This window comes from Cellulosimicrobium sp. NPDC057127 (genome assembly GCF_042670945.1).
In the GTDB taxonomy this organism is placed as follows: Bacteria; Actinomycetota; Actinomycetes; order Actinomycetales; family Cellulomonadaceae; genus Cellulosimicrobium.
On the sequence record NZ_JBHUUP010000002.1, the window covers coordinates 1 to 56,346 of the forward strand.

The following is a 56,346-nucleotide window of genomic DNA, read 5'->3' on the forward strand; positions in this document are numbered from 1 at the left end:
CCGCTGGTGGGGGCCGCCACCCACCGCGCCTGCCGCTCGAGAACCCCCACCCCCCCGGCCGCGGCGCCCGGGCCCGCCCCGCCCCGCGCCGACGGTGGCCCGGGCGTTCGCCGCCCGGGCCACCGGTCTGACCGCGGGACGCCGTGAGGGCGGCCCGACGGTGGACCGCAGCGGCGACGGCACGACGTGACGTGCGCGCCGGGGTGCGGTTCGATGGAGTACGCGGACGAACAGGAGAGGCCGGCCGGTGAAGCTGGAGCTGCGCGGGATCACGAAGGTCTTCGGGTCCCTGGTCGCCAACGACCACATCGACCTGGTCATCGAGCCGGGCGAGATCCACGCCCTGCTCGGGGAGAACGGTGCCGGCAAGAGCACCCTCATGAACGTGCTCTACGGGCTCTACGACCCCGACGACGGCGAGATCCTCGTCGACGACCGTCCCGTGCAGTTCGCCGGCCCGGGCGACGCGATGGCGGCCGGCATCGGCATGGTGCACCAGCACTTCATGCTCGTCCCGGTCTTCACCGTGGCCGAGAACGTCGCGCTCGGGCACGAGCCCGTCCGCGGCGGCGGTCTCATCGACGCCCGACGGGCACGCGGCCTCGTGCAGGAGATCTCCGACCGCTTCGGGTTCGAGGTCGACCCCGACGCGATGGTCGAGGACATCCCCGTCGGCGTCCAGCAGCGCGTCGAGATCATCAAGGCGCTCTCGCGCGACGCGCGGGTCCTCATCCTCGACGAGCCGACCGCGGTCCTCACCCCGCAGGAGACCGACGAGCTGATCGCCATCATGCGCCAGCTCAAGGAGGCGGGGACGTCGATCGTCTTCATCACCCACAAGCTGCGGGAGGTCCGCGCGATCGCCGACCGCATCACGGTGATCCGCCGCGGCAAGGTCGTCGGCACGGCCGAGCCCACCGCGAGCGAGACCGAGCTCGCGTCGCTCATGGTCGGGCGCTCCGTCGAGCTCGGGGTCGCGAAGGAGCCCGCCCGCGCCGGCGACGCGACGTTCCAGGTGCGCGAGCTGTCCGTGCTCGACGACGTGGGCACCGCGGTCGTGGACGACGTGGACCTCGACGTCGCGCGCGGGGAGATCCTCGTCGTCGCGGGCGTGCAGGGCAACGGGCAGACCGAGCTCACCGAGACGATCGTGGGGCTGCGCCGTCCTGCGGCGGGATCCGTCCGGCTCGACGGCAAGGAGCTCGTCGGCCGCGGCGTCTCCGACGTGCTGGGCGCCGGGGTCGGCTACGTCCCCGAGGACCGCAGCACCGACGGCATCATCGGCACGTTCTCCGTCGAGGAGAACCTCGTGCTGGACCTCGTGTCCTCGTCGCCGTACTCGCGCGCCGGAGCGCTCAGCAAGGGCTCCATCCGCAGCAACGCCGAGCAGCGCGTCGTCGAGTTCGACGTGCGCACCCAGTCGGTGGAGACGCCGGCGGGCACCCTGTCGGGCGGCAACCAGCAGAAGGTCGTGCTGGCCCGGGAGATGTCGCGGCCGCTCCGCCTGCTCATCGCCTCCCAGCCGACGCGCGGCCTCGACGTCGGCTCGATCGAGTTCGTCCACCAGCGCATCGTCGCCGAGCGCGACCGCGGTACCCCGGTGATCATCGTCTCGACCGAGCTCGACGAGGTCGTCGCCCTCGCGGACCGGATCGCGGTGATGTACCGCGGCCGCGTCGTCGGCGTGGTCCCGGGGGACACGGACCGGGACGTCCTCGGCCTCATGATGGCCGGGGTGCCGCTCGACGAGGCGGTCGCCCAGGCCGCCCAGCACCACACGACCCTCGGCGAGGCGGCGCACGCGGCGCCGTCGGGCGACGCGCCGTCCGGCGCGGACGCCCACGGCGCGACCGCCGTCACGTCCCGTGAGGAGGACACGCAGTGAGCCAGCAGCCCATGGCGGACGACGAGGGGACGCCCACCGTCCCGCCGAGGCCGGCACCACCGAGCGACGTCCAGGAGCCCGAGCGTCCGACGGGGGCCGGCGTGCTGCGGGAGATGCTCGAGAGCAGCTGGCTCGTCTCCCTGCTCGCGATCGTGGCCGCCCTCGTGCTCGGGGGCGTCCTCATCGCCGCCGCCGACCCGGAGGTGCAGGAGGCCGCCACCTACTTCTTCGCGCGGCCCACCGACATGCTCGAGGCGATCTGGGACGCCGTGTTCGGCGCGTACAGCGCGCTGTTCCAGGGCTCCGTGATCAACTTCGGGGCGACGGACCTGGAGCGGGCGCTCCGACCGCTCACGGAGACCATGACGGTGTCCGTGCCGCTGATCCTGGCCGGCCTCGGCCTGGGCATCGGCTTCCGGGCGGGCCTGTTCAACATCGGTGCCCAGGGGCAGATCATCCTCGGCGGCATCTTCGCCGGGTTCATCGGCTTCACGTTCAGCCTTCCCCCGGGCCTGCACCTGCTGCTCGCCGTCCTCGGCGCGGCGCTCGGCGGCGCGCTCTGGGCCAGCATCGCCGGCGTCCTCAAGGCGCGCACGGGCGCGCACGAGGTGATCGTCACGATCATGCTCAACAACATCGCGGTGTACCTCGTGGCGTACCTGCTCACGACGACGCCGTTCCAGCGGGAGGGCAGCTCGAACCCCATCAGCCCGCCCGTCCCGAGCACCGCGACGTTCCCCCTCCTGCTCGGCGAGGGCTTCCGGCTCCACCTCGGGTTCGTCCTCGCCCTGCTCGCCGCCGCCGGCGTGTGGTGGCTCATGGAGCGCTCGACGCTCGGGTTCCGCTTCCGGGCCGTCGGCGAGAACCCGCACGCGGCGCGCACCGCCGGCATGTCGGTGCCGTGGGTGACGGTGTGGGTCATGGCGATCGCCGGTGCGCTCGCCGGCCTCGCGGGCTCGGCCCAGGTGCTCGGCACGGAGCAGGTCCTCACCGCGGGGGTCGCGGCGAGCTTCGGCTTCGACGCGATCACCGTCGCGCTGCTGGGGCGTTCGCGCCCGCTCGGCACGGTCCTCGCCGGCCTGCTCTTCGGCGCCCTGCGCGCCGGCGGGTTCGCGATGCAGGCGCGCACGGGCACCCCGATCGACATCGTGCTCGTCGTGCAGTCGCTCATCGTGCTGTTCATCGCGGCCCCGCCGCTCGTGCGGTCGATCTTCCGGCTGCCGACGCCCGGCGGCCCGACGCGCGCCGAGCGCCACGCGGCACGTCGCCGCGCACGCGGCACCACCACCCCGACGACCCAGGAGGCCGGCGCATGACCACCGCGACGACGACCCCGGCCCCCGCGTCCTCCGCGGCGGCCGCGCGCAGGCCCCTGGCGCGCATCAGCTGGCGCGCGCCCGTCGCGTACGCGGTGATCGGCCTCCTGTCGTTCCTGTTCTTCGTCCTCCTGCCCGAGGGCGGGACCACGACGACCTTCCGGCTCTCGTCCTCGGGGGACTTCTTCCAGATCCAGCCGGTCACGGTGAGCTCGACCGGCGCCGCGCTGTTCCTCACGATCCTCGCGCTCCTGCTCGCGGGCCTGTCGTTCTGGGCGGCGGTCGAGCGGCGCAAGGTCGGGGCCTGGCTCCCCGTCGTGTTCGGCGTCCTCGTGGTCGTGGCGTTCCTGTGCTGGGCCGGTGCCGGGAAGTCGGCGATCCCGGTGACGGGTCTCCTGCAGGGCTCGCTGTTCCTCGCGGTGCCGCTCGTCTTCGGAGCGCTGTCCGGCGTGCTGTGCGAGCGCGTCGGCATCATCAACATCGCGATCGAGGGCCAGCTGCTCGCCGGGGCGTTCCTCGCGGCGGTCGTCGCGTCCGTCACCTCGAGCGCGTACGCGGGCCTGATCGCCGCGCCCGTGGCGGGGGCGCTCGTGGGCCTTCTGCTCGTGATCTTCTCGGTGCGCTACTGGGTGAACCAGATCATCGTCGGCGTCGTGCTGAACGTCCTCGTGGTGGGCGTCACGAGCTACCTGTACTCCACGGTGCTCACCGAGGACTCCGCGACCTGGAACGCGCGGACGCCGCTGCCGGTGATCGACATCCCGGTGCTGTCCCAGATCCCCGTCCTGGGGCCGGTGCTGTTCCGCCAGACGCTGCTCGTGTACCTGATGTACGCGGCCGTCGTCGTGCTGCAGGTGTTCCTGTTCCGCAGCCGCTGGGGCCTGCGGCTGCGGGCCGTGGGCGAGCACCCGAAGGCCGCCGACACGGTGGGCATCAAGGTCAACGCGACGCGCGTCAAGAACACCCTCCTCGGCGGGGCCGTGGCCGGCCTCGGCGGAGCGTTCTTCACGGTCGCGGCCGGCCTGGCGTTCGGCAAGGAGATGACCGGGGGCAAGGGTTTCATCGCGCTGGCCGCGATGATCCTCGGGCGCTGGAACCCCGTCGGCGCGCTGGCGGCGGCGCTGCTGTTCGGGTTCGCCGACAACCTCCAGACGGTCCTCGGGATCGTCGGCACGCCCATCCCCAGCCAGATCATGCTCATGACGCCGTACGTCGTGACGATCTTCGCCGTCGCCGGTCTGGTGGGGCGCGTGCGTGCCCCCGCCTCCTCGGGCGTCCCGTACATCAAGTGAGGTGGGCATGACGACCGGGACCGAGGGGCAGGCGCAGGCCGGCGACGCGCACGGGACGTCCGTCGTCGACTGGGACGCGCTGCGCACCGCGGCGCGCGACGTCATGGCGCGTGCGTACGCCCCGTACTCGGGGTTCCCGGTGGGCGCGGCGGCGCTCGTCGACGACGGCCGTGTCGTCGTCGGGTGCAACGTCGAGAACGCGGCGTACGGCGTCACGCTGTGCGCGGAGTGCTCGCTCGTGAGCGCGCTCGTGGGCTCCGGCGGCGGGCGGCTCGTGGCGTTCGCGTGCGTCGACAAGCACGGCGCGACGCTCATGCCGTGCGGGCGGTGCCGCCAGCTGCTGTGGGAGCACGGCGGGCCCGACCTGCTCGTCGACTCCATCCGTGGTATCACGACGATGAGGGACGTGCTGCCCGACGCCTTCGGGCCTGACGATCTGGAGGAGCGTTCGTGACGAGCGAGGCGAGCGAGGGCGTGGCGGCGGAGCCGTTCGACGCCGTCGACGTGATCCGGACCAAGCGCGACGGAGGTCTGCTCGACGGAGCGCAGATCGACTGGGTCGTGGACGCGTACACGCGCGGCGTGGTCGCCGAGGAGCAGATGGCCGCCCTCGCGATGGCGATCTTCCTCAACGGCATGGACCGCACGGAGATCGGCCGGTGGACGCAGGCGATGATCGCGTCCGGAGAGCGCCTCGACTTCACGGGGCTGTCACGGCCCACCGTGGACAAGCACTCCACCGGCGGCGTCGGCGACAAGATCACCCTCCCGCTCGCGCCGCTCGTCGCGTCGTTCGGGGTGGCGGTGCCGCAGCTGTCCGGCCGGGGTCTCGGCCACACCGGTGGCACGCTCGACAAGCTCGAGTCGATCCCCGGCTGGCGCGCCGCGCTGACCAACGCGCAGATGATGGCGGCGCTCGAGCACGTCGGGGCGGTCGTCTGCCAGGCCGGGTCCGGTCTCGCGCCCGCCGACCGGCTGCTGTACGCGCTGCGCGACGTCACGGGCACCGTCGAGTCCGTCCCGCTCATCGCGTCGTCGATCATGAGCAAGAAGATCGCGGAGGGCACGGGGGCGCTCGTGCTCGACGTCAAGGTCGGCTCCGGCGCCTTCATGAAGGAGCTCGGCGCCGCACGCGAGCTGGCTCGCACGATGGTCGACCTCGGGACGGACGCCGGCGTGCGCACGGTCGCGCTGCTCACCGACATGTCGACCCCGCTCGGCCTCACCGCGGGCAACGCCCTCGAGGTGCGCGAGTCGGTCGAGGTCATGCACGGCGAGGGCCCGCAGGACGTCGTCGACCTGACGGTCGCGCTCGCGGTCGAGATGCTCGCCGCGGCCGGCCGCCCGCACGACCCCGAGGAGGTCCACCACGCCCTCGTGGGAGGGCGTGCCCTCGACAAGTGGCGCGAGATGATCGCCGAGCAGGGTGGCGACGCACGCGCGCCCCTGCCCGTCGCACGGGAGAAGGAGCACGTCGTGGCCGACCACGACGGGGTCCTCGAGCGCCTGGACGCGTACGCGGTGGGCGTCGCGGCCTGGCGCCTCGGCGCGGGTCGCGCCCGCAAGGAGGACGCGGTCCAGGCGGGCGCCGGGGTCGAGATGTTCGCCAAGCCGGGCGACACGGTCCGCAAGGGCCAGCACCTCATGACCCTGCACACGGACACCCCGGAGCGCTTCGGGCGCGCGGTCGAGGCGCTGGAGGGGGCGTGGGGGATCGCGCCGCCGGGGACGAGGGTGGACCGCACCCCGGTCGTGCTCGACCGCGTCGGCTGACGTGGCCGACGAGCGCGCGGAGCCGGACGACCACCGCCGGCCCCGGTCGGTGTACGGCGTCGGGACGGAGCCGGACGCACGGTTCAGCCTCGCCAACGAGCGCACGGCGCTCGCGTGGGTGCGCACCGGCGTGGGCCTCGTCGCCGGCGGCGTCGCGCTGACGTCGTTCGCCACGTTCGCGGACCTGCCCGGGCTCGTCGACGTCGTGGCGGCCGTCGCGTGCCTGGTGGGCGCGAGCTGTGCCGTCTACGCGCTCGTGGCGTGGCGCCGCAACGAGCGGGCGCTGCGCCGGCGGGAGCCGCTGCCCGCGCCGGGCGGTCTGCCGGTGCTCGTCGTCGGCGTCGTCCTGCTCGCGGTGCTCATCGCGGCCTATGCGGCGGCCGCGGGGCTGGGCGAGGCGGCGTCCCTGCCGTGACGGCTCCGCAGCGCGACGAGGGCCTGCAACCGGAGCGGACGGCGCTCGCGTGGCAGCGCACCGTCCTCGGTGTGGTCGTCGGTGCCCTGCTGCTCGGGGCGTCGGGGTTGCGGTCCGGGCACACGCTCGTCGTGTGGGCCGCCGCCACCGTGGCCGTGCTGTCCCTCGTCCCGGCGGTCCTGCGCCCGCCCGACGGGCGGCTGCCGTCGCACGGACGGCTGTACGCGTGGTCGTTCCTCGTGCGCGTCGTCGGCCTCGTGGTCGCCCTCGCGGGGGTGGGCGCGGTGTGGGCGCTGTCGCGAGCGCTGGGCGTCGTGTGACCACGGCACGGGGGTGGTCGGGGCTGCGGCTGACGTCCGTGGTCGCGCCCGTCGTACGTGCCGTCGTGCCGTCGCTGCCCGGCCCCGTGGCCGTGCCGCCCGTGTCCGCCACGGACCGTGCCCGCGCCGCCGGCCACGCCGAGCCGGTCGTCGCGGCGCTCGCGCGGAGCCTGGAGACCCTCGGGGAGGCGGAGCGGCGCGCGGTGCTCGACCCGCTGGACCGGCTGCCCGAGCGCGCCCGGACCGACGGAGCGCCGGTGCGTCCGCTCACCGTCGGGGGAGTCCCGGCGCGCCAGGTGGACGGCACGACGTGCGGGTCCGCGGTGCTCGCCCTCCTCGCCGCGGCCGGCGACCCCGTCCTCGCGCTGTGGCTCGGGACCGGCACGACCGCCGGTGCCACGGACCCGCCCGCCGCCCGCGCCGGTGACGACGGCCCTGCGGCGGCCGCCGCGCGGTGGGAACGGCTCCAGCGGCTGGTCAAGCGGCGCACCGCACGGCGGTCGCTCGGCCCGTTCCCGTGGCCCGCCGGCCTCGGCACGCCGCCGTGGGGTGCTGCGCGCACCGCCCGGTACGCCGACGTGCGCTACACGCACCGGGTCGTGGGAGGGGCCCACGGCTGGGTCCTCCTCGACGCGGCGGTGCGCGCGGCCGCCCGCGGGATCCCCGTGCCGCTGTTCACCGGCGGCGACCTCTCGGGCGGTCTCGCCGCCGCGGTGCCGCGCCACGTCGTGCTCCTCACCGCGGTCGACGCGCACGGCCGGTGCCGTGTCTACGAGCCCTCGTCCGGCACGGTGCACCGCCTCGACGCGGGGCGCATCGGCGCGGGGGCGACGGACCCGGCGGTGCGGCGCGCGCTCGGTGGATGGCCGCACGTCGTCTGGACGCTCCTGCCGGCCCGGCCTGCGGCTGGGCCCGACGACCGGCCCGACGACCGGCCCGACGACCGGCCCGACGACCGGGCCGGCGGCGGACTGGCGACGGGGAGGCTGCGGCGTGAGGATGGGGACGCATCCCGCCCCCGTCGAGAGGAGTCGCCATGAGCACGGTCCCCGGTGACGACGCCCAGCGTGACGCCGGCCTGGTCGAGCCGGACGAGGAGGTCGTGAACCTCGTCGAGGAGGTGGAGAGCGGCGACCCGCCCGTCGACCACCCGGAGCACGCCCCGGACGAGTACCGACCCGCCTCCGCACGCCCCGACCTCGCCGGGGAGGCGAGCGAGGCGGACGTCGTCGAGCAGGCCTCGGCCGTGCCGGGCGAGGAGGACGACTACGCGTGAGCGGTCGCCGCCGCTGCCGGTAGCGTGGGCGCATGACCACCGACACCCGTCCGCTGACCGCGGACGTCATCCGGTCCCTGCCGAAGGTCGTGCTCCACGACCACCTCGACGGCGGCCTGCGGCCCGGGACGATCCTCGAGCTGGCCGCCGAGGTCGGCCACGACCTGCCCGCCGCCGACGGCCCGTCGCTCGCGACCTGGTTCGCGGAGTCGGCCGACTCCGGCTCCCTCGTGCGCTACCTCGAGACGTTCGACCACACGATCGCCGTCATGCAGACGCCCGACGCGCTCGCGCGCGTGGCGCGCGAGGCCGTGCTCGACCTCGCGGCGGACGGCGTGGTGTACGCCGAGCAGCGCTGGGCCCCGGAGCAGCACCTGCAGCGGGGGATGACGCTGCAGGAGACGGTCGACGCCGTCCAGGCGGGCATCGAGCAGGGCGTCGCGGAGGTCGCGGGGTCCGGGCGCACGATCCGCGTCGGCCAGCTCGTCACCGCGATGCGGCACGCCGACCGCTGGCAGGAGATCGCCGAGCTCGCGGTCGCCAACCGGGCGAACGGCGTCGTCGGGTTCGACATCGCGGGCGCGGAGGACGGCTTCCCGCCGTCGCGCCACGCCGGGATCTGGCGGTACCTCGCCGAGCAGAACTTCCCGGTGACCATCCATGCCGGGGAGGCCGCCGGCGTCGAGTCGGTCGCGGAGGCCGTGCACCTCGGCCAGGCGAGCCGCATCGGTCACGGCGTGCGCATCGTCGAGGACGTCGCACGGGACGAGCGCAGCGGCACCGCGGCGCTCGGGCGCCTCGCGCACTGGGTGCGCGACCACCAGGTCCCGCTCGAGCTGTGCCCGTCGTCGAACGTGCAGACGGGCGCCGCGACGTCGATCGCGGACCACCCCGTCACCTTCCTCAAGGAGCTCGACTTCGCGGTCACGCTCAACACCGACAACCGGCTCATGTCGCGCACGTCGATGACGCAGGAGATGACGCTGCTCGTCGAGCAGGCCGGCTGGACACTCGACGACCTCGCCGACGTCACGCTCACCGCGGCGTGGAGCGCGTTCGTCCACCACGACGAGCGCCGCGCGCTCGTCGACGACGTGATCCTGCCCGGGTACCAGCTCGTCGAGGGGGCGCAGCGATGAGCGCGGCACCTCTCGACGCGGCCGCGCTCGCCCGGTTCGTCGACCACACGCTGCTCAAGCCCGAGGCGACGCCCGCCGACGTCGCGGCCCTCGTCGACGAGGGGGTGCGCCTCGGTGTCTACTCCGTGTGCGTGTCCCCGTCGATGCTGCCGCTCGACCCGGCGACCACGCGCGAGCGCGGGCTCCTCGTCGCGACCGTGTGCGGGTTCCCGTCGGGCAAGCACCACAGCGACGTCAAGGCGTTCGAGGCGGCCCGCTCGGTGCGCGACGGCGCGGACGAGGTCGACATGGTCATCGACGTCGGCGCGGCGAAGGCCGGTGCGTGGGACGCCGTGCGCGAGGACGTCGCCGCCGTGCGCGCCGCCGTACCGGAGGACCGCGTCCTCAAGGTCATCATCGAGTCCGCCGCGCTGAGCGACCACGAGATCGTGGAGGCGTGCCGGGCGTCCGAGACCGCGGGCGCCGACTTCGTCAAGACCTCCACGGGGTTCCACCCCACGGGCGGTGCGACGACGCGCGCGGTGTCGATCATGGCGGAGACCGTGGGCGGTCGCCTCGGCGTCAAGGCGTCCGGCGGGGTCCGCACCCTCGCCGACGCCCTCGCGATGATCGAGCACGGCGCGACGCGCCTCGGCCTGTCCGGCACCGCCGCCGTCCTCGCGGGCTTCGAGGGCGGTGCACCGAGCGCCGACGCGGGTTCCGGCTACTGACCGCGGCGAGCGGCCGCTGACGGCAGCGGCCGACGCACGACGGCCCCGGCGTGCACTGCGCCGGGGCCGTCGGTGCGTCCGCAGGCGGCTCAGAGGCCGAGCGCGCGGCGCATGTCGGTCGTGACCCGGTCGAGCCTTTCGCGCGCGAACGCGCGCGCGGCGGTGAGGTCGTCGTGCGACGCGTCGGTCGCGACCGGCACGACGACCTCGAGGTAGCACTTGACCTTCGGCTCGGTGCCGCTCGGGCGCACGATCACCCGAGTGCCGTCCGCGGTGAGGATCCGCACGCCGTCGGTGGGCGGCAGGCCGTCGAGGCCCGCGGACAGGTCGACGACGTCGGTCACGCCCGCGCCGGCGAGCGTGCGCGGCGGGGCGTTGCGCAGGTGCGCCATCGTCGCGCCGATGCGGTCGAGGTCCTCGAACCGGGCGGAGAGCTGGTCGGTCACGTGCAGGCCGTGCGCCCGCGCGAGGTCGTCGAGGGCGTCGACGAGGGTGCGCCCCTGGGCCTTGAGCCGGTTCGCGAGCTGCGCGACGAGCAGGGCCGCGCTGATGCCGTCCTTGTCGCGCACGTGCTCGGGGTCGACGCAGTAGCCCAGCGCCTCTTCGTAGCCGAACGCGAGGCCGTCGACCCGGCTGATCCACTTGAACCCGGTGAGCGTCGTGGCGAAGCCCAGGCCGTGCGCGGCGGCGATGCGGCCCAGGAGGCGCGAGGACACGATCGAGCACGCGAGTACGCCGCCGGGTGCACCGGATGCGGCGCCGCGGACGGCGACGTCGTTGCCGAGCAGCGCGCCGACCTCGTCGCCGTGCAGCATCCGCCACCCGTTGGAGCGCGCCGTCTCCGCGCCCTGGTAGGTGCCGACGCGCGGGTCGTAGACCGCGACGGCGCAGCGGTCCGCGTCCGGGTCGTTGGCGAGCACGACGTCCGCCCCGGCGTCCTGCGCGTAGGCGAGCGCGAGGTCCATCGCGCCCGGCTCCTCCGGGTTGGGGAACGCGACGGACGGGAACTCGGGGTCCGGGTCGAGCTGCTCCTCGACGGGCACGACGTCGGTGAACCCGGCCTCGCGCAGCACCCGCGCCACGACGGCGCCGCCCACGCCGTGCAGCGCCGTGGTGACGACGCGCAGGCGCCGGGGTGCGCCGTCGGACAGGGCGACGACGGCGCCCACGTAGGCGTCGAGGACGTCCCGTCCGAGCACGGTCCAGCCGGTCTCCGCGCGCGGGACCTCACGTGCCGGGCCGACGGCGTCGATCGCGGCGGCGATCCGCGCGTCGTAGGGCGCGACGATCTGGACGCCCTGGCCGGAGCCGGTGGCGACGCGGCCGCCCAGGTACACCTTGTACCCGTTGTCGGCCGGCGGGTTGTGGCTCGCCGTGACCATGACGCCGGCGTCCGCGCCGAGGTGCCGCACGGCGAACGCGAGCACGGGCGTGGGGAGCGCCGACGGCAGCACCGACACGTCGACCCCCGCCGCCGTGAGGACGGCCGCGGTGTCGACCGCGAAGGCGCGCGAGCGGTGCCGCGCGTCGAAGCCGACGACCACGCGGGGCCGCTCGCCGCTGCCGAGCGTCTCGCGCAGGAACGCGCCCAGCCCTGCCGCGGCGCGGACGACGACCGCACGGTTCATCCGGTGCGGCCCCGCGCCCATGCGGCCCCGCAGCCCGGCGGTGCCGAACGCGAGCGGGCCCGAGAACCGGTCGCGCAGGTCGGCCAGCGCCGCCACGCGCACGTCGTGCTTGCGCGGGTCGGGGGAGTCGGCGAGGTCGAGCAGACGGCGCAGCTCGGCCTGGTCCTGCGCGTCGACGTCGTCGTCCACCCAGGTGGCGACGCGCTGGAGGAAGGGACCGTGGTCCGCGCCCGGGTCGAAGCCCGGGTCGTCCACGGCCTCGGCGGGGACGCCGGGTCGGGTCGGGGCCGTCCGGCGGCGGGACGCGGCGCGCTCGGTCATGTCACACCTGCTTCGCGATGTCGGCGAGGAGGGAGCTGATGCGGGGGCCTGCCGCCTGGCCGGCCTCGATGACCTCCGCGTGGGACAGCGGCGTCGGGCTGATGCCGGCGGCGAGGTTCGTCACGAGCGAGACCCCGAGCACCTCGAGCCCGCAGTGGCGCGCGGCGATCGCCTCGATCGTCGTGGACATGCCGACGAGGTCCGCGCCTGCCGTGCGTGCCATCCGCACCTCGGCCGGCGTCTCGTAGTGCGGTCCGGGGAACTGCGCGTACACGCCCTCGGTGAGGGTGGGGTCGACGCCGCGGGCGAGCTCGCGCAGCCGCGGGGAGTAGACGTCCGTGAGGTCCACGAACGTCGGACCCTCGAGCGGGCTCCGGCCCGTGAGGTTGAGGTGGTCGGCGATGAGCACCGGCGTGCCGGCCGACCACTCGGTGCGCAGCCCGCCCGCACCGTTGGTCAGGACCACGGTCTCCGCGCCGGTCGCCGCGGCGGTGCGCACCCCGTGGACGACGGCGCGCACGCCCTTCCCCTCGTACAGGTGCGTGCGCGAGCCCAGCACCAGCGCGTGGCGCACCGAGCCGTCGTGGCGCTCGACGCGGATCGAGCGCGTCACGCTCAGGTGCCCCGCGACCGCCGTCGCCGAGAAGCCCGGGATCTCGTGCGTCGGGATCTCGGCCACGACCTCGCCGAGCAGCTCGGCCGCGCCGCCCCACCCGGAACCGAGGACGAGCGCCATGTCGTGCCCGTCGACGCCGGTCGCCTCGGCGATGTGGTCCGCGGCCGCCCTCGCCACGAGGAACGGGTCGGTGGTCGGGTCGTCGAGCGAGGGTGTGCTCGCAGGCGTCGTCGTCATGGTCGCAAGGCTAGTCCTCCCACGGGTCGCCGACCTGGGAAGGCACCCTGGCGCGGGGCGGCCGTCCCGCCACGCGCGCCCCGCGCGGTGCCTCACGCCGGTGCCGGCGCCTGACACAATGGCCCACGTGACGCACGAGACGCTCGACCGCCAGGCCCCCCGGATCGTCGTCGTGGGAGGTGGCCCCGGCGGGTACGAGGCCGCTCTCGTCGCACGCCGCCTCGGCGCGGACGTCACGGTCGTGGAGAAGAACGGCATGGGCGGCGCCGCCGTCCTCACCGACGTCGTCCCCTCGAAGACCCTCATCGCCACCGCGGACTGGATGACCATCGCGGACCGGGCCGCCGACCTCGGCATCCGGCTCCCCGCCGAGACGGCGACGACGCAGGACCCCGCGGCCCGGCGCCACATCGTCGACCTCGAAGCCGTGAACGCCCGCGTCCTGGCGCTCGCGGCCGCGCAGTCGGCCGACATCCGGGCGCGCCTCGAGCGCGAGGGCGTCCGCGTGGTCATCGGGACGGGACGTCTCGACGGGCCGGAGCGGGTGGTCGTCGCGGGCGCGGGGAGCGAGGGCGGCGGGTCCGACGTGACGCTCCCCGCCGACGCGGTCCTGCTCGCGCTGGGCTCGACGCCGCGCGTGCTGCCCACCGCGCAGCCCGACGGCGAGCGCATCCTCACGTGGACGCAGCTGTACGCGCTCAAGGAGCTGCCGGAGCGCCTGATCGTCGTCGGCTCCGGTGTCACGGGTGCCGAGTTCGCGGGTGCGTACAACGCGCTCGGCTCCGACGTGGTGCTCGTCTCGAGCCGCGACCGTGTGCTGCCGGGGGAGGACGCCGACGCCGCCGAGCTGCTCGAGGGCGTGTTCCGCTCGCGCGGCATGACGGTGATGTCGCGCTCGCGCGCCGAGTCCGCGGTGCGGACCGAGCACGGCGTGCGCGTCACGCTCGCCGACGGGCGCGTGGTCGACGGGTCGCACGTGCTCCTCGCGGTCGGCTCGATCCCGTCCACGCAGGGCATCGGCCTCGAGGAGGCCGGCGTGCGGCTCACGCCGAGCGGCCACGTCGAGGTCGACAAGGTCTCGCGCACGACGGCGCGCGGCGTCTACGCGGCGGGGGACTGCACGGGCGTGCTGCCGCTCGCGTCCGTCGCGGCGATGCAGGGACGCGTCGCGATGTCGCACGCGCTCGGCGACTCCGTCGCGCCCATCAAGCTCCGGACCGTCGCGGCGAACATCTTCACCGCGCCCGAGATCGCGACCGTGGGCTACAGCGAGGAGCAGCTCAAGGCCCAGAACAGCAAGTACGTCACGACGACGCTCCCGCTCGCGCGCAACCCGCGCGCGAAGATGCTGGGCATGCGCGACGGCTTCGTCAAGCTCTTCGCGCACCCCGAGGCGAGCGTCGTCCTCGGCGGCGTGGTCGTCGCCCCGCGCGCGAGCGAGCTGGTCTTCCCCATCACGCTCGCGGTGTCGCACCGCCTCACGGTCGACGACGTCGCCTCCGCCTTCACGGTGTACCCGTCGCTCACGGGGTCGATCGCGGAGGTCGCACGGATGCTGCACCACCACGAGTCCTGAGCGTCGTCAGAGCTCGGCCTCCGCGTGCACCGTCCCCTCCGTGTACGCGACGTCGGTGAGCCGGACGGCGGGCAGGCGGTCGCCGGCCGCCGCCTCGGCGAGTGCCTGGACGTCGACCGCGACCCGGGCGTCGGGGAGCACGTGCAGCGCGTCCGGCGGCAGGCCACGGGAACGCAGGGCGGCCTGCAGCGGGCCCTGGGCGACACCGAGGAGCTTGTGCGCAGGCAGGCCCGCGGCGTTCGCCTCGACCGCGACGACCGCCGTGCCCGCGACGAACGACTCCAGGCGCAGCGTCGCGCGCACGACCGGGACGAGGCGCGCCGCGACCCGCAGGGCCGACGGCGCGTCGGGCACGCGGCGCAGGTCGAGCGTGACGTGCACGCCGTCGTCCTCGCCCGTCACGGTGCGCACGAACGGCGGGAGCCCGCCGGCGGCTCGCGCCAGCTCGACGGCCTCGGTCACGGTCAGCTCGATGCGCACCTGCCGACGATAGCCCGCCGCGGGCGACCCGGCGCCTGGGAGGACTGGGAGGACCGGGAGGACCGGGAGGACCGGGAGGGCTGGGAGGCAGGGAGGGCCGAGAGGGGCGGGCGGTCACGCCTCGCGGTCGAGGGCGGCCCGCAGCGCCGGCCACGCGTCCGCGAACGCGGGCAGCAGCGGCAGCGCGGGCACGTCGTCCACGGCGACCCACCGCACCTCGACGCTCTCCGGGTCGGTGGCGCGCGGCTCGAGCCCTGCCCCGTCGGCGAGCTCGGCCACGACGGTCGTGTAGCGCCACGGCCCGTGGTCGAGCACGCGCTCGTCCAGCACCCGCACCGTCGCCGGGTCGATGCCGGCCTCCTCCTGCGCCTCGCGCAGCGCCCCCTGGACGGGGGTCTCGTCCGGCCCGACGGCGCCGCCCGGCACACCCCACGTCCCGCCCTGGTCGCTCCACGGGGCACGGTGCTGGAGCACCACGTCGCGTGCGGCACCGCGCGTGTCCCGGCGCGCCAGCAGCAGCCCGGCCGCGCCGTGCAGCCCCCAGTGCCGACGTCCGCACGCGCACTCCACCCAGCCGTCGCCGGGCTGCAGGTGCCGGGCGGGGCGCGGCGAGGGCTCGCCCGGGTCCCGGGGCGTCGTGGGGATCGTCACGGGAGCCATGCTGCCAGGTGCGGCACGGTGGTGCGGGGCGGCACGGGGGCGCTGCTGGCGCGTCGTGCCGCAGGAGGCGCGGGCGACGGCCACCGAGACGTAGGCTCTGGCTCTCGTGAGCGAGGAGCGGGCATGAGCGGGATCGTCGAGGCGGTCGTCCCGCGACGGATGGGCACGAGCTTCCGGTGGCTCGTCACGTCGTCCTGGACGAGCAACGTCGGCGACGGCATCGCGCTCGCCGCGGGGCCGCTGCTCGTGCAGTCCCAGACGGACTCCGCGTTCCTCGTCGCGCTCGCGGCGCTCGTGCAGCGCGTCCCCTGGCTGCTGCTCGGCCTGTGGGCCGGGGCGATCGCGGACCGGGTCGACCGGCGCCGCCTCGTCGTCGTCGCGAACCTGCTGCGCGCCGGCGTCGTCGCCGCCCTGTGCGCGTTCCTCGTCACCGACCGGGTGAGCATCACCGTCGTGCTCGTCGCCCTGTTCTGCCTCGGCGTCGCGGAGGTGTTCGCCGACACGACGACGAGCACGCTGCTGCCGATGCTCGTCGACCGGCGCGACCTCGGGACCGGCAACGCCCGGCTCCAGGCCGGGTTCCTCGTGGGCAACCAGCTCGTCGGACCGCCGGTCGGGGCGTTCCTCTTCGCCGCCGGCACGGTGTGGCCGTTCGTCGCGCAGGCCATCAGCATCCTGCTGGCCGTGCTCCTCGTCGCGCGCATCGCGACGACGCCCGTCCCGGCCCGTGACGAGCGCAGCCACGTGCGCCGCGACATCGCCCAGGGCGTGCGCTGGATCCTCGCCGACCCGCCGGTGCGCACCCTCGCGCTCGTCATCCTCGCGTTCAACATCACGTGGGCCGCGCCCTGGGCCGTCCTCGTCACGTACGCGCTCGACCACCTGCACATGGGAGAGGTGGGGTTCGGCCTGCTCACGACCGCGTCGGCCGTCGGCGGGATCCTCGCCATCGGGCTCTACGGACGCCTCGAGCGTCGCGTGCGTCTCGCGACGCTCATGCGCGTGTGCCTCAGCCTCGAGGTGCTCATGCACCTCGCGCTCGCCCTCACGACGACCGGCTGGGTCGCGATCGTCGTCATGGGGGTGTTCGGCCTGTACTCCTTCGTGTGGGGCACCGTCTCCAGCACCGTGCGCCAGCGCGCCGTGCCGACCGGCCTCCAGGGTCGCGTGTCCGCGGCGTACATGGTGTGCGTCTACGGCGGGATCGCCGTCGGTCAGCTCCTCGGCGGCGTCCTCGCCCAGGCCTGGGGCCTGACGGCGCCGTTCTGGTTCGCGTTCGCCGGGGCGGGGATCACGCTCGCGCTCGTGTGGCGCCAGCTCTCGCACGTCGCCCACGCCGGGGCCGTCGAGACCCGCGCCGAGCCCGCGCTCGACTGATCCGTCCGAGGGCGGTCGCGCCCCGCGTCAGTCCACGATCTCGCAGATCGCCGTCCCGGCGCTCACGCTCGCACCGGCGTTCGCGGCGAGCGCGCGCACGGTCCCCGCCCGGTGGGCGAGCAGCGGCTGCTCCATCTTCATGGCCTCGAGCACCACGACGAGGTCGCCCTCGGCGACCTGGGCGCCGTCCTCGACCGCGACCTTGACGATCGTGCCCTGCATGGGGGAGGCGAGGGTCGTGCCGGAGCCCCCGTTGGCGCGCGCCGCGGCGCGCCGCGCGGGGCGGCGGGCGTTCGCGCTGCGGGCGCGACCGGCGGCCATCCCGAGCCCGGCGGGCAGCACGACCTCGAGCCGCTTGCCCCCGACCTCGACGACCACGCGCTCCGTCGCGAGCTCCTCGGCGTCCTCGTCCGCCGCCGGGGCGGGCGTGGGGGCCGGGGCCAGCTCGGCGAGCCGGTCGGCGAACTCGGTCTCGATCCAGCGCGTGTGGACGCGGAACGGCTCGTCGCCCGCGGGGACGAACGCGTCGGCGTCGAGCACCGCGCGGTGGAACGGCACGACCGTGGGGATGCCCTCGATCTCGAGCTCGCGCAGGGCACGGCGCGAGCGCTCGACGGCCTGCCGGCGGGTCGCGCCGGTGACGATCACCTTCGCGATCATCGAGTCGAACGCGCCGGAGATGGTGTCGCCCTCGACGACGCCCGAGTCGACGCGCACGCCGGGGCCGGACGGGAACCGCAGCGTCGAGATGCGGCCCGGGGCGGGCAGGAAGTTCGCCGCCGGGTCCTCGCCGTTGATGCGGAACTCGATCGAGTGGCCGCGCACGGTCGTGCGCTCGTACCCGAGCGGCTCGCCCGCGGCGATGCGCAGCTGCTCACGCACGAGGTCGATACCCGTGACCTCCTCGGAGACCGGGTGCTCGACCTGGAGCCGCGTGTTCACCTCGAGGAACGAGATGGTCCCGTCGGCGCCGACGAGGAACTCGCACGTGCCCGCCCCGACGTAGCCCGCCTCGCGCAGGATCGCCTTCGACGCCGCGTCGAGCTGCGCCTCCTGCTCGGGCGTGAGGAACGGCGCGGGCGCCTCCTCGACGAGCTTCTGGTGGCGGCGCTGGAGCGAGCAGTCGCGCGTCGAGACGACGACGACCGTGCCGTGCGCGTCGGCGAGGCACTGGGTCTCGACGTGGCGCGGCGTGTCGAGGTAGCGCTCGACGAAGCACTCTCCGCGGCCGAACGCCGCGGTGGCCTCGCGGACGGCGGACTCGTAGAGCTCGTCGATCTCGTCCGCCGCGCGGGCGACCTTGAGGCCGCGGCCGCCGCCGCCGAACGCCGCCTTGATCGCGATCGGGAGGCCGTGCTCGGCGGCGAACGTGTGCACCTCGCTCGCGTCGGCGACCGGGTCGGGCGTGCCGGGCACGAGCGGGGCCCCGGCGCGCTGGGCGATGTGGCGCGCGCTCACCTTGTCGCCCAGCGCCTCGATGGCGGCGGGCGGCGGGCCGATCCACACGAGACCGGCGTCGACGACGGCCTGCGCGAACTCCGCGTTCTCCGCGAGGAAGCCGTAGCCCGGGTGCACCGAGTCCGCCCCGGAGCGGCGCGCGACGTCGAGCAGCTTCGCGATGTCGAGGTACGTCTCCGCGGCCCGCGCGCCGCCGAGCGCGAACGCCTCGTCGGCGAGGCGCACGTGCGGCGCCTGGCGGTCCGGGTCCGCGTAGACCGCGACGGACGCGATGCCGGCGTCGGCGCACGCGCGGGCGATGCGGACGGCGATCTCGCCACGGTTGGCGATGAGGACCTTGCGCAGGGAGGGGTTCGCGGGCACGGCTCACCGTAACGCGTGCCCGGACCGCCGATCACGCTCGGGCGGTGGTCCCGGGCAAGATTGGAGAAGCGGCCAACGACGGCCGAGGCGGGTTGGAGGAAACCTCCATGGCACGCGGCCTCCGCATGGCCCGGGGGCCGCTCCGTTGTCCGGCGTCCACAACCCCCGGGTGTCAGTCCCGCAGCTCGTGCCAGCCGACGCCGACCTCGCCGAGCAGCTCGCGCACGAGCGGCAGGCTGATGCCGACGACGTTGTGGTGGTCGCCCTCGACACGTTCCACGTACGGCCCGCCGAGCCCGTCCACGGTGAACGCCCCGGCGACGTGCAGCGGCTCTCCCGTGGCCACGTACGCGTCCACCTCGGCGTCGGAGAGGTCGGCGAAGTGCACGGTCGTCGACGCCGTCGCGCCGAACGTCGCGCCCGTGCCGCCGTCCTGCGTGTCACGCAGGTCGATCAGCCAGTGGCCGGTGTGCAGCACGCCCACCCGGCCGCGCATCGCGCGCCAGCGGGCGCGCGCCTCGTCGGCGTCGGCCGGCTTGCCGAGGACCTCGCCGTCGAGCTCGAGCATCGAGTCGCACCCGACGAGCAGGTCGGGCTCGGGCGCCGCGGAGGCCTCGTCGTCCGAGACGGTCGTGTCGTCCGCGGTGCCGTCCGGAATGCCGTCGGCCTCCACCGCGCGCGCGACCTCCTCCGCCTTGGCGCGCGCGAGCACCAGGACGGCGTCGACCGGCTCCAGGTCGCCGTAGCGCTCGCGGGCGTCGCGCAGCACGGCGTCCTCGTCGACGTCCGACACGCGCACGAGCGGGGTCACGCCGGCGGAGCGCAGCGTGGCGAGGCGGGCGGGGGAGCGGGAGGCGAGGAGGAGGCGCAGCACCCCCGCAGACTACTGGCCGCCCGGCCGTCGTCCCTCACGCGAGCAGCAGCGCGACGACGAGCAGCGCGACGGGCGACCCGGCCGTCGTGACGAGGATCGTGTCGCGGGCCAGGATCTCCCCGCGGCCGAAGCGCGCCGCGTAGTTGTAGACGTTCTGCGCCGTCGGCAGCGCGGCGAGCGTGACCGCGGAGGCGACGGCCGCGTCGTCGAGCCCGAACGCGAACCGGGCGACGACGAGCACCACGAGCGGCATGACGACCAGCTTGACCGCGCTCGCGACCCAGACCGCCGCGCGCGCCTCGCCCCGCCGCAGCGGCCGCGACCCGTGCAGCGACATGCCGAACGCGAGCAGGATCACCGGCACGGCGGCACCGCCGAGGATCTCGAGCGGGGCCATGACCGCCGTGGGCGGCGTCCACCCGGCGACAGAGACGACCGCGCCGGCGGCCGACCCCAGGATGATCGGGTTGCGCACCGGCTGGGCGATCACGAGTCGCCAGGAGACGCGGCCGCTCGTCGTTGCGTCGAGGACCAGCAGGGTCAGCGGCGCGAGCACGAGCAGCTGCAGCAGGATCACCGGCACGACGGCCGTCGCGTCGCCGAGCACGTACACGGCCACGGGCAGGCCGATGTTGTTCGCGTTGACGTACCCGGAGGCGACGGCGCCGACCGTCGCCTCCGGGGCGGGCAGCCGCAGCCAGAGCCGGTCGACCGCGACGAGGACCGCGCCCGACACGAGCGCGCCGACCGCCGCGACCGCGAGCGGTGCCTGGACGAGGTGCGCGACGTCGGCCCGCGCGAGGACGGTGAACAGCAGCGCCGGGCTCGCGACGAAGAACCCGACCTGGTTGAGCGCCGTCCTCGCCCCCGGGCCCCCGACGCCGAGCCGGGCGCTGACGTACCCGGCTGCGACGACGACCCCGATGATCGCGAAGCCGACGAGGACGGCGCCCACGCGGACGCGTCAGGCGAGCGCGTCGCGCAGCACGTCCAGGCCGACCGACCCGAGGTTCAGCGCGCGCTCGTGGAACGCCGCGACGTCGAACGTCTCGCCGCGCGCCTCCGCGTTCGCACGCGCTGCGTCCCGCGTCTGCTCCCACAGCCGCTGGCCGACCTTGTACGACGGCGCCTGCCCGGGCCAGCCGAGGTAGCGGTCGAGCTCGAAGCGCACGAACGACTCGGGCATGTTGACGTTGGCCGACAGGAACGTCCACGCCTTGTCGGCGTCCCAGGTCCCGCCACCCCACTGCTCGGGGCACTCGAGGCCGAGGTGGACGCCGATGTCGAGCACGACGCGCGCGGCGCGCATGCGCTGCGCGTCGAGCATGCCGAGCCGGTCGCCGTCGTCCTCCATGAAGCCGAGGTCGGCCATGAGGCGCTCCGCGTACAGGGCCCAGCCCTCGCCGTGGCCCGACACCCAGCACGCGAGGCGGCGCCACGTGTTGAGCGTGTCGCGCGCGAACACGGCCTGGCCGCACTGCAGGTGGTGGCCCGGGACGCCCTCGTGGTAGACGGTCGTCTTCTCGCGCCACGTGTTGAACTCGGTGACGTCGGCCGGGACCGACCACCACATGCGCCCCGGACGCGAGAAGTCGTCGCTCGGCGGCGTGTAGTAGATCCCGCCGGTCTGCGTCGGCGCGATCATGCACTCGAGGTCGAGCACGGGCGCCGGGATGTCGAAGTGGGCGCCGTTCAGGGCCGTGATCGCCGCGTCGGACGTCTCCTGCATCCAGCTGCGCAGCGCGTCGGTGCCGAGGAGCTTGCGGGACGGGTCGGCGTCGAGCGCGGCCGCGGCGTCCTCGACGCCCGCGCCGGGCCCGGCGATGCGCTGCGCGATCTCCTCCTGCTCGGCGACGACGCGCGCGAGCTCCTCCAGACCCCACGCGTACGTCTCGTCGAGGTCGACCTCGGCGCCGAGGAACGTGCGCGAGAACAGCGCGTAGCGCTCGCGCCCCACGGCGTCGCGCTCCGGGGCCTGCGGCGCGAGCGTCGTCGTGAGGAAGTCGGCGAGACGCCCGTACGCCTCGCGCGCGGCCGTGGCGCCGCGCTCGAGCTCGGCGCGCACGAGCGAGCACGCGGAGGAGTCGTCGAGGACGGCGGCGGCCGCCTCGCCCCGGACGAACGTGGTGAAGAAGGACGACTGCGGGTCGGCGAGCTCGCGCGCCTGCTCGGCGGCGACGCGCACCTGGCGGATCGCGGCGACGTTGCCGCGCGACGCCGCCTCGGCCAGGGACGCGGTGTAGCCCTCGAGCGCACCCGGGAGGCCGTTGAGCCGGGCCGCGACGTTCTCCCACGCCTCGACGGTCCCCGTCGGCATGATGTCGAACACGTCCCGCAGCTCCTGCACCGGGGAGGCGATGTTGTTCAGGCTCGCGAGCGGCTCGCCCGCCTCGTGCAGCTCGAGCTGGAGGCCGACGCGCTCGCGCATCGCCGCGAGCGTCACGCGGTCGACGTCGTCGACCGGCTCCAGGCCGGCGAGCTCGCGCAGCACCGCGCGGTCGGCCTCGGCGCGGGCCTCGTGGCCCGCGGGGGACAGGTCGGTCACCAGGTGGTCGTAGCCGGGCAGGCCCATCGCCGTCGCGGCGATCGGGTCGAGCTCGGCGAGACGGGTCGTGTAGGCCTCGGCGACCGCGTCGACGGCCGTGGGGGTGCGGGAGGTGCCGGCGTCGGGGGCGGCGGGTGCGGGTGTGCTCACGGGCACGAGGGTAGCCTCGGCGTGCGCGGTGCACCGGTCGGCTACGCGTCGGCGTCGTCCGCCGGGTGCAGCGCCGCGAGGACGTCGTCCGCCCACGTGCGGTGGTACCGCACGAGGAGCACACCGGTGGCCTCGGGGTCGTCGGCGGCGTGCCAGACGGCGAACGGGTCGCCCGGGCGCGGCCCCTGCGTGCCTGCCGGCACGACCACGCGCACCGGTCGGGCGAGAGGCGCTCCCGACGCGGGGACCACGGTGAGCGTGCCGTCCTCCGTCGTCGCGGCGGGCCCCGCACCCGAGGGGTCGCCGGGCTCCGGAGCTCGCCGCGCCCGGGCGGTCTCGCGCGCCGGTCCCGGCGTGAACGTCCCCGTGGCCGGCACCGGTGCGTCGAGCAGCGCCCGGCGACCGCGTGCCGCCGCCGCGGCACCGCGGTCGTCGAGGTACCGCACGAGCGCGAGCAGGGCGGTCACGAGCAGGCCGAGGGTCGCGGCGAGGACGACGACCTCCGGGACGGGCCAGCCACGGCCGGACGCGACCCGCTGGTAGACCACGAGCGCGACCGTCGGCACGAACGCGACCGCCCACGACCAGCGTCGCCAGAAGGGCACCGGGGCGGCGTCCGGAAGATCGACGGGCGGCGTCTCGAGCGCCTCGGGCGACGCGGGCAGCTCGACGAGGACGGACCGCACGGGCAGGCGCGAGACGCGCGGGGCGGCGGAGTGCGGCGTGGTGGTCACGATCGCAGGCTCCAGCGCCACGCGTCCGCGTTGTGGCGCCCGGCGCGCCCGCCGAACGACTTCGCGGTCGCGCCTCCGCCCGTCCCGCGCAGGCCGCGGACGCGGTTCGTCCACTCCTCGACGGGGGCCTCGTCGTCGGGCACCGCGGACGCCGCGCCGGCCGCCGCGAGCCCCGCCACGAGCGCCGCGACCTCGATCTCGTCGGGCGTGCCGCGCACCACGCGCACGCTCGGCCGGTGCTCCGGGCTCATCGCTCGTCCTCCGTCCCGTCGTCGTCGAGGTCGTCGTACGCGTCGCCGCGCGAGGCCGTCCACTCGACCACGTCGAACCCGGAGTCGACGAGCCGCTGCACCACCGCGGACCCGGCGTCGTCGAGCAGACCGACCACGTCGTCCATGCCGACGTCGGCCGTCCCGGCGGGCGGCGCGACGACGAAGCCGAGGTAGAACTCCTCGGCGACCGTGTCGCGCGGCACGGTGTCCGCGTCGTCGGCCACCTCCTCGCCGGGGTCGGGCTCCCACACCGACGAGGTGAGGTCCGGGTGCATGCCCAGCGCGTCGTGCAGCGTGTCGAAGAGCCGCGCGTTGCACGCCCCGACCTGCTGCTCGAGCGCGAGGATGCGCGGGTCCTCGTCCGCCTCGTGCGCCCCGAACTCGGCGCGCACGCCCACCGCGGCCTCGACGTACCCGTGCAGGGCCGCCGCCAGCGCGTCGACCGCGGCGTGCATGGGCGCCGGGTCCACCGACCCGAGCGGGGCGGGCCCGTGCGTGGCGTCCTCGTGGCTCATGCGTGCGTCCTCCGCGTCCTCGCCGTCCTCCGGCTGCTCGTCGTCACAGGGGGATGTTGCCGTGCTTCTTCGGCGGCAGGCTCGCGCGCTTGGTCCGCAGCGCGCGCAGCGCCCGGACCACCTGCACGCGGGTCTCCGACGGGCGGATCACCGCGTCGACGTAGCCGCGCTCCGCGGCGTCCCACGGGTTGACGATCGCGTCCTCGTACTCTGCGACGAGCCGCGCGCGCTCGGCCTCCACGTCCTTGCCCTCGTCCGCGGCCCGCTTCAGCGTCGCGCGCTGCAGGATGTTCACCGCGCCGCCCGCGCCCATGACCGCGACCTGCGCCGTCGGCCACGCCAGGTTGACGTCCGCGCCGAGCTGCTTCGAGCCCATGACGATGTACGCGCCCCCGTACGCCTTGCGCGTGATGATCGTGACGAGCGGCACCGTCGCCTCCGCGTACGCGTAGATGAGCTTCGCCCCGCGGCGGATGATGCCGTTCCACTCCTGGTCCGTGCCCGGCAGGAAGCCCGGCACGTCCACCAGCGTGAGCACCGGGATGTTGAACGCGTCGCACGTGCGCACGAACCGGGCCGCCTTCTCGGCCGCGTCGATGTCGAGCGTGCCCGCCATCGACAGCGGCTGGTTCGCGACCACGCCCACCGCCTGCCCCTCGACGTGGCCGAAGCCCACCATGACGTTCTTCGCGAACAGCGGCTGGACCTCGAGGAACGCGCCCTCGTCGAGCACGTGCTCGACCACGGTCCGCATGTCGTACGGCTGGGAGTCCGAGTCCGGGACGAGGGTGTCGAGCTCGAGGTCCTCCTCCGTCACGTCGAGCTCCGTGTCCTCCGGCGGGTACGACGGCGCGTCCGACAGGTTGTTCTGCGGCAGGTACGACACGAGGTGGCGCACGTAGTCGATCGCGTCGTCCTCGTCCGTCCCCATGTAGTGCGCCACGCCCGACCGCTCGTTGTGCGTCAGCGCACCACCGAGCTCCTCGAACCCGACGTTCTCACCCGTCACCGCGCGGATCACGTCCGGGCCCGTGATGAACATGTTCGACGTCTGGTCCGCCATGACGATGAAGTCCGTCAGCGCGGGGGAGTACACGGCGCCGCCCGCGCTCGGGCCGAGGATGAGCGAGATCTGCGGGATCACGCCCGACGCCGCCACGTTGCGGCGGAAGATCTCCGCGAACTGCGTCAGCGCCGCCACGCCCTCCTGGATGCGTGCGCCGCCGCCGTCGCTGATGCCGATCAGCGGCACGCCCGTGCGCAGTGCCAGGTCCTGCACCTTGGTGATCTTCTGCCCGTGGACCTCCCCGAGGCTCCCGCCGAACACCGTGAAGTCCTGGCTGTAGACGCACACCTGACGGCCGTCGATCGTGCCGTGACCCACCACGACGCCGTCGCCCGCGATCCGCTTCTTCTCCAGGCCGAAGTTCACCGACCGGTGCTTCGCGAACGCGTCCAGCTCGACGAAGCTGCCCTCGTCCAGCAGCGCGTCGATGCGCTCGCGCGCCGTCTTCTTGCCGCGCGCGTGCTGCTTCGTGCGCGCCGCCTCCTCCGGGTCCGTCGTCGCAGCGGCGCGCCGGCGGTCGAGGTCGGCGAGCTTCGCGGCGGTCCCCGTCAGGGGTGCGGCGCCCGGCGCACCGGGCGTCGGGGCGGCAGGGGCGTGGGTCGTGGCGGAGGACTCGGTCACACGGTCGAGACTAGTTGGTGGGAGGGACCAACTCGATGCGGTCCTCACCAGGGCGGTGGGGGCGTGTGTTGGTGGGTGTCGACAACCGGCAGCTTCGGCGGTCGTGGGAGTCACCTTCGGGCGGGGTGGGCGGGGCTGCGCGCGGTCGACCATCCGCGCCCCCGTCCCTCGGGCGCTCCCGCCAGACCCGCCACGACCGCGCGCAGCCCCGCCCTCCCCGCCCTCGTCCATCGGTTCGCCACGACCGCGGCCGCACCTGCCGAACCCGGGGTCGTGCGCCGTCCAGCGGTCGGATGTGCCCGTAAGCCGGGGTTGGGCGTCCGTTCGTCGCCGAACTCCGGGTTGTGCGGCATACAGCGGTCGGACAAGCGCGTAACCCGGAGTTCGGCGGCGGGTGGGGGCGCCGTCGACCCCCGACGTGGGCGAGGATGGCCAGATGGTGACGCTGCCCGACGGTGAGACACGGCACGACGACGCGCGCGCCCCCCGCGACGCGACGCCACCGGGGTTGCGGGCAGACTTCCTGCGCGAGCTGCTCGTGGCGCCCGCCGGACCGCTGGGGCGGCTCGAGGTCGTCGAGGAGTCCACGTCGACCAACGGCGAGCTCGCGCGCGCCGTCGCCGCTGACGCCGCGGCGTGGCCCGCGCCGTCGCTGCTCGTCGCCGAGCACCAGGCCGCCGGGCGCGGACGCCTCGGCCGCACCTGGACGACGCCGCCCCGCACCGCACTGCTCGGCTCGCTCCTGCTCCGACCCGGCGTCCCCACCGAGACCCTGAGCTGGCTGCCGCTGCTCGCCGGCCTCGCCACCGTGCGGGCCCTGCGCGCCACCGCGAGCGTGGAGGCCGTCGTGAAGTGGCCCAACGACGTCCTCGTCCCCGACCCGCACGCCCTGTCAGCACGACATGACGGCGGGACGCGTCCCGGCGCTGACAGCGAGGGCGCACCCTCACCCGTGTCAGCGCCACAGGACACCGGGGCGAGCCATGGCGCTGACACGTCCGGTGGCGGGCTGCGCAAGGTCGCCGGCATCCTCGCCGAGGTGCTGCCCGACGGCGCGGTCGTCGTCGGCGTCGGGCTCAACGTGACGCAGAGCCGGGACGAGCTGCCCGTATCCACCGCCACGTCCCTCGCGCTCGCCGGCGCCGCGACCACCGACCGCGAGGTGCTCCTCGTCGCGCTCGCCGAGGCGTTCCACGAGGTCATCGTCCGCTGGCAGGACGCCGACGGCGACGCCCGCGCCGCCGGCCTCGACGCCGACTGCGCCGAGGTCTGCGCGACGCTCGGCGCCCGCGTGCGCGTCGAGACCGTCGACGGCGGTGAGGTCCACGGCACCGCCGTCGCCCTCGCACCCGACGGCGGCCTCGTCGTCCGGCACGACGACGGCACCACGAGCGTCCGTCGCAGCGGCGACGTCCACCACCTCCGACCGGCCGACCCCGCGGACGGCTGACCCGGCCCCTCACGGTGGCGGCGGCCGCCACGCCGTAGGATCGCCGGGTGCCCGAGGACAACGACGACGACGCGCCCGCCACCGACGACACGCACCCCGGCGCCGTCCCGGCAGCACCCGGCGGCGCCACCGAGGCCGCGCTCGACGAGGCCCTGCTCGGCGGCCCCCGCACCCTCACCGTCGACCGCCTCGCCCAGGGCGCCGGCGTCGACGTCCCGCGCGTCCGCGCCTACTGGCAGGCCCTCGGGCTCCCCGTCACCGAGGGCGAGGAGCACGCGTTCACCGAGAACGACGCGCAGGCGCTCGCGGCCGTGTTCTCCTTCGCGGAGCGGGAGGCCTTCGACGACCGTGCGCTGACCACCCTCATCCGCTCGACCGGGCACACGACCGAGCGGCTGGTGCTCTGGCAGGTCGAGGCGCTCGTGGAGCACGTCACGCGCCGTTTCGACCTCGACGACACGAGCGCGCGCCTGCTCGTGCTCGACCGCCTGCCCGAGCTCGCGCCCGTCCTCGAGCAGCAGCTGGTCCACGCCTGGCACCGGCAGCTCGCGGCCGTCGCGGGACGGTTCGCCGTCGAGTTCTCGCAGGCGCGGTCCACGGCCGTCGACGAGCACGAGCTGCCCCTGCCGCGCGCGGTGGGGTTCGCGGACATCGTCGCGTTCACCGAGCGCACCCGCGGCCTCGGCTCGAGCGAGCTCGCCGAGTTCGTGCAGCTGTTCGAGACGAGCGCGCGTGACGTCATCACGGCGGCCGGCGGCCGGGTCGTCAAGACCATCGGTGACGCCGTCCTGTTCATCGCCGACGACGTCGCGACCGGGGCACGGGTCGCGCTCGGCCTGGCGGAGGCCGGCGGCCGGGCGGAGGACGTCGACGTCCCGCCGGTGCGGGTGAGCCTCGTGTGGGGGCGGGTGCTGTCCCGGTTCGGGGACGTGTTCGGCCCGAGCGTCAACCTCGCGGCCCGCCTCGTCGACATCGCGGAGCCGACGGCCGTGCTCGTCGACCGCGACACGGCCGGCCTGCTCGCCGGTGACGCGCGGTTCGCGCTGACCGCCCAGCCGGAGCGCGAGGTGCAGGGGCTCGGCACGATCGAGCCGGTCCGTCTCCAGCACGCCTACCGCGGCTGACCGCCGCGGCTGCGGCCGGAGCGGAGGGCCGGCGGTCGGACGGCCTCGACGGTCAGACGGCCTCGAGCAGGCCCGGGCCGTCGTTGCTGACGGTGTTCACGAGGGTCGACACCTCGCGCGCGACCATCGGGACGTCGTCGTGCGGCTCGCCCACCCGCAGGAGCTCCGCCGCACCCCGGGCGTCGACCGCCGGGTCGAGCCACGCGTCCCACGCGTCGGGCGGCAGGGCGAGCGGCATGCGGTCGTGGATCTCGGCGAGCTCCGGGGCGGCGTCGGTCGTGACGATGGTCGTCGACACGAGCCAGCGGTCCGGGTCGTCGTCGGCCTTCGCCGGGTCGCGCCAGAACTCGTAGAGCCCGGCGAACGCGGCACCGTGCCCGTCCTGCGGGGTGATGTAGTACGGCTGCTTGGGGACCTTGCCGCGCCGGGTGCGCGACGGCGATGCGCCGCCGCCGGCCGGCGACGTGCCGTCGCCGAGCGGGCGCCACTCGTAGTACCCGTCCGCGGGGACGAGGCAGCGCCGCACGGCGAGCGGCTTGGCGAACGCCGGCTTGTCGAAGACCGACTCCGCCCGCGCGTTGATCATGCGCGCCGCACCGCCCGGGCTCTTCGACCACGACGGCACGAGTCCCCAGCGCGCGACGCGCAGCGACCGCCGGACCTCGCCCGTGTCCTTCGCGGCGCGCTCGACGACGATCCGCACCGGGTCCGTCGGGGCCAGGTTCCACGACGGGGGGAGCAGCCGCGCGTCGTCGGCGATCTCCGCCACCGCGAACTCGTCCGCGAGGTCCTGGGCGTCCCGGAAGGATGCGTAGCGTCCGCACATGGCTCCAGCGTGCCGCACGGCGCCCACACCGCGCCCGGACGGCACCCCGACGGCGCGCACGCCCGTGTGGCTCGCGGACGGCCGCGAGGGTCGACGCCCCGAGACAGGGGGGCGGGACCCGACGAGAGGCGGATCACGTGCCCGGGGCGACGAAAATCGACGTCGAATCGTTACGATGGGCGTCATGCCCACTTCCTCGGTCGACACAGCCCTGCCCCGGACCAGGTCGTCGGCGAAGTGGGTGCTCCTGCTCGGCGCGCTCGCGACCCTGCCCGCGCTGACGGTGGACATGTACCTGCCGCTCCTGCCGGAGGTCGGGGCGGAGCTCGGCGCCCCGGACTCGATGGCGCAGCTCACGCTGTCCGGCATGCTCGTCGGGGGAGCGGTCGGCCAGCTCGTCATCGGTCCGCTGTCGGACCGGTACGGCCGCCGGCTGCCCGTGGTCGTCGGCCTCTCGCTGCACGTCGTGACGTCGCTGCTGTGCGCGCTCGCGCCGAACATCGGCATGCTCGTCGCGCTGCGCGTGCTCCAGGGCTTCTTCAACGCCTCCGCGACCGTCGTCGCGATCGCCGCGATCCGCGACCGGTTCACCGGGTCCGACGCCGCGCGCATCCTGTCCCGGCTCATGCTCGTCATCGGGCTCGCGCCCCTCCTCGCGCCCACGATCGGGTCGATCATCGGCGCGCACGCCACGTGGCGCGCCGTCTTCTGGGTCCTCGCCGCGGCCGGCCTCGTGCTCGGCGCGATCGTGCTCCGGTGGATGCCCGAGTCGCTCCCCGTCGAGCGACGCCGCCCCGCGGGCGCCCGGACGATCCTGCGCGGCTACGGCAGCCTGCTGCGCGACCGCCACTTCGTCGCGCTCGCGGTGCTGCCCGGGCTCGGGCAGGCGGTCCTCATGAGCTACGTCGTCGGGTCGCCGTTCGTGCTCCAGGAGGGCTTCGACCTCAGCCACGGCCAGTTCGCGCTGCTGTTCGCGGTCAACGGCATCGGGCTCGTCGTCTCGGCGCAGGCGAACGCCGCGCTCGTGCGCCGGGTCGCGCCGATCCGGCTGCTGCGCACGGCGCTCGTCGTCCAGGGCGTGTTCGCCGCGGGCCTCGTCGCCGTCGCCGTGACCGGCGCCGGCGGGCTCGTCGGGCTCCTCGTGGCGCTCTGGCTCGTGCTGTCCCTCCAGGGGCTCATCCCGGCGAACGCCTCCGCGCTGGCCCTCACGCGGCACGGGGAGATCGCCGGCACGGCCGCGGCCGTCATCGGCGCGTTCCAGTCCGGTGTCGCCGGGCTCGTCAGCCCGCTCGTCGGGTTCCTCGGCGGCGACGCGGTCGCGATGTCCGGCGTGATGCTCGGCGCGGTCTGCACGTCGCTCCTCGTCCTCGGGTTCGCCACGCCGGCCTTCCGCAAGGGCGGCTGGCACACGCCGGTGTGACGCCCGGCGGGCACCGCGCTGCCTGGTCCGCCCCTCGTGCCCGGGAAGTCCTGGGAGTGATCTTCGCGCGGCCTTCACGAGATCGGCGTGGTGTCGTGCCCCCGTCTCCCGGTCGACCCTCTAACCTGCGGGGGTGCCTTCGACCAGCAAGCCGTCCGCGCAGCGCCCCGCGGTCGGTCCCCACCACGCGCGCCGGCTCGCCACGCACCGCGTCGCCCGGGTCGTCGGCATGGTCCTCACCGCAGGCCTGAGCTTCGTCGCCGTCGGCGCCGGAGCCGTCTACCTGGACCTCAAGTCGCAGATCACCGTGAGCGACGTGTCCGACCTCGTCGTCGGGGGACCGGCCGTGGAGCCGCCGAAGGACCCGGACGACCCGTTCGCCGGCCGTGCCCTGAACATCCTCGTCATGGGGACGGACTACCGCGACGCCGAGAACGCCGCCATCGCCGGCGAGGAGCCCGGGATGCGCTCCGACACGACGTTCGTCGCGCACGTCTCCGGCGACCGCACCCGCATGGAGGTCGTGTCCATCCCGCGCGACTCGCTCGTGGCGCTCCCCGCCTGCAAGCTGCCCGACGGCTCCATGTCCTCCCCGCGACGCAGCGCGATGTTCAACTCGGCGTTCGAGACCGGCTCCGGCGGTGTCGACGACATCGACCACGCCGCGGCGTGCACCATCAACGCCGTGCAGGAGCTCACGGGCGTCCCGATCACCAACCACGTCGTGGTCAAGATGACCGGGGTGATCGGCGTGGTCGACGCCATCGACGGCGTGACGATGTGCTTCCCGGAGCCGGTCAAGGAGAACCCGCGCTACGGCAACCTGGACCTGCCCGCGGGCGAGTACACGCTCTCCGGCCGCGAGTCGATCGACTTCCTGCGCGCCCGCCACGGCACCGGCATGGGTCTCGACATGGGCAGCGACCTCACCCGCATCGCCCGCCAGCAGGCGTTCATCGACTCCATGATCCGCGAGATCCTCGGGAAGAACCTCATCACGAACTCCCCGCAGCTCTACGGGGTCATCCAGGCGGTGCTCAGCTCCATCAGCGCCGACCCGTCGATCGCCGACCCGACGGCGCTCGCCGGCCTCGCGTTCAGCCTGCGCAACATCAGCCCGTCGGAGGTCGTGTTCACGCAGATCCCGGTCGTCCCCGCGCCGAGCGACCCGAACCGGGTCGTCTGGACGTCGGAGGCCGACGCGATCTGGGAGCGCATCGCCACGGACCAGCCGGCACCTGGTCACGAGGCGCCGGCGGACCCGCGCGACGACGCGACCGCCCCCGACGCCGGGGCAGAGCAGCCGGCCGACGACACCGCCGAGCCGGCGGACCCGGCGCCCCCCGCGGACGGCGGGACCGAGGGGACGGACCCCGGCACGACGGACCCCGGGACGGGCGAGCCGGCACCCGAGCCCACCCCGACCGAGACACTCCTCCCGGGCGTCTGCGGCTGACGGACGCGTCAGGACCGGCGCAGCCGCCCGAGGCGCTCGACGGCGTCGCGCAGCACGTCCTCGCGCTTGACGAAGGTGAACCGCACGCGTGACGCGAGGGCGCGCGCGGTCGGTGAGCCGGGGGTGCAGAACGCGCTCACGGGGACGCCGACGACGCCCGCGAGCCCGGGCAGCGCACGGCACAGGGCGACGCCGTCGTCGTGGCCGAGCGGGGCGCCGTCGGCCACGACGAAGTACGTGCCCTGGGGCACGACGACGTCGAAGCCCGCGGCGACGAGTCCGGTGCACAGCAGGTCGCGCCGCACCGCGAGGGAGTCGGCGAGGGCGCGGGGCGTCTCGTCGTCGGCGAGCGCGCCCGCGACGGCGGGCTGGAACGGCGCGCCGGACGCGTAGGTGAGGAACTGCTTGACGGTGCGCACCGCCGTCACGAGGGGTGCGGGCCCGTGCAGCCAGCCGACCTTCCACCCGGTGAACGAGAACGTCTTGCCGGCCGAGGAGATGGTGATGGTGCGCTCGCGCATGCCGGGGAGCGTCGCGATGGGGACGTGCTCCGTGTCGTCGTACGTCAGGTGCTCGTAGACCTCGTCGGTGACGACGACGGCGTCGTGGCGGCGCGCGACGTCGGCGATCGCCTCGAGCTCGTCGAGCGTGAGGACCGTGCCGGTCGGGTTGTGCGGCGAGTTGACGAGGACGATCCGCGTGCGGTCGGTGACCGCGGAGCGCAGCGCCTCGACGTCGAGGTGGAAGCGGTCGGGGCCCGGGACCAGCGGGACGGTGACGTGGCGGGCGCCGGCGAGCGCGATGCCGGCGGCGTGGGAGTCGTAGAACGGCTCGAGCGTCACGACGTCGTCGCCCGGGCCGGCGAGCGCGAGGAGCGTCGCGGCGATCGCCTCCGTGGCACCCGTGGTGACGAGCACCTCGGTCTCCGGGTCGGGGTCCAGCCCGTAGTGGCGGAACTGGTGGTCCGCGACGGCGTTGCGCAGCTCGAGGACCCCCGGCCCGGGCGGGTACTGGTTGTGCCCGTCCTCGATGGCCCGCTGCGCGGCGTGCTTGACCGCCGCCGGGCCGTCGACGTCCGGGAAGCCCTGGCCGAGGTTGACGGCACCGGTGCGACGGGCGAGGTCCGTCATCTCGGCGAACACGGTCGACGCGACCGTGCCGTCGGCCGAGAGCAGGCCCGTCGCGCGCGCCGCGTCCTGCCAGCGTCCGGGCGGGAGCGGGCCGGTCTGCGGTGCCATGCGTCGACCCTACCCGGGGCCGCGATCTGGGCGTCCGGTTCGGGGCTGTCGTGGAGAACGGTCGCCGTTGTCCACAAGCGGTGTTTCCGCCGCGATGCTCCGATGCCCTACGCTCTGGCGCTGTTCGTCCACATTCCGGCTGGTGCCGGTCGCACAGGATCGGGGTAGTCGCGCACATGTCCGTCGACGCGCACGGGATCGCCGTGCTCGAGAGCGAGGTGCGCGAGCTCGTCCGACGCCGCGGCGTCGACCCCGCGCGCGACCGGGCGGGGGTCGACCGCCTGGTGCGCGAGGCCGTCGCCGACTACGAGACGCGCAGCGCGCTCGGCGCCGTCGCCCCGCTCGCCGACCCGACCGCCGTCGGCCGCGCGGTCGTGGACGCCGTCGCGGGGCTCGGCCCGCTGCAGCAGTACCTCGACGACCCGGAGATCGAGGAGATCTGGATCAACAGCCCCCAGCAGGTCTTCGTGGCGCGCGGCGGGGTCTCCGAGCTCACCACGACGATCCTCACCGCCCAGCAGGTGCGGGACCTCGTCGAGCAGATGCTGCGCTCCTCGGGGCGTCGCCTCGACCTGTCGAGCCCGTTCGTCGACGCGGCGCTCCCCGGCGGCGAGCGTCTCCACGTCGTCATTCCCGACGTGACGCGGGAGAGCTTCGCGGTCAACATCCGCAAGCACGTCGTGCGCGCGTCCCACCTCGACGACCTCGTGCGCCTCGGGTCCCTCACGCCGCAGGCGGCGGCCTTCCTCGACGCGGCCGTGCGCGCCGGGCTCAACATCCTCGTCGCCGGTGCGACGCAGGCCGGCAAGACGACCATGCTCAACGCCCTCGCGGGGTCGATCCCGGCGACGCAGCGCGTCATCACGTGCGAGGAGGTGTTCGAGGTCCGGTTCGCCGTGCGCGACCTGGTGTCGATGCAGTGCCGGCAGCCGAGCCTCGAGGGCACGGGGGAGATCCCGCTGCGGCGGCTGGTGAAGGAGGCGCTGCGCATGCGCCCCGACCGGATCGTCATCGGGGAGGTGCGCGAGGCGGAGAGCTTCGACCTCTTGATCGCTCTGAACGCCGGAGTTCCGGGCATGTGCACGATCCACGCGAACTCTGCGCGCGAGGCCCTCGCCAAGATGTGCACGCTGCCGCTGCTCGCCGGGGAGAACGTCTCCGACCGTTTCGTCCTGCCCACGGTCGCCTCCGCGGTCGACCTGGTCGTGCACCTCGGGGTCGACGTCGACGGGCGCCGCCGCGTGCGCGAGATCCTCGGCGTGCCGGGTCGGGTCGAGGAGGGCGTCGTCGAGGCGTCGGAGCTGTTCGTGCGCTCGGGCGACGCGCTGGTCCGCGCCGACGGCTACCCGCCCGCGGCGGACCGCTTCGCCCGCGCAGGCATCGACCTCGCGGCGCTGCTGCGGCCCGAGACGGCGTACGAGCGGCGTGCCGTCCCCGACGCCGCGTGGGCCGGGGTGCGCTGACGTGGGCGTCGTCGCAGGCCTCCTGCTCGGTGCCGGCCTGTTCTGCGTCTGGTGGTCGTTCTGGGAACCGGGAGTGCGTCGACCCCGGCGCCCCGACGGGTGGTCCGCCCGCACGCAGGACCTGCTCGTCCAGGCAGGCGCACCGTCGGTCACGCCGGGCGCGCTCGTGGGCAGCAGCGTCGGCGCCGGCGTCGCGGTCCTGCTCGTGGCCGGGGTCCTGACACGGTCCCTGACCATCGCCGCCTGCTTCGCGCTGATCGCCGCGTCCGCGCCCGCCGTGCTCGTCCGCGCCCGTGCTCGTCACCGCCGCGCCCGGCTGCGTGACGTGTGGCCCGAGGTCGTCGACCACCTCGCTTCCGGTGTCCGCGCGGGCCTGTCTCTGCCCGAGGCCGTCGGCCAGCTCGGTGACCGCGGCCCCCTCGAGCTGCGCGAGCCCTTCCGGCGGTTCGCGCAGGACTACCGGGCGAGCGGGCGCTTCGGCGACTGCCTGGACGCGCTCAAGGAACGGCTCGCCGACCCTGTCGCCGACCGCATCGTCGAGGCGTTGCGGCTGACGCGCGACGTCGGGGGCACGGACCTCGGCCGGCTCCTGCGGACGCTCTCGACGTTCCTGCGCGAGGACGCCCGTACCCGAGGGGAGCTCGAGGCGCGCCAGTCGTGGACCGTGAACGGTGCGCGTCTCGCGGTCGCCGGCCCCTGGGTGGTGCTCGCCTTCCTCGCGACGCGCCCGGAGACGGCGGCCGCGTACAACTCCGTGACGGGCGCACTGGTCCTCGCAGGCGGGGCGGGATGCACCGTCGTCGCGTACCAGCTCATGCTGCGGATCGGCCGGCTGCCGGAGGAGGAGAGGGTCCTGCGATGACCGGTCCGGAGATCTCGTGGGCAGGTGTCGCCGTCGGAGCGCTCGGCGGCCTGGGTGTCCTGCTCGTCATGGCGGGCGTGTGGGGTCGGGCCATCCGGCTCGACGAGCGGCTCGCGCCCTACCTGCGGACGCGTGACGCGACCTCGGCGCTGCTGCGGGACCAGCCCGTGCACACGCCGTTCCCGACCATCGAGCGCCTCGTCGCGCCGTGGGTCGCCGACGCCGGACGGGCGCTCGACCGCTTCGGCTCCAGCCGCGGCGAGCTGAGACGGCGGCTCGACCGGGCCGGCCGTGCCGAGAGCGTCGACCAGTTCCGCGCGCGCCAGCTGGTCTGGGGCGTGCTCGGGCTCGCCGCGGGCACGTTGCTCGCGGTCCTGCTCGCGGCGACGCGCGGGTCGTCGGTCGTGGCCCTGGTGCTGCTCGCGCTCCTGTGCGGCGTCGGCGGGGTCCTGGCGTGCGACCAGCACCTGGCGCGGGCGGTCCGCCGTCGTGAGGAGCGCATGCTCGCGGAGTTCCCGACCGTCGCCGAGCTCCTCGCCCTCGCGGTGGCCGCCGGGGAGGGGCCGGTCGCGGCGCTCGAGCGCGTGGCGTCCACCGCCCGTGGCGAGCTCTCGGGCGAGCTCTCGACCACGCTCGCGTCGGTCCGTTCCGGCACGCCGTTGACGCGGGCGCTCGAGCAGCTGGCGGACCGGACGTCGTTGCCGAGCCTGACCCGCTTCGCCGAGGGCGTCGCCGTCGCCGTGGAGCGCGGCACGCCGCTCGCCGAGGTGCTCCGGTCGCAGGCGCAGGACGTGCGCGAGTCGGGTCGGCGCGCGCTCATGGAGGCAGGCGGGCGCAAGGAGGTCCTCATGATGGTCCCGGTGGTGTTCCTCATCCTTCCGGTGACCGTCGTGTTCGCCGTCTTCCCGTCGGTCGCGACCCTGCGGATCGGGTTCTGAGCGGCCCGCGCGACCACGCGGCAGCGCGCTCGCACGGCGACGGCACCACACGTTCGTACGACATCACGAGACATCGGACGGCGCGCCCGCGCGACGGGCGCGCCACAGGAGGAGGACGACATGCAGAAGCTGCTCAGCAGGACGGCGCGCCTCGTGCGCGCGGCCGGATCGAGCGTCTCCCGACGCCTGGCCGGGGACGGGGCCGAGCGGGGTGACGTGCCCGGATGGGTGCTCATCACCCTGATGACCGCCGGCCTGGTCATCGCGCTGTGGGCCGTCGCCGGCCCCGCGCTCACCGCCGCCTTCAGCGACGCGATCAGCAGCGTCAGCGGCCCCTGACGTGGAGGCGTCGTCGGAGCGCGGGTCGGCCGTCGTGGACTTCACGCTCGTGTCCGTCCTCGTGCTCGTCCTGTTCCTCGGCGTCGTGCAGGTCGCGCTCGCCGTCCACGTGCGGGCGACGATCATCGACTGCGCGGCGGAGGGCGCACGCGTGGCCGGACGTGCCGACCGGGGACCGGCCGACGGCGTGGCGCGCACGAGAGAGCTCGTCGCCGCCTCGCTGTCGTCGCGCTACGCCCAGGACGTCTCCGCTCGCCAGACCACGATGGACGGCCTGCCCGTCGTCGAGGTGACGGTGTCCGCGCCGCTGCCCGTGGTGGGGCTGCTCGGGCCCTCGGGCGTCGTGACGGTCGACGGCCACGCGCTCGAGGAGGGCGCGGGATGACCGCGCTGCGCCGGTTGGCAGGGAGGGTGCGCGGGCGCCTCGTCGGTGCCCCGCGCGAGACGTTCTCCGACGCGCCCGAGCGGGGCAACGCGGTCGTCGAGTTCCTCGGGGTCGCGCTCGTGCTCCTCCTGCCGCTGCTGTACCTCGTGCTCACCGTGGGACGCGTCCAGGCCGCGACGTTCGCGGTGGAGGGCGCGTCCCGGGAAGCGGCGCGGGCGTTCGTCACCGCTCCGTCGGCAGCGGACGCCCGGTCGCGCGCCGCTGCCGCCGTCATGATCGCGCTCGAGGACCAGGGCTTCCGCGACCACGGGTACGCGGACGCGCTGTCGCTCGCGTGCTCGACGTCGCCGTGCCTGTCGCCGGGCGGGGACGTCGCCGCGCACGTGCGTCTCGACGTGCCGCTCCCGCTCGTCCCGGCGTTCGTGCGCGACATCGTGCCCCTGTCGGTCCCGGTCGAGTCGCGGTTCGTCGCCTCGGTCGACGAGTACGCGGCGCGGCGACCGTGAGGGCCACCGCCTCAGCCACGCCGGGGGAGACTTGCGCGGTGGGTGCGGCACCGGAGCGCGAGGGCGGGCAGATCATGCTGCTCACCTCGGCGTTCGTGGCCTTCGCCCTGCTGCTCGTCACGGTGGTGGTGAGCGCGACGCAGGTCCACCTGGAGCGCAAGCGCCTGTTCGACCTCGCCGACGCGCTCGCGCTCACGGCGGCCGACTCCATGTCGCACGAGACGTTCTACTCGGGCGCCGCCGAGCGTCCGACGGACGACGCGGTGCTCAGCCTCACGGACGCCGAGATCCAGGCCGACGTCGCCGCCTACCTGCGTGAACACCCCGACGCGCTCGCCGGGCTGCACGGGGTCCGGGTGGTCGAGGCGTCGACCTCCGACGGGCGGACGGCGGAGGTCTCCCTGACAGCGCTCGCGCGACCCGCCATGGTCAGCTGGGTGACGCAGCTCTGGAGTGATGGCATCATCGTCCGTGCGGAAGCACGCGCGAGGGCGTGGTGAACCGTCGACGCTGTTCGACGACGAACGACGGAGAAAGGACTGTACGCAACGGTGCGTGAACGGACGAAGGGTGTTCGTTCACTTCCTTAACAGTGGTTGACCACTTCTCGCGCATCCCTGTGAAACCGCATGGTTCGCCGCTATGGTGATCCGGTCCGACAACAACTCCAACGATGGAGAGCAACAACATGAATGCACGAGCAAGGAAGCAGCTCGTCGCCGGGGGTGCCCTCGGTGCGATGCTCATCGGCACGGTCGCTCTGTCCTCCGCTGCCAGCGCCGACCAGGTCGGCGACGACCAGAACGTGGACGTGTCGGTCGAGATCGAGTCGACCGTCGAGCCCGGCAACCTGGCCTTCACCGTGGCCTCGAACGCGACGAGCCTCAGCGAGGGCGAGTCGTCGGTGGAGGGCACGCGTGAGTTCACGGGCGAGCTGCCCGGCGTCACGGTCACCGACACGCGCTCGGGCGACGAGCTCCCCGAGGCGGGGGCCGCCGGCTGGTACGTGCTGGGCAGCGCGTCCGACTTCGAGAACGGTGAAGGCGACGTCATCACGGCCGCGCACCTCGGCTGGACCCCGATGCTCGCAACGACGAGCGAGTCGGGCCTCGTGGCCGAGGGCCCGGAGGTCGACCCGGCCATCGAGGGCGACGAGGACACGAGCAACAACGTCGGCCTCGTCGACAAGGAGCTCCTGGTCTCGGCGTTCGACTCCAACGAGGTCGCGCCCGAGGGCTCCTGGACCGCCAACGCGGGCCTGACCCTGCGCACGCCGGAGGACGTCCCTGGCGGTTCGTACAGCTCGACGATCACGCTGTCCCTCTTCGAGGACATGTTCTGATCCGTCGAGCGACCGGTCGATGACCGGATCCGCACGGACTGACGGACGGCGGGCCGGGTGTTTCCGGAGGCGCACGCCTCCGGGACCGCCCGGCCCGCCGTTCGTCGTCGCACCCGCACCGAGAGAGCACGAAAGCCAGTGAATCCCGCACCACAACAACGCCGCCCCGGACACCGCGTCCTCGCCGTGCTCGCCACGCTCGCCGCTGCACTGCTGCCCAGCGCCGCGGCCGACGCCGTCACGCCGCACGCCGCGCAGCAGCGCGCGAGTCTCGTCACGCCCGCGACCGTGGCCGACGGGGTCCTGCCCACCGACACCGCCGAGCGGACCACCTGGAGCGTCAGGCCGTCGAGCGCCGACGGCCCCGACGGCCGCCGCTGGGTCGAGCTCGAGCTCGACCCGGGAGCCACGGTCACCGAGCACCTCGCGGTGACGAACTTCGGTGACGTCCCGGCGACCTTCGCCCTCAACGCGGCCGACGGCTACATCACGGACACCGGCCGCTTCAACATGCTGCCCTCGAACGAGGAGTCCACGGACGCGGGCACGTGGATCGAGGTTCAGGACACGGTCGAGGTCGGCCCCGACGACACCGTCGTCGTCCCGTACACCCTGACGGTCCCCGAGAACGCGACCCCGGGCGACCACCCGGCCGGCATCGCCGCGTCCGTGACGAGCACCCAGGCCGGCGAGGGCGGCACGAGCCTCGGCGTGGAGAGCCGCGTCGGGTTCCGCGTCACCACGCGCGTGACCGGTGAGGTGCAGCCCGCGATCGCCGTCCCCGACGTCAGCGCCGCGTACACGGCGTCCTGGAACCCGTTCGCGCCCGGCGAGGTGCGCGTGTCCTACGACATCGCGAACGACGGCAACATCCGGCTCGGCGCGCAGAGCGAGGTGTCGACGTCGGCGCTGTTCGGCCTGCTCACGCAGGAGCGTGGCGCCCCGCCCGTCGACGAGCTCCTGCCCGGCGGGTCGCTGAACCGTGCCGTCGAGGTCGACCGCGTGTGGCCGCTCGGCCCCGTGACGACCACCGTCACGGTCACCCCGAACGCCGTGGGTGACGACCAGATCGAGGCGCCGCTCGAGCCGGTCACGGTCTCGGTGACGACGTGGGCGATCCCGTGGGCCCAGCTGTTGCTCCTCGCGATCGTGGCGGTGCTGTTCCTCGGCATCCGCGACGACCGCCGCCGCCGGCGCAAGCGCCTGGAGGACATGCTCGCCAAGGCCCGGGACGAGGGGCGTCGCTCCGCGGGACCGGACGCTCCGACGGGTGCCACCGCCGGGGCGGGCAAGGGCGAGCCGACCACCTGACGCGCCGCGCGCCGTCCGGCACCGGGGCTGGTGCCCGGGGCCGGGCGGCGCGGCGCACCCGGGCCGTCGCGTAACCTTGAACATCGTGGCCACCATCGACTTCCCGACCGAGATCAAGGCGCTCCGCAGCACGCTCGAGTCCATCGAGAGCGTCAGCGACCCCGAGGCGCTGCGCGCGCGGATCGAGGAGCTGTCGGCGAAGGCGTCGGCCCCCGATCTGTGGGACGACCCCGAGAAGGCGCAGCAGGTCACGTCTGCACTGTCGGCAGCCCAGTCCGAGCTCGACCGGGTGAAAAAGCTCGGTCAGCGCATCGACGACGTGGAGACGCTCGTCGAGATGGGCCACGAGATGGAGGACGCGGACACCCTCACCGAGGCGGAGAACGAGGTCGCGGGGATCCGCAAGGACCTCGACCAGCTCGAGGTCCGGACGCTGCTCGCGGGGGAGTACGACGCGCGCGAGGCCGTCGTGACGATCCGCTCCGGGGCGGGCGGCGTCGACGCCGCCGACTTCGCCGAGATGCTCCTGCGCATGTACCTGCGGTGGGCCGAGCGTCACGGCTACCCGACGACCGTGCTCGACACCTCGTACGCGGAGGAGGCGGGCCTGAAGTCGGCGACGTTCGAGGTGAAGGCGCCGTACGCGTTCGGGCACCTGTCGGTCGAGGCGGGCACGCACCGTCTCGTGCGCATCTCGCCGTTCGACAACCAGGGCCGGCGCCAGACGTCGTTCGCCGCGGTCGAGGTGATCCCGCTCATCGAGCAGACCGACCACATCGACATCCCCGAGTCGGAGATCAAGGTCGACGTGTTCCGCTCGTCGGGCCCCGGCGGCCAGTCCGTCAACACGACGGACTCGGCGGTGCGCATGACGCACATCCCGACCGGCATCGTCGTGTCGATGCAGAACGAGAAGTCGCAGATCCAGAACCGTGCCGCCGCGCTGCGCGTGCTCCAGTCCCGCCTGCTGCTCGTGCGCCAGGAGGAGGAGAACGCGAAGAAGAAGGAGCTCGCCGGCGACATCAAGGCGAGCTGGGGCGACCAGATGCGCTCCTACGTGCTCCAGCCGTACCAGATGGTCAAGGACCTGCGCACCGAGCACGAGGTCGGCAACCCGTCCGCGGTGTTCGACGGCGACATCGACGACTTCATCGAGGCCGGCATCCGCTGGCGCCGGGGCGTGCAGCTCGCCGGGTGAAACCTCGCCGGGAACGGGAAGGTTGACCTGGTTTCGTCCGATTCAGGGTGACCCGGGCAACCGTCCCGGTCCGTCCGGGCGCGGCGTGTCCGCCCGAGCCTGCCCGTGACGCGTGCCTACTCTCGAGAACGTCCAGCGAACCCGGTTCGCTCCCTGACCCGAGAGTTGTGCTGTCGTGATCCGCTTCGAGAACGTCACCAAGGTCTACGCGCGCGGCGCCAGGCCGGCGGTGGACGACGTGTCCCTGGAGATCCGGCGCGGCGAGTTCGTCTTCCTCGTCGGCGCCTCCGGGTCCGGCAAGTCGACCTGCCTGCACCTGATCCTGCGCGAGGAGCGCCCCACCCGGGGCAAGGTGTTCGTCGCCGGCCGCGACCTCGGGTCGTTGTCGAGCTGGAAGGTGCCGCACCTGCGGCGCCAGATCGGCGTGGTCTTCCAGGACTTCCGGCTGCTGCCGAACAAGACGGTGTTCGAGAACGTCGCGTTCGCGCTCCAGGTGATCGGCCGCCCGCGGCACTCGATCGCCATCACGGTCCCGGAGACGCTCGAGCTCGTGGGTCTCGCGGGCAAGGAGAAGCGACGCCCGCACGAGCTCTCCGGCGGTGAGCAGCAGCGCGTGGCCATCGCGCGCGCCATGGTGAACCGGCCGCCGATCCTGCTGGCGGACGAGCCGACCGGGAACCTCGACCCCACCACCTCGCTCGGCATCATGCGTCTGCTCGACCGCATCAACCGCACGGGCACGACCGTCGTCATGGCGACCCACGACCACGAGATCGTCGACCAGATGCGCAAGCGCGTCGTCGAGCTCGACACGGGCACGCTCGTGCGCGACCAGGCGCACGGCGGCTACGGCGGTCGCAGCCGGTCCGCGGGCGAGACCGCGGAGACGGGCGCGCCGCGCTCGGGCGCCACCCCGCAGGCGCCGCCCGCGACACCACCGACGACCGCACCCGCGACCGCGCCGACGACCGTCCTGCCCCGCCGCGAGAGCGCGCTGCGCGCCCGCCGCCACGCCGCCCACGTCCGGTCGGGGGAGTGAGCGGGGTGCGCTTCCAGTTCATCCTCACCGAGATCGGGCAGGGCCTGCGCCGCAACCTGTCCATGACGGTGTCCGTGGTGCTCGTGACGTTCGTGTCCCTCACCTTCGTCGGAGCCTCCCTGCTCCTGCAGGCGCAGATCGACAAGCTCAAGGACGACTGGTACGACAAGGTCGAGGTCTCCGTCTTCCTGTGCCCGAACGGGTCCTCCGAGCCGACGTGCGCGGCCGGGGAGGCGACGCCCGAGCAGATCGCGGAGCTCGAGGGCGTGTTCGAGTCCGAGCTCGGCGACGAGATCCAGACCGTCTACTTCGAGTCCAAGGACGACGCGTTCGCCGCGTTCTCCGAGCGCTACCCCGACGGGTACCTCGGCACCCAGCTCACGGTCGACGACATGCAGGCGTCCTTCCGGCTCAAGCTGACGAACCCGGAGAACTACGAGGTCGTCAACGACGTGGTCACGGGACGTCCGGGCGTCGAGGTGGTGGAGGACCAGCGCCGCATCTTCGACTCGCTGTTCCTCGCGCTCAACCGCGCGTCCCTGCTCTCCGCGGGTCTCGCCGCCGTCATGCTGCTCGCCGCCGTCCTGCTCATCACGACGACGATCCGTCTCTCCGCGCTGAGCCGTCGACGCGAGACGGGGATCATGCGGCTCGTCGGTGCCTCCAACCTGTTCATCCAGCTGCCGTTCCTGCTCGAGGGGGCGATCGCCGCGGTCGTCGGTGCGCTCCTCGCGGTCGGCGGTCTGTGGGTCGGCGTGAAGTACCTGGTCACCGACTGGCTGTCGCAGTCCGTGACGTGGGTCGCGTACGTCGACGAGTCCGACGTGCTGACCATCGCGCCGGTCCTGGTCGGCGTCGCGTTCCTCCTGGCGGCCATCTCCTCGGTCGTCACGCTCAACCGCCACACGAGGGTGTGAGATGACCTCTTCGATCCGTCCTGCGCGCCGCGGCGCGCGCACCGCCGTCCGCTCGCGCCGCGCCCTCGCGGCCCTCCTCGCGACCGCCGTCCTGGTGACGGGCACCGTCGCCGGGGCGAGCGCCGACGACATCGACGACCGCCGTGCCGCGGCCGAGCGTCGCCAGCAGGAGGTGCTCGACAACCGCGAGCAGCTCGAGGCCGAGCTCGAGGGCACCGACGACGCCCTCGCGCGGGCCGTCGTCGAGCTGCAGGAGATCGAGGCCCGGCTGCCGGTCGCCCAGGCCGAGCTCGCGGGCGCCGAGGCTGAGGTCGAGCGGACGCAGCGGGAGGCCGAGCTCCTCGCCCAGCGGCTCGAGGACGCCCTCGGCCAGGAGGCGGCGATCAGCCAGGAGATCCAGCAGGGCGCCACCGAGGTGGCGGACGCGCGCGCGAACATCGCCGAGATGGCACGCAGCGCGTACCGGGGTGCGGGCGACGTGTCGAGCCTCGGCATCGTCACGGGCGCGCAGAGCACCGAGGAGTTCATCGAGGAGTTCGCCGTCTCCTCGACGGCCGCGCGCAGCCAGTCCCGCACGCTGCAGGACCTGCAGGAGGCCGAGGCCGTCGCGCGCAACCGCGAGGCGCGCCTGCAGGCGGTGCGGGAGTCCATCACCGACCTCAAGACCCAGGCGGACGAGAACGTCGTCGAGGCGGAGGCTGCTCGCCAGGCCGCCGCGGAGCGCAAGGCGGAGGTCGAGGACCTCATCGTCCAGCAGCAGGCCAAGAAGGCGACGATCGAGGACCGCAAGGACGACGCGCTCGCCCAGATCGAGCAGAACGAGCGGGACCAGGCCGCGCTCCAGTCCGAGCTCCAGACCATCATCGCGCAGCAGGCCGAGCGCGACCGCCGTGCCGCCGAGGAGGCGGAGCGCCGGCGCCAGGAGGAGGAGCGGCGCCGCCAGGAGCAGCAGCAGAACCAGGGCGGGGGCGGCGGAGGCGGCGGTGGTGGGGGCGGAGCCCCGGCACCGGCTCCCGCACCGGCGCCGGCGCCCCCGACGTCGAGCGGGCTGGGCTACCCGACGGCCGTGCCGTACGTGACCTCGCACTACGGGATGCGGCTGCACCCGACGCTCGGCATCTGGCGCCTGCACGCCGGGACGGACTTCCGCGCCTACTGCGGCACCCCGCTCCTGGCCTCCGCGTCCGGGACCGTGCTGTTCGCCCGCCGCTACGGCGGTCTCGGCAACCAGGTGCTGATCAACCACGGGATCATGGGCGGCGAGAGCGTCATGTCGAGCTACAACCACCTCTCGCGCTTCGCGGTCTCCTCGGGTCAGCGGGTCCAGAAGGGCCAGGTCGTCGGATACTCGGGCAACACCGGGACGTCGAGCGCGTGCCACCTCCACTTCGAGGTGTACGTCAACGGCTCGACCGTGAACCCGATGTCGCGGCTCTAGGGGCCCCCGGGCGTTCGCGGCCGGGATAATCCGTACCCGGCGCCGTCGTGCCGCCGTACCCTGGTGGGTCGGCACGCCGCGCGCGCCGCAGACCCTGCACGGCCCGAGACCCCGAGGACGGTACGACGAGATGGCGAAGGACAGCGGCCGCAAGGTCGTCGCCAGCAACCGCAAGGCACGTCACGACTACGTGATCGAGGACGTGTACGAGGCGGGGATCGTCCTGTCCGGCACCGAGGTCAAGGCGCTGCGGATGGGACGCGCGTCGCTCGTCGACGGCTACGTCGACGTCGACCGCGGCGAGGCGTGGCTCGAGAACGTGCACATCCCGGAGTACACCGAGGGGACGTGGAACAACCACGCGCCCCGTCGCAAGCGCAAGCTCCTGCTGCACAAGGAGGAGATCCTTCGGCTCGAGGCCAGGACGCGCGAGAAGGGGCACACGGTCGTCCCGCTCCAGCTGTACTTCCTCGACGGGCGCGCGAAGGTCGAGATCGCGCTCGCCCGCGGCAAGAAGGAGTACGACAAGCGCCACGCGCTGCGCGAGAAGCAGGACCAGCGCGAGGCCCAGCGCGCCATGCGCCAGCGCGAGATGCGCTGACCGCGGGCGCGCGGACCGGGCTGGTGGGGGAGCGCGCGGCGTCGTACGGTCGGTGAGAGCCGCGCCGTACCGGCGCGGTCCACCACCCGCGCCCGACAGGAGCCCTCATGGTCAAGCTGCGCCAGTACATCCCCCGTCTCGCCGCCGGGGCGTACATCCTCAACTCCGGGCTGAACAAGCGCGGCGCCGGTGAGGAGGCCGCGCAGGGCATGCACGGCATGGCCGCCGGTGCCTACCCGTTCCTCGGCGAGGTCGAGCCGCAGCAGTTCGCGAAGACGCTCTCCACGGCCGAGATCACGCTCGGCGCGGCCCTCGTCACCCCGTTCGTCCCGACGGCGCTCGTCGCCCCCGCGCTCGCGGCGTTCTCGGCCGGGCTCGTCGGGCTGTACCTCAAGACGCCCGGCATGACCCGCGAGGACGGCGTCCGCCCGACCGACGAGGGCATCGGGCTGGCGAAGGACGTGTTCCTCCTGGGCATCGCCGGCGGACTGCTCGCCGACGTGCTGAGCCGCAAGAAGTAGGGACGCCGGACGACGCGTGAGGGCGTCGCGCCGCCCCGCGGGAGGCGACCCGGAATACGCGTGCGCCCCGTCGTGTTGATCCCGTACGCTGGTCACGCTGCAGGCGCCGCGGGCTCGTCCCGGGGACCGGCAGTGCTTGACAACTGCACAGGGGGTGATCGGTTTCGACGGTGGTCGTGCTTCGAGGAGAAGCGGGCCGAGGATGCAGGCTTATCTCGTAAACGATGTCTGCAAACTACAGGTGCCGATAACAAGCGCACCGACTTCGCCCTCGCCGCCTGAGCGAGCCCCGAAGTCCGTCAGCCCGAGCTAGCTCTCGACTCGGATCCTGGCGTCATCTAGAGAGCCACTGCTCGCAGTCCTCGTCACCGGGGCTGCGGGGACTTTCAGGTGACTGAGCCCGTCCGCACCTTGTCTGCGTGAGTGCGGGGGCCGAGAAAAACGACAGCAGACTGCGCCCGGAGAAGTCCTCGATCGGCGTCACCGGACCGGGGTTCGATTCCCCGCACCTCCACCCCTGTCGACGCGGGCGGTGCCAGGACTCCCTGGCACCGCCCGCGTCGTGCTGTCCCCGGGGAGCGCGGCACGACGCGGACACGGGCCGCTCGACCCACCGCTCAGGCACGCCCGGGTGACGCCGGGGCTCCCGCCGCCGGGTACCAGGACCCGACGGTGCGCCCGCGCTCGGTCTCGAGCGTGAAGGCCGTGAGAGGCAGGTTCCCTGCGCGGCGTCGTGCGCGCAGGACCCGGAGGGCGTCGTCGTCGTCGACGGCGCCGAACGTCTCGCCGCACCGCGCCCGCGTCGTGGTGGTGACGACTCGGTAGAGCGTGAGACGGCTGTCGTCGTCGTGCACCTCGTCGGCGAGCGCCGCGACCTCCTGGGCGACCTGGAGGTCGGGCAGCGAGCGCCAGACCCGGTCGGGGGACTCGAGCGTGCAGTCCTGGCCGTCGACGGCGCGGTGGATGAGGTAGTCGCCGGCGGGTGTGCGGGCGTGCCAGGTGCGCGGGTCGAGCGTCGTCCACGTGAGCGGGTCCATGGGGGTCCTCGTCGTCCGGGCTCGTGCGGGCTCGTGCCGCCTCGACGTGGTGTCGTGTCGCCCCCTGTGGCGTCGCGATGCTCCGGCACGGGTGAAGGTGCTGGTGGTGCGACGAGACCACGTGGGGCTCAGGATCCGTGCCCGTGGGTGGGTCGCGCGAGGTAACGATCGGGTGACGGTCGTCGTCGACGCCTGTCTCGTCCGGGTGCGTCCGGGATCGTCCGGGCGGCGGGGCGGGTGAACTTTCCGATCGGGGCGCGGGGACGTGCTCACCTGGTGGGACGGTGCCGGTCGTGGGCCTGCCGGTCCGCGGGTGATCCGGTCGCTCAGTGGCCTCGTGCCGCGACGACGGGTGCTGCCGGTGCGGACGACGAGGGCTCGTCGCCCGGTCCCGGCCCGGGGTCGTCGTCGCTGCGGACCGGGTCGCCCGTGGCGGGCGGTGCGCCGCCTGCCGCCCGGCGCGACCTCCGCAGCGCCCAGCGCACCGCGAGCGCGACGGCGGCGGCGACGACGAGCCAGGGCAGGAGCACGCCGAGCACGACGACGAGGCCGTTGAACGTCGCCAGGAGCGCGTCCCACCCGTCCGAGAGTCCGCCGAGGAATCCGCCGGGCGCCAGCCGCTCGGCCGGGGCCTGCTGCACGAGCGTCACGTGGAGCGTCGACATCGTGACCTGGTCGGTGAGCGTCGCGCGCTCGGCCTGCAGCGCCTCGAGCTCGGCCTGGCGTGCGGTGAGCTCCTGCTCGGCGGCGAGCAGGTCGTCGGTCGTGGTGGCGTCGCCCATGAGCTCGCGCAGGCGTTCGACGGACGTCGTGAGGGCCTGGGTCCGTGCGTCGAGGTCGCGCGCGGTGCCGGTGACGTCGACCGCCTCGACGGACAGGTCCTCCACGGTGCCGACCTGGTCGAGGGCCTCGACGGTCGCGGTCGTGCGGTCGGCGGGGACGCGGACGGTGAGCTCGGCGCTGGGCGGTACGTCGCCGTCGGCCCGGGTCTGGCGGCGGTTCTCGACGCGCCCGCCGGCGCTCTCGGTGAGGTCGGCGACGTCGTCGGCGGCGGCGGTGGGGTCGTCGGTGACGACGGTGGCGGAGCCGGTGGTGACGATCTCGCGGTCGGCGTCGGCCTGGGTGGACCCGTCCCGGCGTGCGATGCCGGAGCCCGGGTCGGTCGCGGTGGCGTGGTCGGCGGTCGTCCCGCCGTCGTCGGCGACCGCGGACCCCGCCGACTCGGAGGCCGCGTCCCCGGCGTCGGCCGTGCAGCCCGCCAGGAGCGCGGTGCCGAGGGCCGCGACGACGACGAGGGCGGGGATCCGGCGGACGCTGTGCACGCTGCGAGACTAGGGCGCCGCGGGCGCGGGGCCGGTACCGGGCGAGGGTCCGGTGCGACATCGTGACGCTGTCGTGAGCGGACCGTGACCTGGACGGGCGTCCACGCGCCGGCGGGCGCGGCCGCGTCGGCGGCGGACCGTCCCCTGGCCGCGCGGGGTGCGTGGGAGCGGCAGGATGGGGCCGTGCTGGTGTGCTGCGGACTCCTGACCCTCGACGTCGTGCAGGTCGTCGACCGCCTGCCCGGACCGGACGAGAAGGTGGTCGCGGGCTCGCTGTCGGCGACGTTCGGCGGGCCTGCGGCGAACGCGGCCGCGACGGCGGTGGCGCTCGGTGTGCCGAGCCGCCTGGTGACCGCCGTCGGGGAGGGCCCGCTCGCCGGCGCGGTGCGGGCGGACGTGGCCGAGGCGGGCGTGGACCTGGTCGACGCGCTGCCTGCCGAGCGGCGCGGTTCGGCGCAGCCGGCGGTGTCGACGGTGCTGGTCACGGCGGCGACGGGGGAGCGGGCCGTGGTGAGCACCAACTCGACGGCGTTCGGGGACGTCGACGCGCTCGACGTGGACGCCCTGCTCGGGGTGGTGGGGTCCGGCGACGTGCTGCTCCTGGACGGGCACCTGCCTGCGGTCGCGCTGCCCGTGGCGCGCCGGGCGCGCGAGGAGGGGTGCGTCGTCGTGCTCGACGGCGGGTCGTGGAAGCCCGAGGCGCCGGAGATGATCGCGCTGTGCGACGCGGTCGTGCTGTCCGCGGACTTCCGGGTTCCCGGCGTGGCGCCCGGCGACGTGCTCGACGCCGTCGCGCGGCTCGGGCCGCGGTTCGTGGCGCGTACGCACGGGGGCGGTGCCGTGGAGGTCCTGCACGACGGCCGCCGTTCGACCGTGGCGGTGCCGGTCCCGCGGCGGGTGGTCGACACCCTCGGGGCGGGCGACGTGGTCCACGGCGCGTTCGCCGCGTCGCTGGCGCAGGGTGCGGCGTACGGGGAGGCGCTCGAGCGGGCCGTGGTGGTCGCGTCGCGGTCGGTCGAGCACGCGGGCGCCCGCGGGTGGATCACGGCTCCTGCCTGAGGAGGCGCGGGCGCCGCACCTTCCGGCGGCTCCGTCCGACGGGTGTCCGACGGCGGTGTGCGACGGCGGTGTGCGACGGCGGTGTTGCGGCGCGGCAACGGTTCGGTCACGACGCGTCGGGCTGGTTGACACCGACTTAGTAAAGGCAGTTCACTAACAAACATGACGACGGCAGTCACCGGGCGCGAAGCACCGCGGCGGCGCCTGAGCGCAGGCCTGAGGCCGACCGCGAAGGTGCTCCCCGAGCACGCGCGGGCGCACAACCGCTCGCTCGTGCTCCAGCACCTGTTCCACGAGGGGCCCACCTCGCGGGCGGACCTCGCGCGCGCCACGTCCCTGACCCGCGTCACGATCTCCGACCTGGTCGCCGTGCTCATCGCGGAGGGGCTCGTCGAGGAGCTCGGCGTCCGGCCGGGCCAGCGCGTCGGCAAGCCCGCGATGCTCGTCGGCATGCGCACGAGCGCGTACCAGGTCGTCGCCGTCGACCTCACGGACGACGAGGTCGTGCGCGGGGCCGTCATGACCCTCACGGGGGACCTCGTGCTGCGACGCGACCTGCCCGTCGACGGGCGGACCGGTACCGAGCTCGTCGACCTGCTCACGCGCTTCTGCCGCGGGCTCGTCGCCTCCGCCAGCCAGCCGGTCATCGGCGTCGGCATCGGCTCCCCGGGCGTCGTGGACAGCGCCGGGCACGTCGTCGAGGCGCCCAACCGCCGCTGGTACGACGTCCCGCTCGCGGAGCAGCTGACCGAGCGTCTCGGCCTCGCGGTGCACGTCGCCAACGACGCCAACACCGCCGCCCTGGGGGAGTTCACGTTCGGCGGCGCGTCCGGCTCCGGCCTCCTCGTGCTCACCGTGGGGGAGGGCGTGGGCGCCGGGATCATGCTCGACGGCGCGCGCGTGCGCGGCCACGGCGACGCCGCGGGCGAGCTCGGCCACGTGACCGTCGTCGACGACGGCGACCCCTGCGCCTGCGGGCGACGGGGCTGCCTGGAGACCGTCCTGTCCGTCCCGGCGCTGCGGCGCGCGGTCGACGGGCTCGACACCGAGGCTGCCGACGCCGCGCTGGCGTCGGTCGGCAGGACGCTGGCGATCGCCCTCGCGCCTGTCGTGAGCGCGCTCAACCTCGCCGAGGTGCTGATCAGCGGTCCGGCGGACCTGCTCGACGGCCCTCTGCGCGAGGCGGCGCTGGAGACCGTCCGCGAGCGGACCATGCCGGTCATCGGCAGCGGCCTGCAGGTGCGGATGGCCACGCTCGACGAGGACGTGGTCCTGGCCGGGGCCGCCGTCCTCGTCCTCTCCGGACAGCTGGGGGTGTCGTGAGCACCGTCGCGCATCCACCCTCGCTGCCCGACCGGCGCGGGCCGTCACCGGCCTCGCCCCCGCCCCGCTCCTGAACCGTCCCGGAACCGCCCGGGGACCGTCCGGCCACCGCGGCCGGACGACCCCCGGGGACCAGCAGCACCTGCACATCCTGAATAACGCAGGACTCCTGCCACACCTGGTGCGCCGTCACCGACGACGCCGCACAGCGAACCGAGAGGAAGCACCCCGTGAAGAGGAACCGTCTCGTCGCCACGTCCGTGGCGTCGACGATCACCCTGGCGCTCGCGCTCACCGCCTGCAGCTCCGGCGGAGGCGGCGGCAACGACAACGACGGCACCGGCGGCGAGGCCGAGGCCGGCGACATCACGCTGTGGCTCGCGGGGCCCGACACCCCGGACGAGCTGCGCGACTACCTCGTCGAGACCTTCGAGGCCGAGAACCCGGGCTCGACGCTGACCATCGAGCAGAAGGAGTGGCCCGACCTCGTCACCGCGCTCACGACCGCGCTGCCCGACGCCGAGAACACCCCCGACGTCACGGAGATCGGCAACACGCAGGCGTCGACGTTCAGCACCGTCGGAGCGTTCCGCGACCTCACGCCGCTCTACGAGGAGCTCGGCGGCGACGACCTGCTGCCGTCCTTCGTCGAGGCCGGCAAGGTCGGCGACCAGAACTTCGCGCTGCCGTACTACTTCGGCTCGCGCTACATGTTCTACCGCCCCGACATCTGGACCGCGGCCGGGCTCGAGGTGCCGCAGAACCTCGCCGAGTTCTCCGAGTCCGTGAAGTCGCTGCGCACCGACACGCAGTCCGGGTTCGCGATGGGCGGCCAGGACTGGCGCAACGGCATCTCGTGGGTCTTCGCGAACGGTGGCGAGCTCGCCGTCGAGGAGGGCGGCGAGTGGGTCTCCACGCTCAGCGACCCCAGCACGATCACGGGCCTCGAGCAGTGGCAGGACGTCTACGCGGGCGCCTCCAACGTCCCGGCGACCGCCCAGGACGTCGCGTACTGGGAGTTCCTCAACGACGGCGAGGGCGGCACGCCGCCGGAGGCAGCCACGATCATGGCCCCGGGCTGGGCGCGCTGGTCCATCGGCGAGCTCACCACGAACGACGCGGGCGAGGAGGTCCGCGACGGCATGGCGGACGCCTCCAAGTACGACATCTTCGGTCTGCCGGGCGTCGACGGCGGCCTCGCACCGGTGTTCGCCGGCGGCTCCAACATCGCGATCTCGGAGCAGTCGCAGCACCCGGAGCTCGCCGAGAACCTCCTGCGCATCATCTTCTCCGAGGAGTACCAGACGATGCTCGGCGAGAACGGCCTCGGCCCGGCGAACAGCCAGTACGTCGACAGCCTCGGCGACGACAAGTTCGCCGAGACGATGATCGCGACCGCGGCGGACTCGAAGCTCACGCCGCCGGCCCCGGGGTGGGCCGCCGTCGAGGGCGCGCTCGTCTACGAGGAGCTCTTCCAGAAGATCGCCGAGGGCGGCGACGTCACGGCGCTCGCGGCGGAGTACGACGAGAAGATCACCCCGATGCTGAACAACGGCTGACGTCCGCCACGTCGGTCCGAGTCCGGCCCGCCCGCACCCGGTCCTGACGGCACGACCGTCAGGACCGGGGCCGGGCGCCCGGGAGGAGCCCCTCCATGAGAACCACCACCTCCGCGGTCGTCGGGTCCGCCGTCCCGGCGGTCGACGGCCCGGCGCGCACCCCGCGGCGTCGTCGCCGCTCGCCCGCGCCGTACCTGCTCGTCGCGGCCTCCGTGCTCGTGATCCTGCTCGGCATGGGCTACCCGGTCTACTGGCAGGTCGTCACGTCCCTGCAGGAGTTCGGCCTGGCGCAGCAGTTCGGGCAGCCGCCCACCTTCGTCGGCCTCGACAACTACGCGCGGCTGTTCGCCGACCCGTCGCTGTGGGCCGTCGTCACCCGCTCGGTGATGTTCTGCCTCGTCAACGCCGTCCTCACCGTCGCCCTCGGCACGCTCTTCGCGGTGCTCATGCAGGCCGCGACGCGCACCGCTCGGCTCGTGCTGCAGGTCGCGATGCTCCTCGCCTGGGCGATGCCGATGGTCGCCGCCGTCACCGTCTTCAAGTGGCTGTTCGACTGGCGCTCCGGGGTCGTCAACTGGTTCCTCGTCCAGATCGGGCTCGACCGGTACGACGGCTACTCGTGGCTCGCCCAGCCGCTGACGTTCTTCCTGGTCGCCACCCTGGTCGTCGTGTGGATGTCCGTGCCGTTCGTCGCGCTGTCCGTCTACGCGGCCCTGACGCAGGTCTCCGAGGAGGTCATGGAGGCCGCGGCGCTCGACGGCGCCGGGGCGTGGCGGGCGTTCTGGAACATCGTCGTGCCGATGATCCGCCCCGTGCTGTCCATCGTCCTGCTGCTGCAGATCATCTGGGACCTGCGCGTGTTCGGCCAGATCCGGCTGCTGCAGGACGGCGGCGCGCCCGTCTCCGAGACCAACCTGCTCGGCAACTTCATCTACGAGCTCGGCGTCGGGCGCCAGGACTTCGCCGGCGCGGCCGCCGTCTCCATCTTCGTGCTGGCCCTGACGATCGCGCTCAGCTGGCCGTACGTGCGCAGCCTGCTCAAGGAGGACGAGGCATGACCACCGCGACGCCGACACGGGGCACGGTGCGCGAACGCCCGGACGAGCCGCGCACGACGCAGCGGGGCACCACCCGTCGCCGGGCGCGTCCCGGCACCGTCACCGCCACGGTCGCGGCCCTGGTCGCCGCCGTGGTGTGGGTGTTCCCCGTCTACTGGATGGTCAACACCTCGCTGCTGCCGCGCACCCAGGTCCAGTCCCGGACCCCGACGTTCTTCAGCACCGACGCCGGCCTGTTCAACTACGCCGCCGTGCTCGAGGGCGACTCGTTCCTGTCCGCCCTGCGCATGAGCCTGGTCGTGACCCTGTCGACCGTGCTCCTCGTCCTCGTCTTCGCGTTCCTCGCGGCGCTCGCGATCAGCAGGTTCCGCTTCCGCGGGCGCAAGGCGTTCGTCGTCGCGCTGCTGTTCATCCAGATGCTGCCCGCCGAGGGGCTGTTCATCGCGCAGTACCGCATGCTGTCGAGCGCGGAGCTGCTCAACACCGCGATCGGCGTCACGGTGCTCTACACCGCCGCGGTCGTGCCCTTCACCGTCTGGATGCTGCGCGGGTTCGTCGCGGGCGTCCCGGCGGAGCTCGAGGAGGCAGCCATGGTGGACGGGCTCAGCCGGACCGGTGCGTTCCTGCGGATCACGTTCCCGCTGCTCGCGCCGGGGCTCGTCGCGGCCGGCGTGTACGCGTTCCTCCAGGCGTGGAACGAGTTCACGATCGCCCTCGTGGCGCTGCCGTCGAACCGGGCCGAGACGCTGCCGCTGTGGCTGCGCGGGTTCCTCAACTCGAGCGTGAGCGAAGGCGTGAACTGGGGCGAGGTGATGGCGGCCTCGACCCTCATCGCGGTCCCGGTCATCGTGTTCTTCCTCGTCGTCCAGGGCCGCATGACCGGCGGTCTCGTCTCGGGTGCGGTGAAGGGCTGACGTGAGCGAGCTGAGCACGGCCGCCTCCCTCCCCGGCGAGGCGGCCGCGGTCCCGGGCGCCGACCGCCCGGCCACGGCGACCGCACCCGGCGCGCGCGCCGTCGACCGTCGCGCACCCGGGTGGACGGCCGGCCTGGACGTCGGCGGCACCAAGGTGCTCGCGACCGTCCTCGACCCCGAGGGGGCGTCGCACGGGACCGTGCGCGTGCCCACCGTCCGCGGGCCCGAGGGCGTCGTCGCGACCGCCGCCCAGGCGGTGCACGACGTCGCGCGCCGCGCGGGCGTGGACGTCGCGTCCCTCGACGGCGTGGGCGTCGGCGTGCCCGGGCTCGTCGACCCGGACGACGGCTCCGTGACCCACGCGGTCAACCTCGGCGTCGACGGCGCACGGTTCCCGCTGGCCGACCGGCTCTCGCGGGCCGTCGGGGGAGTCCCCGTCCGCGTGGACAACGACCTCAACGTCGCCGCGCTCGGCGCCGCGCACGTGATGGGCGCCGACGGCACCGACCTCGCCTTCCTCGCGCTCGGGACCGGCCTCGCGGCCGGCATCGTGCTCGGCGGGCAGGTGCGGCGCGGCGTGAGCGGCGCCGCGGGCGAGATCGGCCACATCCCGGTGGACCCGAACGGGCCGGCCTGCGCGTGCGGGCAGCGCGGGTGCGTCGAGGTGTACGCGTCGGGGTCCGCGCTCGGTGCGCGGTGGCCATCGCGCCACGGGCGCCCTGCCCCGGCCGAGCTGTTCGACGCCGCGGCCGCGGGCGACCCCGAGGCCCGGCGGATCAAGGACGAGTTCGCGACCGCCGTCGCGAGCGCGGTGCGCATCCTGCAGCTCACCGTGGACGTGCGCCACGTCGTCCTGGGCGGCGGCGTCTCGGCGCTCGGCGAGCCCCTGCTCGACGCCGTGCGCGGAGCGCTCGAGAGCCAGGCGCGCACGTCGCCCTTCCTGTCGTCGCTGCGCCTGGCCGAGCGCGTGTCGCTCGCGCCCGCCGACGTACCCGTCGCCGCCGTGGGAGCCGCCCTCGTCGGCCGTCGAGAGGAGCCCTCGTGGAGGTCGTGATCGCCCCGCCCGAGACGCTCGCGCGGCTCGCCGCGGGCGCCGTCGACGCGCTGCTGCGCGCCCGGCCGGACGCCGTGCTGGGACTGGCGACCGGCTCCAGCCCGCTGCGGGTCTACGACGAGCTCGCGCGCCGCCACGCGCAGGAGGGGCTGAGCTTCGCCCGCGCGCAGGCGTTCCTGCTCGACGAGTACGTGGGCCTGCCGGCCGACCACCCCCAGCGGTACCGCAACGTCATCGAGGCCGAGATCGCCGCGCGCGTGGACCTCGCCCCGGGCGCGGTGCGGGGACCGGACGGGCTCGCCGCGGACCTGCCCGCCGCGTGCGCGGCGTACGAGGCCGCGATCGCCGCCGCGGGCGGGGTCGACCTCCAGATCCTGGGCATCGGCACCGACGGGCACATCGCGTTCAACGAACCGGGGTCCTCGCTCGCCTCGCGCACCCGGATCAAGACGCTCACCACCCAGACGCGCGAGGACAACGCCCGGTTCTTCGACGACGACGTCGACAAGGTGCCGACCCACTGCCTGACCCAGGGCCTGGCCACCATCATGTCGGCGCGCCACCTGGTGCTCCTCGCGACCGGGCGCGGCAAGGCGGAGGCGGTGCACCAGCTCGTCGAGGGCCCGGTCTCCGCGCTGTGGCCCGCGACGATCATGCAGATGCACCCGCACGCGACCGTGCTGGTCGACGACGCCGCCGCCTCGCGCCTGCAGCTCGCGGCGTACTACCGCCAGGCGTACGCCGCGAAGCCGCCGTGGCAGGGCCTGTGACGCGACGCCGCGACGCCGGCGGTGCGGGTGGGGCGACGTAGACTTCCCCTCATGACCGAACTCCGCGCGAGCACGCCCCCCGGTGGGCCCGAGGACCCGTCCCGGGGTCCCGCGCAGCCGAGCGACCCGCAGCGCGCCGGCTCCACGGGCCTCCTCGAGCGCGAGGAGACCCGCGAGCAGGCCGAGCCGGGCGACCACGAGCGCTTCGCGCACTACGTGCGCAAGGAGAAGATCATGCAGTCGGCGCTCTCCGGCAA

At 74.3% G+C, this 56,346-nt stretch carries 56 protein-coding genes and 1 other RNA gene (1 of these 57 only partly in view); 41 read left to right on the plus strand and 16 right to left on the minus strand.

Annotation, left to right across the window (positions count from 1 at the left end; all coding sequences use genetic code 11):
* The first annotated feature begins 247 nt into the window (after nt 1–247).
* Genes ACFTZA_RS01690 through deoC form a run of 11 tightly spaced genes read left to right on the plus strand, consistent with a single transcriptional unit; the run spans nt 248 to nt 10,126 of the window.
* Nucleotides 248–1,885 (plus strand): ABC transporter ATP-binding protein, encoded by a 1,638-nt coding sequence (locus ACFTZA_RS01690; RefSeq protein ID WP_378190099.1) that lies wholly within the window; start codon nt 248–250, stop codon nt 1,883–1,885.
* Between the two features lie 11 nt (nt 1,886–1,896).
* Complete coding sequence (locus tag ACFTZA_RS01695) at nt 1,897–3,201, plus strand: ABC transporter permease (RefSeq protein WP_378190746.1); 1,305 nt, start codon at nt 1,897–1,899, stop codon at nt 3,199–3,201.
* Nucleotides 3,198–4,493 (plus strand): ABC transporter permease, encoded by a 1,296-nt coding sequence (locus tag ACFTZA_RS01700; protein ID WP_378190102.1) that lies wholly within the window; start codon nt 3,198–3,200, stop codon nt 4,491–4,493. The genes ACFTZA_RS01695 and ACFTZA_RS01700 overlap by 4 nt, the downstream gene beginning before the upstream one ends.
* A 7-nt stretch (nt 4,494–4,500) precedes the next feature.
* Nucleotides 4,501–4,947 (plus strand): cytidine deaminase, encoded by a 447-nt coding sequence (locus ACFTZA_RS01705; RefSeq protein WP_378190104.1) that lies wholly within the window; start codon nt 4,501–4,503, stop codon nt 4,945–4,947.
* Complete coding sequence (locus ACFTZA_RS01710) at nt 4,944–6,266, plus strand: thymidine phosphorylase (protein WP_378190106.1); 1,323 nt, start codon at nt 4,944–4,946, stop codon at nt 6,264–6,266. Before ACFTZA_RS01705 ends, ACFTZA_RS01710 begins: the two co-directional genes overlap by 4 nt.
* A 1-nt stretch (nt 6,267) precedes the next feature.
* Nucleotides 6,268–6,681, plus strand: a complete 414-nt coding sequence (locus ACFTZA_RS01715; RefSeq protein WP_378190108.1) for a YidH family protein — start codon at nt 6,268–6,270, stop codon at nt 6,679–6,681.
* Nucleotides 6,678–7,001 carry a DUF202 domain-containing protein gene (locus ACFTZA_RS01720; RefSeq protein WP_378190110.1) on the plus strand — a complete coding sequence of 108 codons (324 nt, stop codon included), beginning with the start codon at nt 6,678–6,680 and terminating at the stop codon, nt 6,999–7,001. Before ACFTZA_RS01715 ends, ACFTZA_RS01720 begins: the two co-directional genes overlap by 4 nt.
* Nucleotides 6,998–8,041 carry a hypothetical protein gene (locus tag ACFTZA_RS01725; protein WP_378190112.1) on the plus strand — a complete coding sequence of 348 codons (1,044 nt, stop codon included), beginning with the start codon at nt 6,998–7,000 and terminating at the stop codon, nt 8,039–8,041. The genes ACFTZA_RS01720 and ACFTZA_RS01725 overlap by 4 nt, the downstream gene beginning before the upstream one ends.
* Nucleotides 8,038–8,277 (plus strand): hypothetical protein, encoded by a 240-nt coding sequence (locus tag ACFTZA_RS01730; protein ID WP_378190114.1) that lies wholly within the window; start codon nt 8,038–8,040, stop codon nt 8,275–8,277. The genes ACFTZA_RS01725 and ACFTZA_RS01730 overlap by 4 nt, the downstream gene beginning before the upstream one ends.
* 32 nt (nt 8,278–8,309) lie before the next feature.
* Nucleotides 8,310–9,416, plus strand: a complete 1,107-nt coding sequence (locus tag ACFTZA_RS01735; protein WP_378190116.1) for an adenosine deaminase — start codon at nt 8,310–8,312, stop codon at nt 9,414–9,416.
* A complete protein-coding gene (gene deoC, locus ACFTZA_RS01740) occupies nt 9,413–10,126 on the plus strand; it encodes a deoxyribose-phosphate aldolase (protein WP_378190118.1) in 714 nt (237 codons plus the stop codon). The genes ACFTZA_RS01735 and deoC overlap by 4 nt, the downstream gene beginning before the upstream one ends.
* An 89-nt stretch (nt 10,127–10,215) precedes the next feature.
* Here the strand turns inward: deoC and ACFTZA_RS01745 are convergent, their stop codons facing one another.
* Together ACFTZA_RS01745 and ACFTZA_RS01750 are read right to left on the minus strand one after the other, a co-directional pair.
* Nucleotides 10,216–12,075: a phospho-sugar mutase gene (locus tag ACFTZA_RS01745; RefSeq protein WP_378190120.1), complete on the minus strand. Its 1,860-nt coding sequence runs from the start codon at nt 12,073–12,075 to the stop codon at nt 10,216–10,218.
* 1 nt (nt 12,076) lies between these two features.
* Nucleotides 12,077–12,928: a purine-nucleoside phosphorylase gene (locus ACFTZA_RS01750; protein ID WP_378190123.1), complete on the minus strand. Its 852-nt coding sequence runs from the start codon at nt 12,926–12,928 to the stop codon at nt 12,077–12,079.
* Nucleotides 12,929–13,046: 118 nt separating this feature from the next.
* On the opposite strand from ACFTZA_RS01750, the gene ACFTZA_RS01755 reads away from it, so the two are divergent.
* Nucleotides 13,047–14,504 carry an NAD(P)H-quinone dehydrogenase gene (locus tag ACFTZA_RS01755; RefSeq protein ID WP_378190125.1) on the plus strand — a complete coding sequence of 486 codons (1,458 nt, stop codon included), beginning with the start codon at nt 13,047–13,049 and terminating at the stop codon, nt 14,502–14,504.
* A gap of 6 nt (nt 14,505–14,510) precedes the next feature.
* Here the strand turns inward: ACFTZA_RS01755 and ACFTZA_RS01760 are convergent, their stop codons facing one another.
* Together ACFTZA_RS01760 and ACFTZA_RS01765 are read right to left on the minus strand one after the other, a co-directional pair.
* Nucleotides 14,511–14,984, minus strand: a complete 474-nt coding sequence (locus tag ACFTZA_RS01760; protein ID WP_378190127.1) for a hypothetical protein — start codon at nt 14,982–14,984, stop codon at nt 14,511–14,513.
* A 114-nt stretch (nt 14,985–15,098) separates the two neighbouring features.
* The gene (locus tag ACFTZA_RS01765; RefSeq protein ID WP_378190129.1) at nt 15,099–15,644 is read right to left on the minus strand and encodes an NUDIX domain-containing protein; all 546 of its coding nucleotides are present in this window, start codon (nt 15,642–15,644) and stop codon (nt 15,099–15,101) included.
* Nucleotides 15,645–15,767: 123 nt separating this feature from the next.
* On the opposite strand from ACFTZA_RS01765, the gene ACFTZA_RS01770 reads away from it, so the two are divergent.
* Nucleotides 15,768–17,021, plus strand: coding sequence for an MFS transporter (locus tag ACFTZA_RS01770; protein WP_378190131.1), 1,254 nt, complete (start codon nt 15,768–15,770; stop codon nt 17,019–17,021).
* A gap of 27 nt (nt 17,022–17,048) precedes the next feature.
* On the opposite strand, the gene ACFTZA_RS01775 is transcribed toward ACFTZA_RS01770, so the two are convergent.
* The 8 genes from ACFTZA_RS01775 to ACFTZA_RS01810 form a co-directional block, all read right to left on the minus strand.
* A complete protein-coding gene (locus ACFTZA_RS01775; RefSeq protein ID WP_378190134.1) occupies nt 17,049–18,842 on the minus strand; it encodes an acetyl/propionyl/methylcrotonyl-CoA carboxylase subunit alpha in 1,794 nt (597 codons plus the stop codon).
* 172 nt (nt 18,843–19,014) lie between these two features.
* Entirely contained in the window at nt 19,015–19,716 is a 702-nt protein-coding gene (locus tag ACFTZA_RS01780) for a Maf family protein (protein ID WP_378190136.1), read from the minus strand.
* 34 nt (nt 19,717–19,750) lie between these two features.
* Entirely contained in the window at nt 19,751–20,671 is a 921-nt protein-coding gene (locus tag ACFTZA_RS01785; RefSeq protein WP_378190138.1) for an AEC family transporter, read from the minus strand.
* 9 nt (nt 20,672–20,680) lie between these two features.
* Nucleotides 20,681–22,411 (minus strand): DUF885 domain-containing protein, encoded by a 1,731-nt coding sequence (locus ACFTZA_RS01790; RefSeq protein WP_378190141.1) that lies wholly within the window; start codon nt 22,409–22,411, stop codon nt 20,681–20,683.
* A 41-nt stretch (nt 22,412–22,452) separates the two neighbouring features.
* Nucleotides 22,453–23,145 carry a hypothetical protein gene (locus ACFTZA_RS01795; protein ID WP_378190143.1) on the minus strand — a complete coding sequence of 231 codons (693 nt, stop codon included), beginning with the start codon at nt 23,143–23,145 and terminating at the stop codon, nt 22,453–22,455.
* Complete coding sequence (locus ACFTZA_RS01800) at nt 23,142–23,396, minus strand: acyl-CoA carboxylase epsilon subunit (protein ID WP_378190145.1); 255 nt, start codon at nt 23,394–23,396, stop codon at nt 23,142–23,144. Before ACFTZA_RS01800 ends, ACFTZA_RS01795 begins: the two co-directional genes overlap by 4 nt.
* Nucleotides 23,393–23,932, minus strand: a complete 540-nt coding sequence (locus ACFTZA_RS01805) for a hypothetical protein (protein WP_378190148.1) — start codon at nt 23,930–23,932, stop codon at nt 23,393–23,395. Before ACFTZA_RS01805 ends, ACFTZA_RS01800 begins: the two co-directional genes overlap by 4 nt.
* 43 nt (nt 23,933–23,975) lie before the next feature.
* The gene (locus ACFTZA_RS01810; RefSeq protein WP_378190149.1) at nt 23,976–25,619 is read right to left on the minus strand and encodes an acyl-CoA carboxylase subunit beta; all 1,644 of its coding nucleotides are present in this window, start codon (nt 25,617–25,619) and stop codon (nt 23,976–23,978) included.
* Nucleotides 25,620–26,055: 436 nt separating this feature from the next.
* On the opposite strand from ACFTZA_RS01810, the gene ACFTZA_RS01815 reads away from it, so the two are divergent.
* Both ACFTZA_RS01815 and ACFTZA_RS01820 read left to right on the plus strand, forming a co-directional pair.
* Complete coding sequence (locus ACFTZA_RS01815) at nt 26,056–27,069, plus strand: biotin--[acetyl-CoA-carboxylase] ligase (RefSeq protein ID WP_378190151.1); 1,014 nt, start codon at nt 26,056–26,058, stop codon at nt 27,067–27,069.
* 47 nt (nt 27,070–27,116) lie between these two features.
* On the plus strand, nt 27,117–28,193 hold the full coding sequence (locus ACFTZA_RS01820) for an adenylate/guanylate cyclase domain-containing protein (protein WP_378190154.1): 1,077 nt from the start codon (nt 27,117–27,119) through the stop codon (nt 28,191–28,193).
* 52 nt (nt 28,194–28,245) lie between these two features.
* Here the strand turns inward: ACFTZA_RS01820 and ACFTZA_RS01825 are convergent, their stop codons facing one another.
* A complete protein-coding gene (locus ACFTZA_RS01825; protein WP_378190156.1) occupies nt 28,246–29,019 on the minus strand; it encodes an SOS response-associated peptidase in 774 nt (257 codons plus the stop codon).
* Nucleotides 29,020–29,203: 184 nt separating this feature from the next.
* On the opposite strand from ACFTZA_RS01825, the gene ACFTZA_RS01830 reads away from it, so the two are divergent.
* Nucleotides 29,204–30,439, plus strand: coding sequence for a multidrug effflux MFS transporter (locus tag ACFTZA_RS01830; RefSeq protein WP_378190158.1), 1,236 nt, complete (start codon nt 29,204–29,206; stop codon nt 30,437–30,439).
* A gap of 133 nt (nt 30,440–30,572) precedes the next feature.
* The gene (locus ACFTZA_RS01835) at nt 30,573–31,895 is read left to right on the plus strand and encodes an LCP family protein (RefSeq protein WP_378190160.1); all 1,323 of its coding nucleotides are present in this window, start codon (nt 30,573–30,575) and stop codon (nt 31,893–31,895) included.
* A gap of 8 nt (nt 31,896–31,903) precedes the next feature.
* On the opposite strand, the gene ACFTZA_RS01840 is transcribed toward ACFTZA_RS01835, so the two are convergent.
* On the minus strand, nt 31,904–33,133 hold the full coding sequence (locus ACFTZA_RS01840) for a pyridoxal phosphate-dependent aminotransferase (RefSeq protein WP_378190162.1): 1,230 nt from the start codon (nt 33,131–33,133) through the stop codon (nt 31,904–31,906).
* Between the two features lie 176 nt (nt 33,134–33,309).
* On the opposite strand from ACFTZA_RS01840, the gene ACFTZA_RS01845 reads away from it, so the two are divergent.
* The 16 genes from ACFTZA_RS01845 to ssrA all read left to right on the plus strand — a co-directional run bounded on the left by ACFTZA_RS01845 (nt 33,310) and on the right by ssrA (nt 46,510).
* Nucleotides 33,310–34,596 (plus strand): CpaF family protein, encoded by a 1,287-nt coding sequence (locus ACFTZA_RS01845; protein WP_378190164.1) that lies wholly within the window; start codon nt 33,310–33,312, stop codon nt 34,594–34,596.
* Between the two features lies 1 nt (nt 34,597).
* Nucleotides 34,598–35,458, plus strand: coding sequence for a type II secretion system F family protein (locus ACFTZA_RS01850; RefSeq protein ID WP_378190166.1), 861 nt, complete (start codon nt 34,598–34,600; stop codon nt 35,456–35,458).
* Entirely contained in the window at nt 35,455–36,396 is a 942-nt protein-coding gene (locus ACFTZA_RS01855; RefSeq protein WP_378190168.1) for a type II secretion system F family protein, read from the plus strand. Before ACFTZA_RS01850 ends, ACFTZA_RS01855 begins: the two co-directional genes overlap by 4 nt.
* A 120-nt stretch (nt 36,397–36,516) precedes the next feature.
* Nucleotides 36,517–36,735, plus strand: a complete 219-nt coding sequence (locus tag ACFTZA_RS01860; RefSeq protein WP_378190170.1) for a hypothetical protein — start codon at nt 36,517–36,519, stop codon at nt 36,733–36,735.
* A gap of 1 nt (nt 36,736) precedes the next feature.
* On the plus strand, nt 36,737–37,120 hold the full coding sequence (locus ACFTZA_RS01865; RefSeq protein ID WP_378190171.1) for a TadE/TadG family type IV pilus assembly protein: 384 nt from the start codon (nt 36,737–36,739) through the stop codon (nt 37,118–37,120).
* The gene (locus ACFTZA_RS01870) at nt 37,117–37,626 is read left to right on the plus strand and encodes a pilus assembly protein (RefSeq protein ID WP_378190173.1); all 510 of its coding nucleotides are present in this window, start codon (nt 37,117–37,119) and stop codon (nt 37,624–37,626) included. The genes ACFTZA_RS01865 and ACFTZA_RS01870 overlap by 4 nt, the downstream gene beginning before the upstream one ends.
* Nucleotides 37,627–37,664: 38 nt before the next feature.
* The gene (locus ACFTZA_RS01875) at nt 37,665–38,126 is read left to right on the plus strand and encodes a pilus assembly protein TadG-related protein (protein WP_378190175.1); all 462 of its coding nucleotides are present in this window, start codon (nt 37,665–37,667) and stop codon (nt 38,124–38,126) included.
* 173 nt (nt 38,127–38,299) lie between these two features.
* Nucleotides 38,300–38,968, plus strand: coding sequence for a hypothetical protein (locus ACFTZA_RS01880; RefSeq protein ID WP_378190177.1), 669 nt, complete (start codon nt 38,300–38,302; stop codon nt 38,966–38,968).
* A gap of 186 nt (nt 38,969–39,154) precedes the next feature.
* Nucleotides 39,155–40,279: a hypothetical protein gene (locus tag ACFTZA_RS01885; protein ID WP_378190179.1), complete on the plus strand. Its 1,125-nt coding sequence runs from the start codon at nt 39,155–39,157 to the stop codon at nt 40,277–40,279.
* Between the two features lie 85 nt (nt 40,280–40,364).
* A complete protein-coding gene (gene prfB, locus ACFTZA_RS01890; protein WP_378190181.1) occupies nt 40,365–41,477 on the plus strand; it encodes a peptide chain release factor 2 in 1,113 nt (370 codons plus the stop codon).
* 175 nt (nt 41,478–41,652) lie between these two features.
* Nucleotides 41,653–42,516: a cell division ATP-binding protein FtsE gene (gene ftsE, locus ACFTZA_RS01895; RefSeq protein ID WP_378190183.1), complete on the plus strand. Its 864-nt coding sequence runs from the start codon at nt 41,653–41,655 to the stop codon at nt 42,514–42,516.
* A 5-nt stretch (nt 42,517–42,521) separates the two neighbouring features.
* Nucleotides 42,522–43,433, plus strand: a complete 912-nt coding sequence (gene ftsX / locus ACFTZA_RS01900) for a permease-like cell division protein FtsX (RefSeq protein WP_378190185.1) — start codon at nt 42,522–42,524, stop codon at nt 43,431–43,433.
* 1 nt (nt 43,434) lies between these two features.
* The gene (locus ACFTZA_RS01905) at nt 43,435–44,871 is read left to right on the plus strand and encodes a peptidoglycan DD-metalloendopeptidase family protein (RefSeq protein ID WP_378190187.1); all 1,437 of its coding nucleotides are present in this window, start codon (nt 43,435–43,437) and stop codon (nt 44,869–44,871) included.
* Nucleotides 44,872–45,001: 130 nt separating this feature from the next.
* On the plus strand, nt 45,002–45,472 hold the full coding sequence (gene smpB / locus ACFTZA_RS01910) for an SsrA-binding protein SmpB (RefSeq protein ID WP_378190189.1): 471 nt from the start codon (nt 45,002–45,004) through the stop codon (nt 45,470–45,472).
* Between the two features lie 107 nt (nt 45,473–45,579).
* On the plus strand, nt 45,580–45,993 hold the full coding sequence (locus ACFTZA_RS01915) for a hypothetical protein (protein ID WP_378190191.1): 414 nt from the start codon (nt 45,580–45,582) through the stop codon (nt 45,991–45,993).
* A gap of 150 nt (nt 45,994–46,143) precedes the next feature.
* Nucleotides 46,144–46,510: a transfer-messenger RNA gene (gene ssrA, locus ACFTZA_RS01920) on the plus strand.
* A gap of 100 nt (nt 46,511–46,610) precedes the next feature.
* Here ssrA and ACFTZA_RS01925 read toward each other — a convergent pair.
* On the minus strand, nt 46,611–47,030 hold the full coding sequence (locus tag ACFTZA_RS01925) for a hypothetical protein (protein WP_378190193.1): 420 nt from the start codon (nt 47,028–47,030) through the stop codon (nt 46,611–46,613).
* A gap of 326 nt (nt 47,031–47,356) precedes the next feature.
* Entirely contained in the window at nt 47,357–48,352 is a 996-nt protein-coding gene (locus ACFTZA_RS01930; RefSeq protein WP_378190195.1) for a DUF4349 domain-containing protein, read from the minus strand.
* Nucleotides 48,353–48,436: 84 nt separating this feature from the next.
* Between ACFTZA_RS01930 and ACFTZA_RS01935 the strand changes: the two genes are divergently transcribed.
* The 8 genes from ACFTZA_RS01935 to ACFTZA_RS01970 form a co-directional block, all read left to right on the plus strand.
* Nucleotides 48,437–49,411 carry a PfkB family carbohydrate kinase gene (locus ACFTZA_RS01935; protein ID WP_378190197.1) on the plus strand — a complete coding sequence of 325 codons (975 nt, stop codon included), beginning with the start codon at nt 48,437–48,439 and terminating at the stop codon, nt 49,409–49,411.
* A gap of 162 nt (nt 49,412–49,573) precedes the next feature.
* Nucleotides 49,574–50,734: an ROK family protein gene (locus tag ACFTZA_RS01940; protein WP_378190199.1), complete on the plus strand. Its 1,161-nt coding sequence runs from the start codon at nt 49,574–49,576 to the stop codon at nt 50,732–50,734.
* A gap of 230 nt (nt 50,735–50,964) precedes the next feature.
* On the plus strand, nt 50,965–52,293 hold the full coding sequence (locus ACFTZA_RS01945; protein ID WP_378190201.1) for an extracellular solute-binding protein: 1,329 nt from the start codon (nt 50,965–50,967) through the stop codon (nt 52,291–52,293).
* A gap of 95 nt (nt 52,294–52,388) precedes the next feature.
* The gene (locus ACFTZA_RS01950; RefSeq protein ID WP_378190203.1) at nt 52,389–53,351 is read left to right on the plus strand and encodes a carbohydrate ABC transporter permease; all 963 of its coding nucleotides are present in this window, start codon (nt 52,389–52,391) and stop codon (nt 53,349–53,351) included.
* The gene (locus ACFTZA_RS01955) at nt 53,348–54,265 is read left to right on the plus strand and encodes a carbohydrate ABC transporter permease (protein ID WP_378190205.1); all 918 of its coding nucleotides are present in this window, start codon (nt 53,348–53,350) and stop codon (nt 54,263–54,265) included. Before ACFTZA_RS01950 ends, ACFTZA_RS01955 begins: the two co-directional genes overlap by 4 nt.
* Before the next feature lies 1 nt (nt 54,266).
* On the plus strand, nt 54,267–55,319 hold the full coding sequence (locus ACFTZA_RS01960; RefSeq protein WP_378190207.1) for an ROK family protein: 1,053 nt from the start codon (nt 54,267–54,269) through the stop codon (nt 55,317–55,319).
* The gene (gene nagB, locus ACFTZA_RS01965; RefSeq protein WP_378190209.1) at nt 55,307–56,089 is read left to right on the plus strand and encodes a glucosamine-6-phosphate deaminase; all 783 of its coding nucleotides are present in this window, start codon (nt 55,307–55,309) and stop codon (nt 56,087–56,089) included. Before ACFTZA_RS01960 ends, nagB begins: the two co-directional genes overlap by 13 nt.
* Before the next feature lie 51 nt (nt 56,090–56,140).
* Nucleotides 56,141–56,346: the 5' portion of a DUF3039 domain-containing protein gene (locus ACFTZA_RS01970; RefSeq protein WP_378190211.1), read on the plus strand. It continues 136 nt past the right edge of the window; 206 of the gene's 342 nt are visible here — the first part of the coding sequence; its start codon is at nt 56,141–56,143; the stop codon falls past the right edge of the window.

Bases quoted from the DNA above. Each gene is read 5' to 3' on its own strand.
- ACFTZA_RS01840 (WP_378190162.1), bottom strand. From the start codon at position 33,133: ATGGCACCGCAGACCGGCCCGCTCCCGCCCGGACGCTGGCAGGACGCG.
- ACFTZA_RS01880 (WP_378190177.1), top strand. From the start codon at position 38,300: ATGGAGAGCAACAACATGAATGCACGAGCAAGGAAGCAGCTCGTCGCC.
- ACFTZA_RS01950 (WP_378190203.1), top strand. From the start codon at position 52,389: ATGAGAACCACCACCTCCGCGGTCGTCGGGTCCGCCGTCCCGGCGGTC.
- ACFTZA_RS01860 (WP_378190170.1), top strand. From the start codon at position 36,517: ATGCAGAAGCTGCTCAGCAGGACGGCGCGCCTCGTGCGCGCGGCCGGA.
- ACFTZA_RS01695 (WP_378190746.1), top strand. From the start codon at position 1,897: ATGGCGGACGACGAGGGGACGCCCACCGTCCCGCCGAGGCCGGCACCA.
- smpB (WP_378190189.1), top strand. From the start codon at position 45,002: ATGGCGAAGGACAGCGGCCGCAAGGTCGTCGCCAGCAACCGCAAGGCA.
- ACFTZA_RS01830 (WP_378190158.1), top strand. From the start codon at position 29,204: ATGCCCACTTCCTCGGTCGACACAGCCCTGCCCCGGACCAGGTCGTCG.
- ACFTZA_RS01730 (WP_378190114.1), top strand. From the start codon at position 8,038: ATGAGCACGGTCCCCGGTGACGACGCCCAGCGTGACGCCGGCCTGGTC.
- ACFTZA_RS01700 (WP_378190102.1), top strand. From the start codon at position 3,198: ATGACCACCGCGACGACGACCCCGGCCCCCGCGTCCTCCGCGGCGGCC.
- ACFTZA_RS01750 (WP_378190123.1), bottom strand. From the start codon at position 12,928: ATGACGACGACGCCTGCGAGCACACCCTCGCTCGACGACCCGACCACC.
- ACFTZA_RS01940 (WP_378190199.1), top strand. From the start codon at position 49,574: ATGACGACGGCAGTCACCGGGCGCGAAGCACCGCGGCGGCGCCTGAGC.
- ACFTZA_RS01745 (WP_378190120.1), bottom strand. From the start codon at position 12,075: ATGACCGAGCGCGCCGCGTCCCGCCGCCGGACGGCCCCGACCCGACCC.
- ACFTZA_RS01955 (WP_378190205.1), top strand. From the start codon at position 53,348: ATGACCACCGCGACGCCGACACGGGGCACGGTGCGCGAACGCCCGGAC.
- ACFTZA_RS01755 (WP_378190125.1), top strand. From the start codon at position 13,047: ATGGCCCACGTGACGCACGAGACGCTCGACCGCCAGGCCCCCCGGATC.
- ACFTZA_RS01770 (WP_378190131.1), top strand. From the start codon at position 15,768: ATGAGCGGGATCGTCGAGGCGGTCGTCCCGCGACGGATGGGCACGAGC.
- ACFTZA_RS01925 (WP_378190193.1), bottom strand. From the start codon at position 47,030: ATGGACCCGCTCACGTGGACGACGCTCGACCCGCGCACCTGGCACGCC.
- ACFTZA_RS01805 (WP_378190148.1), bottom strand. From the start codon at position 23,932: ATGAGCCACGAGGACGCCACGCACGGGCCCGCCCCGCTCGGGTCGGTG.
- ACFTZA_RS01765 (WP_378190129.1), bottom strand. From the start codon at position 15,644: ATGGCTCCCGTGACGATCCCCACGACGCCCCGGGACCCGGGCGAGCCC.
- ACFTZA_RS01825 (WP_378190156.1), bottom strand. From the start codon at position 29,019: ATGTGCGGACGCTACGCATCCTTCCGGGACGCCCAGGACCTCGCGGAC.
- ACFTZA_RS01845 (WP_378190164.1), top strand. From the start codon at position 33,310: ATGTCCGTCGACGCGCACGGGATCGCCGTGCTCGAGAGCGAGGTGCGC.
- ACFTZA_RS01705 (WP_378190104.1), top strand. From the start codon at position 4,501: ATGACGACCGGGACCGAGGGGCAGGCGCAGGCCGGCGACGCGCACGGG.
- ACFTZA_RS01905 (WP_378190187.1), top strand. From the start codon at position 43,435: ATGACCTCTTCGATCCGTCCTGCGCGCCGCGGCGCGCGCACCGCCGTC.
- ACFTZA_RS01855 (WP_378190168.1), top strand. From the start codon at position 35,455: ATGACCGGTCCGGAGATCTCGTGGGCAGGTGTCGCCGTCGGAGCGCTC.
- ACFTZA_RS01735 (WP_378190116.1), top strand. From the start codon at position 8,310: ATGACCACCGACACCCGTCCGCTGACCGCGGACGTCATCCGGTCCCTG.
- deoC (WP_378190118.1), top strand. From the start codon at position 9,413: ATGAGCGCGGCACCTCTCGACGCGGCCGCGCTCGCCCGGTTCGTCGAC.
- ACFTZA_RS01815 (WP_378190151.1), top strand. From the start codon at position 26,056: ATGGTGACGCTGCCCGACGGTGAGACACGGCACGACGACGCGCGCGCC.
- ACFTZA_RS01870 (WP_378190173.1), top strand. From the start codon at position 37,117: ATGACCGCGCTGCGCCGGTTGGCAGGGAGGGTGCGCGGGCGCCTCGTC.
- ACFTZA_RS01915 (WP_378190191.1), top strand. From the start codon at position 45,580: ATGGTCAAGCTGCGCCAGTACATCCCCCGTCTCGCCGCCGGGGCGTAC.
- ACFTZA_RS01800 (WP_378190145.1), bottom strand. From the start codon at position 23,396: ATGAGCCCGGAGCACCGGCCGAGCGTGCGCGTGGTGCGCGGCACGCCC.